Source organism: Bradyrhizobium guangdongense (assembly GCF_006483445.1).
In the GTDB taxonomy this organism is placed as follows: Bacteria; Pseudomonadota; Alphaproteobacteria; order Rhizobiales; family Xanthobacteraceae; genus Bradyrhizobium; species Bradyrhizobium guangdongense_A.
On record NZ_PPPT01000139.1, the window covers coordinates 1 to 45642 of the forward strand.

The 45642-nt window shown below is 63.5% G+C and carries 42 protein-coding genes; 18 read left to right on the forward strand and 24 right to left on the reverse strand.

Annotation, left to right across the window (positions count from 1 at the left end):
- Positions 1-41 precede the first annotated feature (41 nt).
- Both C2U70_RS20000 and C2U70_RS20005 read right to left on the reverse strand, forming a co-directional pair.
- On the reverse strand, positions 42-1730 hold the full coding sequence (locus C2U70_RS20000) for an SGNH/GDSL hydrolase family protein (protein WP_140980141.1): 1689 nt from the start codon (positions 1728-1730) through the stop codon (positions 42-44).
- A gap of 159 nt (positions 1731-1889) precedes the next feature.
- On the reverse strand, positions 1890-3215 hold the full coding sequence (locus C2U70_RS20005; RefSeq protein ID WP_433960690.1) for a lytic murein transglycosylase: 1326 nt from the start codon (positions 3213-3215) through the stop codon (positions 1890-1892).
- 247 nt (positions 3216-3462) lie between these two features.
- On the opposite strand from C2U70_RS20005, the gene C2U70_RS20010 reads away from it, so the two are divergent.
- Positions 3463-4341, forward strand: coding sequence for a UTP--glucose-1-phosphate uridylyltransferase (locus C2U70_RS20010; RefSeq protein WP_140980142.1), 879 nt, complete (start codon positions 3463-3465; stop codon positions 4339-4341).
- A gap of 139 nt (positions 4342-4480) precedes the next feature.
- On the opposite strand, the gene C2U70_RS20015 is transcribed toward C2U70_RS20010, so the two are convergent.
- The gene (locus C2U70_RS20015) at positions 4481-5977 is read right to left on the reverse strand and encodes a sensor domain-containing diguanylate cyclase (RefSeq protein WP_140980143.1); all 1497 of its coding nucleotides are present in this window, start codon (positions 5975-5977) and stop codon (positions 4481-4483) included.
- Between the two features lie 149 nt (positions 5978-6126).
- Here C2U70_RS20015 and C2U70_RS20020 point away from each other — a divergent pair, with 149 nt between their 5' ends.
- Positions 6127-6384 carry a DUF7662 domain-containing protein gene (locus C2U70_RS20020; RefSeq protein ID WP_140980144.1) on the forward strand — a complete coding sequence of 86 codons (258 nt, stop codon included), beginning with the start codon at positions 6127-6129 and terminating at the stop codon, positions 6382-6384.
- Between the two features lie 556 nt (positions 6385-6940).
- Here C2U70_RS20020 and C2U70_RS20025 read toward each other — a convergent pair.
- The 3 genes from C2U70_RS20025 to C2U70_RS20035 form a co-directional block, all read right to left on the reverse strand.
- Positions 6941-7678: an energy-coupling factor transporter transmembrane component T family protein gene (locus C2U70_RS20025; protein WP_186294374.1), complete on the reverse strand. Its 738-nt coding sequence runs from the start codon at positions 7676-7678 to the stop codon at positions 6941-6943.
- Positions 7671-9245 (reverse strand): ATP-binding cassette domain-containing protein, encoded by a 1575-nt coding sequence (locus C2U70_RS20030; RefSeq protein ID WP_186294375.1) that lies wholly within the window; start codon positions 9243-9245, stop codon positions 7671-7673. Before C2U70_RS20030 ends, C2U70_RS20025 begins: the two co-directional genes overlap by 8 nt.
- Positions 9246-9316: 71 nt before the next feature.
- The gene (locus C2U70_RS20035) at positions 9317-10909 is read right to left on the reverse strand and encodes a B12-binding domain-containing radical SAM protein (RefSeq protein ID WP_140980147.1); all 1593 of its coding nucleotides are present in this window, start codon (positions 10907-10909) and stop codon (positions 9317-9319) included.
- Between the two features lie 114 nt (positions 10910-11023).
- Between C2U70_RS20035 and C2U70_RS20040 the strand changes: the two genes are divergently transcribed.
- Genes C2U70_RS20040 through C2U70_RS20050 form a run of 3 tightly spaced genes read left to right on the forward strand, consistent with a single transcriptional unit; the run spans position 11024 to position 13311 of the window.
- The gene (locus tag C2U70_RS20040; RefSeq protein WP_140980148.1) at positions 11024-11566 is read left to right on the forward strand and encodes an ECF transporter S component; all 543 of its coding nucleotides are present in this window, start codon (positions 11024-11026) and stop codon (positions 11564-11566) included.
- Positions 11567-11586: 20 nt separating this feature from the next.
- Positions 11587-12576, forward strand: a complete 990-nt coding sequence (locus tag C2U70_RS20045) for a hypothetical protein (RefSeq protein ID WP_140980149.1) — start codon at positions 11587-11589, stop codon at positions 12574-12576.
- Entirely contained in the window at positions 12577-13311 is a 735-nt protein-coding gene (locus tag C2U70_RS20050) for a 7-cyano-7-deazaguanine synthase (RefSeq protein ID WP_140980150.1), read from the forward strand.
- Between the two features lie 336 nt (positions 13312-13647).
- Here C2U70_RS20050 and C2U70_RS33720 read toward each other — a convergent pair whose 3' ends face one another.
- From C2U70_RS33720 to C2U70_RS20065, 4 genes are all read right to left on the reverse strand, one after another.
- Positions 13648-13971 (reverse strand): aminotransferase class III-fold pyridoxal phosphate-dependent enzyme, encoded by a 324-nt coding sequence (locus C2U70_RS33720; RefSeq protein WP_283810393.1) that lies wholly within the window; start codon positions 13969-13971, stop codon positions 13648-13650.
- 50 nt (positions 13972-14021) lie between these two features.
- Entirely contained in the window at positions 14022-14270 is a 249-nt protein-coding gene (locus C2U70_RS33725; protein WP_283810394.1) for an aminotransferase class III-fold pyridoxal phosphate-dependent enzyme, read from the reverse strand.
- A 333-nt stretch (positions 14271-14603) separates the two neighbouring features.
- Positions 14604-14783, reverse strand: a complete 180-nt coding sequence (locus C2U70_RS20060) for a hypothetical protein (protein ID WP_140980152.1) — start codon at positions 14781-14783, stop codon at positions 14604-14606.
- The gene (locus C2U70_RS20065; RefSeq protein WP_140980153.1) at positions 14780-15004 is read right to left on the reverse strand and encodes a hypothetical protein; all 225 of its coding nucleotides are present in this window, start codon (positions 15002-15004) and stop codon (positions 14780-14782) included. Before C2U70_RS20065 ends, C2U70_RS20060 begins: the two co-directional genes overlap by 4 nt.
- Before the next feature lie 351 nt (positions 15005-15355).
- Between C2U70_RS20065 and C2U70_RS20070 the strand changes: the two genes are divergently transcribed.
- The 3 genes from C2U70_RS20070 (at position 15356) to C2U70_RS33510 (ending at position 16546) form a co-directional block, all read left to right on the forward strand.
- The gene (locus tag C2U70_RS20070) at positions 15356-15817 is read left to right on the forward strand and encodes an Hsp20 family protein (RefSeq protein WP_140980154.1); all 462 of its coding nucleotides are present in this window, start codon (positions 15356-15358) and stop codon (positions 15815-15817) included.
- 119 nt (positions 15818-15936) lie between these two features.
- Positions 15937-16266: a hypothetical protein gene (locus C2U70_RS20075; protein ID WP_140980155.1), complete on the forward strand. Its 330-nt coding sequence runs from the start codon at positions 15937-15939 to the stop codon at positions 16264-16266.
- A 25-nt stretch (positions 16267-16291) separates the two neighbouring features.
- Positions 16292-16546 carry a hypothetical protein gene (locus tag C2U70_RS33510; RefSeq protein ID WP_140980156.1) on the forward strand — a complete coding sequence of 85 codons (255 nt, stop codon included), beginning with the start codon at positions 16292-16294 and terminating at the stop codon, positions 16544-16546.
- 50 nt (positions 16547-16596) lie between these two features.
- Here the strand turns inward: C2U70_RS33510 and C2U70_RS20085 are convergent, their stop codons facing one another.
- Positions 16597-17061, reverse strand: coding sequence for a pyridoxamine 5'-phosphate oxidase family protein (locus C2U70_RS20085; RefSeq protein WP_140980157.1), 465 nt, complete (start codon positions 17059-17061; stop codon positions 16597-16599).
- A gap of 440 nt (positions 17062-17501) precedes the next feature.
- Here C2U70_RS20085 and C2U70_RS20090 point away from each other — a divergent pair, with 440 nt between their 5' ends.
- Together C2U70_RS20090 and C2U70_RS20095 are read left to right on the forward strand one after the other, a co-directional pair.
- On the forward strand, positions 17502-18023 hold the full coding sequence (locus C2U70_RS20090) for a hypothetical protein (RefSeq protein WP_246666802.1): 522 nt from the start codon (positions 17502-17504) through the stop codon (positions 18021-18023).
- A gap of 133 nt (positions 18024-18156) precedes the next feature.
- A complete protein-coding gene (locus C2U70_RS20095) occupies positions 18157-19194 on the forward strand; it encodes a helix-turn-helix domain-containing protein (RefSeq protein ID WP_140980158.1) in 1038 nt (345 codons plus the stop codon).
- A gap of 30 nt (positions 19195-19224) precedes the next feature.
- Here C2U70_RS20095 and C2U70_RS20100 read toward each other — a convergent pair whose 3' ends face one another.
- The 5 genes from C2U70_RS20100 to C2U70_RS20120 all read right to left on the reverse strand — a co-directional run bounded on the left by C2U70_RS20100 (position 19225) and on the right by C2U70_RS20120 (position 24066).
- Positions 19225-19494 carry a hypothetical protein gene (locus C2U70_RS20100; protein ID WP_140980159.1) on the reverse strand — a complete coding sequence of 90 codons (270 nt, stop codon included), beginning with the start codon at positions 19492-19494 and terminating at the stop codon, positions 19225-19227.
- A 159-nt stretch (positions 19495-19653) separates the two neighbouring features.
- The gene (locus tag C2U70_RS20105) at positions 19654-20631 is read right to left on the reverse strand and encodes a Bug family tripartite tricarboxylate transporter substrate binding protein (protein WP_140980160.1); all 978 of its coding nucleotides are present in this window, start codon (positions 20629-20631) and stop codon (positions 19654-19656) included.
- Positions 20632-20718: 87 nt separating this feature from the next.
- Entirely contained in the window at positions 20719-21564 is an 846-nt protein-coding gene (locus C2U70_RS20110; RefSeq protein WP_140980161.1) for a fumarylacetoacetate hydrolase family protein, read from the reverse strand.
- The gene (locus C2U70_RS20115; RefSeq protein ID WP_140980162.1) at positions 21561-23171 is read right to left on the reverse strand and encodes a bifunctional 3-(3-hydroxy-phenyl)propionate/3-hydroxycinnamic acid hydroxylase; all 1611 of its coding nucleotides are present in this window, start codon (positions 23169-23171) and stop codon (positions 21561-21563) included. Before C2U70_RS20115 ends, C2U70_RS20110 begins: the two co-directional genes overlap by 4 nt.
- Positions 23164-24066 carry a VOC family protein gene (locus C2U70_RS20120; protein WP_140980163.1) on the reverse strand — a complete coding sequence of 301 codons (903 nt, stop codon included), beginning with the start codon at positions 24064-24066 and terminating at the stop codon, positions 23164-23166. Before C2U70_RS20120 ends, C2U70_RS20115 begins: the two co-directional genes overlap by 8 nt.
- 135 nt (positions 24067-24201) lie before the next feature.
- On the opposite strand from C2U70_RS20120, the gene C2U70_RS20125 reads away from it, so the two are divergent.
- Positions 24202-24900, forward strand: coding sequence for a GntR family transcriptional regulator (locus C2U70_RS20125; protein ID WP_140980164.1), 699 nt, complete (start codon positions 24202-24204; stop codon positions 24898-24900).
- Between the two features lie 23 nt (positions 24901-24923).
- On the opposite strand, the gene C2U70_RS20130 is transcribed toward C2U70_RS20125, so the two are convergent.
- The 3 genes from C2U70_RS20130 to C2U70_RS20140 all read right to left on the reverse strand — a co-directional run bounded on the left by C2U70_RS20130 (position 24924) and on the right by C2U70_RS20140 (position 30346).
- Positions 24924-26036, reverse strand: coding sequence for a D-alanine--D-alanine ligase family protein (locus C2U70_RS20130; RefSeq protein ID WP_140980165.1), 1113 nt, complete (start codon positions 26034-26036; stop codon positions 24924-24926).
- 273 nt (positions 26037-26309) lie between these two features.
- A complete protein-coding gene (locus tag C2U70_RS20135; protein WP_186294376.1) occupies positions 26310-29186 on the reverse strand; it encodes an EAL domain-containing protein in 2877 nt (958 codons plus the stop codon).
- 161 nt (positions 29187-29347) lie between these two features.
- Positions 29348-30346 carry an NAD(P)H-quinone oxidoreductase gene (locus tag C2U70_RS20140; protein WP_140980166.1) on the reverse strand — a complete coding sequence of 333 codons (999 nt, stop codon included), beginning with the start codon at positions 30344-30346 and terminating at the stop codon, positions 29348-29350.
- Positions 30347-30480: 134 nt separating this feature from the next.
- On the opposite strand from C2U70_RS20140, the gene C2U70_RS20145 reads away from it, so the two are divergent.
- Together C2U70_RS20145 and C2U70_RS20155 are read left to right on the forward strand one after the other, a co-directional pair.
- Positions 30481-30672, forward strand: coding sequence for a DUF1192 domain-containing protein (locus C2U70_RS20145; protein WP_140980167.1), 192 nt, complete (start codon positions 30481-30483; stop codon positions 30670-30672).
- 594 nt (positions 30673-31266) lie between these two features.
- Positions 31267-31779 carry a DUF1465 family protein gene (locus tag C2U70_RS20155; RefSeq protein WP_140980168.1) on the forward strand — a complete coding sequence of 171 codons (513 nt, stop codon included), beginning with the start codon at positions 31267-31269 and terminating at the stop codon, positions 31777-31779.
- 271 nt (positions 31780-32050) lie between these two features.
- On the opposite strand, the gene rpmE is transcribed toward C2U70_RS20155, so the two are convergent.
- Complete coding sequence (gene rpmE, locus C2U70_RS20160) at positions 32051-32278, reverse strand: 50S ribosomal protein L31 (protein ID WP_140980169.1); 228 nt, start codon at positions 32276-32278, stop codon at positions 32051-32053.
- A gap of 199 nt (positions 32279-32477) precedes the next feature.
- Here rpmE and C2U70_RS20165 point away from each other — a divergent pair, with 199 nt between their 5' ends.
- Positions 32478-34328 carry an ABC transporter ATP-binding protein/permease gene (locus C2U70_RS20165; RefSeq protein ID WP_140980179.1) on the forward strand — a complete coding sequence of 617 codons (1851 nt, stop codon included), beginning with the start codon at positions 32478-32480 and terminating at the stop codon, positions 34326-34328.
- A gap of 3 nt (positions 34329-34331) precedes the next feature.
- Here C2U70_RS20165 and C2U70_RS20170 read toward each other — a convergent pair whose 3' ends face one another.
- Genes C2U70_RS20170 through C2U70_RS20180 form a run of 3 tightly spaced genes read right to left on the reverse strand, consistent with a single transcriptional unit; the run spans position 34332 to position 36832 of the window.
- Positions 34332-34775: a GNAT family N-acetyltransferase gene (locus C2U70_RS20170; RefSeq protein WP_140980170.1), complete on the reverse strand. Its 444-nt coding sequence runs from the start codon at positions 34773-34775 to the stop codon at positions 34332-34334.
- On the reverse strand, positions 34775-35803 hold the full coding sequence (locus tag C2U70_RS20175) for a peptidoglycan -binding protein (RefSeq protein WP_140980171.1): 1029 nt from the start codon (positions 35801-35803) through the stop codon (positions 34775-34777). Before C2U70_RS20175 ends, C2U70_RS20170 begins: the two co-directional genes overlap by 1 nt.
- Positions 35804-35818: 15 nt before the next feature.
- Positions 35819-36832 carry a flagellar motor protein MotA gene (locus C2U70_RS20180; protein WP_186294377.1) on the reverse strand — a complete coding sequence of 338 codons (1014 nt, stop codon included), beginning with the start codon at positions 36830-36832 and terminating at the stop codon, positions 35819-35821.
- A 186-nt stretch (positions 36833-37018) separates the two neighbouring features.
- Between C2U70_RS20180 and C2U70_RS20185 the strand changes: the two genes are divergently transcribed.
- The 4 genes from C2U70_RS20185 to C2U70_RS20200 all read left to right on the forward strand — a co-directional run bounded on the left by C2U70_RS20185 (position 37019) and on the right by C2U70_RS20200 (position 43458).
- On the forward strand, positions 37019-37843 hold the full coding sequence (locus C2U70_RS20185) for a DUF1295 domain-containing protein (RefSeq protein ID WP_140980173.1): 825 nt from the start codon (positions 37019-37021) through the stop codon (positions 37841-37843).
- On the forward strand, positions 37840-38868 hold the full coding sequence (locus C2U70_RS20190; RefSeq protein ID WP_140980174.1) for an SAM-dependent methyltransferase: 1029 nt from the start codon (positions 37840-37842) through the stop codon (positions 38866-38868). Before C2U70_RS20185 ends, C2U70_RS20190 begins: the two co-directional genes overlap by 4 nt.
- A gap of 240 nt (positions 38869-39108) precedes the next feature.
- Positions 39109-40296 carry an efflux RND transporter periplasmic adaptor subunit gene (locus tag C2U70_RS20195; protein WP_140980175.1) on the forward strand — a complete coding sequence of 396 codons (1188 nt, stop codon included), beginning with the start codon at positions 39109-39111 and terminating at the stop codon, positions 40294-40296.
- A 6-nt stretch (positions 40297-40302) separates the two neighbouring features.
- Positions 40303-43458, forward strand: a complete 3156-nt coding sequence (locus C2U70_RS20200; RefSeq protein WP_140980176.1) for a multidrug efflux RND transporter permease subunit — start codon at positions 40303-40305, stop codon at positions 43456-43458.
- Positions 43459-43591: 133 nt separating this feature from the next.
- On the opposite strand, the gene C2U70_RS20205 is transcribed toward C2U70_RS20200, so the two are convergent.
- Positions 43592-45642, reverse strand: a 2051-nt coding sequence (locus C2U70_RS20205; protein WP_349629575.1) for an autotransporter outer membrane beta-barrel domain-containing protein, incomplete at its 5' end; no start/stop codon positions are given.

Genomic DNA, 45642 nt, shown 5'->3' on the forward strand with positions numbered 1-45642 from the left:
TCCGCCGCCGCGCTGGCGCTACTACGGCTAGTTCACAAAACCTAGCGGACCGGAGCACCCGGCAATTCGGCCGATCGGCCGACGCTGCCGGGCGGACGCGGGATCGCCGGGTTGGCCGGATTGCGCGGCTGCGGTTGAGGCGCGAACTGCCGCGGCTGCGGTGCCGGAGAGGGCGAGCCAAAGCCGAAGAAATCGCGTAGCGACGGTGTCGCCTGCTGCGCCGGTTGCTGCACCGGCGGCTTCTTCGGCAACAGCTTGGGCGGCGCGATCGCGGCCGCCGCCCCGGGATTGGCACTGGTCTCGCCCGGCGTGGTCGCGGCAACAGGCGTGTCGCCCTTGGCTTGTTCGCGGCCGACTTCGCGGCGCGGCCAGGTATAATCGTCGGCGCGGCCCGCGGGCGCGCTCAACGGCTCACCCTTCACCAGCGTGCGTGCGGCGAGCGCATCGACGGAGGCGGGGCGCGATCCAGGTCCACCCAGCAATTGATCGGTCGAGATCGAGGCGGCGACCAGCGGCACGATCGGTCCCGCAAGCGGGCGCGGCGCCGGTTTGCCGGGCTCGACATTGGTGTCGGGCGTCGCGGGCTCGCTCGGCAACGCGATCGGGCCCAAGCGTCCGGTGAGCAGGCGCGTGACCTCGCGCTCGACATAATGCGCGAGCTTGCGCGCGCCGGGCTTCGTGAAATAAACGCCATCGCCAGTGCGCAACTGGCGGATCTGACCTTCGAAGTCCGGGCCCTTTTGCAGGAAGCGACCGGCTTCGTCGACAAAACCGTCCCAGACGTCGACATAGGTGATGCCGGCCTTCGCCGAGCCTTCGCGATAGAGCGAGTCCAGGAACAGCATGTCGGCCGTTCCCTTCGGGCCGCGGATCGCGGGCAGGCCGACCCAGAGCACCGGCACGCCCTTGCTCTTGAGCACACCGATCAGCTCTTCGATCTTCTTGCTGTAGAGCTCGACCCAGCGGTCGTCGCGGAATTCGTAGAGGCCGTTCGGCGAACGCGCGGTCTTCTCGGGTGCTGCGACCTGCGGCGTATCGGCGTTGTCGGCGTCGTCCTGCGGCAGGTCGGCGTCGGGCTTGTCGTCCGGCTTGGCTGCAGCGTCGGGCTTGGCCGCCGGCGGTTTTGCGCGCGCGCCCTTGTCGTTCTTCTTGTCGGTCGCCTTGGTGTCGGATTTGTCCGCGGCGGGCTCGCGTATCGCCATGCGGTCGTTGAGGCCGAGCATGACGACGATGGCGTCAGGCTTTTCGGTTTCGAGGATACCCTTCGCAGCCGCGGCCCAATCCGAGGGCTCGCCGCGCGGCTGATACTTGATCAGGCCCGAATTGGTCTTGTGCTTGCGGATCACGCCCATGTCGGGCTGCTCGGTGTAGGCGTCTTCGAGGCCGTAGGCGAGCCAGTCCGCCATGCCGTCGCCGATGACCAGAATGTTGCGCTCGGGAATCGTGTCGCGCTTGGCCGGTGCCGGTGCGCGCGAAAAATCCTGACGCGGGGCCTGCGGCTGTTGCTGCTGGAAGGGCGCGAAGAAGTCGCCGCCGAACCAGCCGCCGCCACCACCACCGCTGCGCGGCGGCGCCGGCCGTGACGGTCCGCCAAAGCCGGGGAAGTTGAAGAGCTGCGCCGAGGCAGGCGCGGCAATCGACACCAAAATCGCAAGCGCGGTCCCCAGCGCGATCAACGGGCCGGTCTGGGTCATCGCCTTGAAGAATGATTTCGGCTTCGGCTCGGACATGCGATTTCGGACGCGCGCAAGGAGATTTGGAGACGGCAAATATAATAGCGGAATCGGGCCGCAAACAGGCAGGCTTGATTACGCCATCCACCGGCGATCGGCCAGTCCCATCAAGGATTTGGGCCGAATTCCCCCTTCAGGGTTACTTTTGAGAGCCTTTTACCGCCCCCGCAGCCGGTCCAGCATGTCCGAGGAGGCGAATCCGTCGGCGGGGGCCCCGATCGAGGCTTGGAAGTTACGGAGCGCCTCCCGGGTCTGTCCGCCGAACTGACCGTCCGGGGTGCCCTTGTAGAAGCCGCGCCGGGCCAAAAGCTGCTGCAGCTCCAGCCGTTCGGTGCGGGACAATTCGCGCTCCTGCCGCGGCCAGGGCTGCACGAAAGGCTGGCCGCCGCGCAGCCGGTCCGCAAAGTGCCCGATCGCGAGCGCATAGGCCTCGGCCGGGTTGTATTTCATGATGACGCGGTAGTTCTGCAGCATCAGGAAGCCGGGCCCTTGCGCGCCGGCGGGTGCCAGCAGATAGGCCTTGTCGTTCGGGTGCGGGAAGGATTGGCGGTTCGGGCGCGTGAGGCCGAGCTTCTCCCACTGCGCGATCGTCATCGCCTTGGCGCGGTCGGCCAGCATGTAGTTGAAGCCCTGGGGAACGACGACCTCGTAGCCCCAGGTCTGGCCGGCCTGCCAGCCGTCCTTCTTCAGGTTGTTCGCGGTCGAGGCGATCAAATCGGTCGGATTATCGACGACGTCGCGCCGCCCGTCGCCGTCGCCATCGACGGCAAAGCGCTTGAACGCGGTCGGCATGAACTGCGTCGGGCCGAATGCGCCGGCCCAGGAGCCGCGGAGCTGCTCGGGCCTGAGATCGCCGCGGTTGAGGATCTCAAGCGCGGAGAGAAACTCATCCTTGAAATAGGCCTGGCGGCGGCCGATGCAGGCGAGCGTCGCGGTCGATTGCAGCACACTGCGATCGCCCATCTGGGTCGAGTAGTTGGACTCGATGCCCCAGATCGAGGCGATGATGTAGCGGTCGACGCCATAGGCCTTTTCCGTCGCGTCGAACTGCGCCTTGTATTTGGCGAGGACTTCCTTGCCCTTGGCGAGCCGGTTGTCGTTCACGAGGATGTCGAGATAGTCCCAGATCGACTTTGTGAACTCCGGCTGCGAATCCATCAGGTCCATGATGCGCAGATCGGGCGAGAGGCCCGTCGTGAAGCGTTGAAAGTTCTCCTGGGTCACGCCGCGCCGTGCGGCATCGGGCCACATCCCCGCGACGCAAGTGTTGAAGTTGGAGGCCGCCTCGCGGATCGCCGCTGCCGTCATCAGCGGATGACCGGAGGCGCCGTCCTCGCCGCTCCAGGGCTTTGGTCCGTCGGGTCCGGGGGCGGGCTGCGAGGGCGCGGACTTCGACCCGGAAAACAGGTTATCCAGAAAGCTCGGGAGGCCGTTTTGCTGGGCTTGCGCGGGCAGAGGGAACAACAGCGCAGGTGCGATCATTAACGCGCCGATCAGCGGCCGAACGTGCCGTCTCAGTCGTGCCGCTGATTGCATCATCTCCCACCTGTCCGGCCAGAAAATCGGCCCTCAAGAGGCCCTCGTTACGGTTGCCAATATCTTAACGAAGGTGAAGTTTTGTGGGCGGCCTTTTCCTAAAGAGCCCTACATCCGCCTTTGTTACTGGCTGCAAACAGGCTAGCTAAGACACCATTGCTCGGTTCACGTTCCAAGGTATTCGATCCGTCCCATGAAAATCCGCAAAGCCGTATTCCCCGTCGCCGGCCTCGGCACCCGTGTCCTGCCCGCCACCAAGGCGATGCCGAAGGAAATGCTCACCATCGTCGACAAGCCGCTGATCCAGTACGTCTATGACGAGGCGCGGGAGGCCGGCATCGAGCATTTCGTGTTCGTCACCGGGCGCAACAAGGCGGTCATCGAGGATCATTTCGATCGCATGTTCGAGCTCGACACCACGCTCGCCGCGCGCGGCAACAAGAAGGCCGAGCAGGACGTGCTCGCCGAGAACCAGCCGCCGGCCGGCGCCACCAGCTTCACGCGCCAGCAGGCGCCGCTCGGCCTCGGGCACGCCGTCTGGTGCGCGCGCGACATCGTCGGCAACGAGCCGTTCGCCGTCGTGCTGCCCGACGAGCTCGTGCTCAACACGCCGGGCTGCCTGAAGCAGATGATCGAGGCGGCCTCCAAGCTCGGCGAGAAGTCGAACCTGATCGCGGTCGAGCCGGTGCCGGAAGAGCTGACGCATCAATACGGCATCTGCGGCGTCGGCAAGCGCACCGGCAAGATCTTTGAGGTCGATGGCATGGTGGAGAAGCCTGCGAAGGGCACCGCGCCCTCGAACCTCTCCATCACCGGCCGCTACATCCTGCAGCCGGAGATCTTCAAGATCCTCGAGACGCAGGAGCGCGGCGCCGGCGGCGAGATCCAGCTCACCGATGCGATGATCGCGCTTGCGAAGTCGCAAAGCTTCTACGGCGTCGAATTCGAGGGCGAACGGCACGATTGCGGCTCAAAAGCCGGCTTCCTGCGCGCCAATATCGCCTTCGGCCTCAAGCGCCCCGAGCTGCGCGACGGGCTGATTGCGGAGATGAAAAAGTATCTCAAGGGCTGAGGGGCCGGACCGCGTCGAAAACAACCCCATGCACAGTAGGATGGGGTTGGCGGCGCGATGGCTGACCAGCGTTGCGGAAGCGGTTGACGTGTCGAGCGAATTGGCTGCGACCGCGCAAACCGACCGCGCGGAGGGCGCCTCACGCCACCAGCGACAATTTCGGCAGATTCGCCACCACCGACTGGTTTCTGCCGCCGGCTTTTGCAGCGTAGAGCGCCTTGTCGGCGGCGGTGACCAGCACCGACCAGTCCATGCCGGCGGTCGGGATCAGGCTCGCGACGCCGCAGGATACCGTCGACATCGCGCCGTCGTCCGACCAGCCCTGCACCTTGGTGCGGATCTTTTCGGCGACCTTGAACGCATCCTCGGCCGCAACGTTCGGCAGCAGCACGGCAAACTCCTCGCCGCCATAGCGCGCGGCGCAATCGCCGGCGCGGCTCACCGAATCGGAGATGCAGATGGCGATGCCGACCAGCACCTGGTCGCCGGCCTGGTGGCCATAGGTGTCGTTATAGGCCTTGAAGTGATCGGCATCGATCATCAGCAGCGCCAGCGGCGTCTGCTGCCGCATCGCGCGCCGCCATTCGACGTCGATCACCTGGTCGAACTTGCGCCGGTTGCGCAGGCCGGTGAGCGCGTCCGTCGTCGCCATCTCCTCGAGCTTGTTCTCGGCCTCCGCGCGCCGGCGCATCTCGCGCGCCAGCACCAGGGTCGAGCCCAGCACGAACAAGATCAGCGTCAGCACCACGGCGCCGATCCTGATAGCCTCGGTCTTCCACAGCGCGAACACGGCGGTCAGCGGCTTGCCGGCCACGACGAACAGCGGGCCGGAGCCGCTGCTGCGCGCATAGAGCCGCGGCGTTGCATCCACCGGACCCTGGCCGGAATAGGTCCCGCCGGCCTTGAGGTTGTCAGCCTTCCAGTCCGGGCGCTGGCCGAGGTTCCTGCCGATGACGTCGAGGTCGAACGGGCGCCGCATCATGATGGTGCGGTCGCGCTTGAGCACGGTGATGACGTCCTCGGGGTCGAGCGTCAGCCGCTCGAACAGCTCGTGGAAATAACCGTAGCGGATCGAGCCGGCGACGACGCCCAAAAAGCCGCCGTCCTGGTCGCTGACGCGCCGGGAGAGCACGATGGCGTAGGCGCCGCGGAACAGCATCGGGCGGCTGATGAACAGGCCCGCATTCGGGTTGTCGCGATGAACCCTGAAATAGTCCTCGTCGGACCGGTTCTCTGGCAGAGGATCGAGCGTGGAGGCATCGATCGTGAGCTTGCCCTCGCTGTCGAACACCTGGATGGCGCCGAAATGCCGCGCCGTGGTGGCGTGGTCGAACAGGATCAGCTGCCGGATCGGCTTCGAGACCGTCCAGATCTCCGGCAGCAGCATGTTGCCGGCGACGGCGCGCAAGGAGAGGTCGTAGATCTCGATGTTGCGGCCGATGTCGGCCTCGATTGTGGTGGCGAGGTTTTCCAGGGTCTGGCGGGCCAGCGCCTCCTCGCCCCGGCGCATGTCGAGCATCACGTTGACGCAAATGGCGGAGAAGCCGATCACCGTCACGACCGACGAGATGATCAGCAGCTTCGCCGAAATCCGCCAGGGCCGCCTGGCCGTGCCGTCGCGCCTTCCGAACAGCATCGTTCACTCCCGAACATTTACGGATGCGCCCGAAATCTTGCGTAGTGTTTAAGCAGCGACGTTCCCGCCGCGATCGGTTAAGAAATGGTTTCCACGGCGCACGCTTTCCGGCAGAAAGCGGCCCGAGCGCCCCCGGGACGAGGACTGACGTGAACGATTACGACGCATTGCGCGATTACCTGACGCGGCACAAGCAGGCCGAGTTCGTCCTGACCTTCGAGGAGATCGAGGAGATCATCGGCGCGGCCCTGCCGCGTGCAGCGCACCGTGCCTCATGGTGGGACAGCCTGCGCAGCCCCGACATCCAGATGCCGCAGCGCGAGGCGGTTCTTGCCGCGGGCTTCAAGGCGGTGCGGATGCCGGACGGCACGAGCGTCAGGTTTACGAAGATGAAGAAGCCGAGGTGAGGGTGTAGTTGCGTCGTCCCTTCTCCCCTCTTGTCCGCCAAAGCCTTGGCGAAGGCGGGAGAAGGTGGCGCGAAGCGCCGGATGCGGGGTCTATCGGCGACTTCGAGAGGTGCAATGGGATTGAGTGCGTTCCACACTTGAACTGCACCCTGGAATGAGACACCGCAATTGGGCAGAACGCCGTTGCCTCGTTCAACACGCTTGATCGCCTTCAATTTAAACGCCGTCGGAAACTAACGGTTCTTTCCTCGTGCTGCCACAGGTCATCCTCGGAATGCCTGTCACCGCAATAGCGTGTCTCACTTAAGGGGTGCAGTCCAGTGCACTCAATTGATGATCTTTGTCCTGCGAGCCGTCGCATCGCGCCTCTCGAACTCGCGGAGAGAACCCCTCATCCCGGCGCCATAGCCGAAGGTTTGCTTCGGCGTTCCTAGTCTCTGACGCTGTGTTCTGCGTCTCCAAGCGCATTCTTGCGAGAGGGATGTCCGCGACACACTTTGTACGCAGCCTGCGCGGCTGATCTTCCAGCCGGACGAGGGCGCAGGCGTGACAGCTCTCAGAGGGTAGTCGTGAGGGTTATGATGGCGATCAGGACGATGCCCGCAAATAGCAACAGCCAGCTCGCGCGTGACCATTTCTGATCAGCATAAAACGTGCGTCCCTTTGAACTTGAGAACCCGCGGAGGTCCATTGCCATCGCGGCCTGCTCGGAGCGATAGATACCCAGGAGAACCAGCGTGGCTAAATACCTACCCATTGTCACGGAAAGCCCGGACAGTGGCGGGCGCGGGCTGCGTCGCATTCGCAACGCATCGCGAACGTGCAGAGCGTCAACGCGCAAGATCTCGATGAATCGCAGCATGAGATAGATCGAAAACGCGACTCCTACCGGTACACGTGCCCACGTCAATCGATTCACAAGCTGACGGATGTCAGTCGAAACAAGAAAGAACACCAGAGCAAGAATTGAATTGAAGATCTTAAGCGAGTAGGCCAGCGCGCTCCACTTGATGACAGAGACCTGCCAAACCTCAGCACTGTAGATCGGTATCATGATGGCGTTGAAAAAGAGCAGGAGCGAAGGCACCAGGAAAATAATGACCCTGTATCGGTAGACGTTCGCAAGCTCGCGCGGTCGGCACATAAGAAAGCCCGCGCCGACTATCAATGTCATCGCCAGCAGCTTTGAGGACGTGGCCAGTACACTGCTTGCGACGCCCGCGGCCAGAAGCCATGCCAGCTTGGCTAACGGGTCGAGCCGCGCGGCCAGGGAAAGCTTGGCGTCGTCAATCATCACTGAGCGCGATATCAGAGACAGTTCGGGGAACATGACCAGACGCACTGCCGGCGCTCTTTGCCAGCTCCCAGAAGTTTATGAGGTGAGAGCGGCCAGAAAAGAGCGTCTGACGGTGTGTAGAAAACGCATCGCCGGGGCCGCCAATCGAAGACACGTTCCCGTCCTCCATAAGTAGAATTCGATCGCCGAAAGCTGTAACGAAATCCGGATCGTGAGTAATCACAAGGACTGCAACGCCTGAATCCGCGGCTTGCCTCAATCTGTGTCCCAAGACTTGCGTCTGGAAGATGTCCTGACCGAGAGTGGGTTCATCGACGATCAGAAATTTACGGCCCAGCGCCAGAGCGACACCAACGGCAAGCCTCCTTTTCTCGCCCAGTGTTAGATTGAATGGATGTTCGGCAGCCCGATCCAAGAGGTGCAGTTCTCCGAGCACCTGTTCCGCATGCGCTATCGGACTTCCCTGGCTGGCAAGCGCTGTTTCAATCTCCCTGCGCGCAGCATCCGTGACAAATTGGTACTCCGGATTCTGGAAAACGAGAGATCCGGCCTTCAACAAATCCGCTCGGGACGCGTCCCGTCCCGTCAAGGTGATGCGGCCGACGCTCGGACGAAGCAGGCCGCACAAGATTCGAGCGAGGGTCGTTTTTCCTACCCCATTCTTACCCGCCAAAACTTGCACAACACCCGCTTCGAGCCTCACGGCGCACTCACGCAGGATATGCCCGCGTCCCCGATAGGAGAAGTTCAGGCCATCGGCTGCGAGTATGACATCGCCGTTAGAGCGCGGCTTTGCCGTGCTAACCATTTTCTTCGCGGTCGACTGCAAATAGGCAAACGCCGAGCCCTCCGTATCAAAGTACCCAGGTGGTGTTTGCCTTGGCTCGACGGACGCCATCAGGTTTCCAAGTGACATTCCCAGCGGCGGCCCCACCGCACCTGCCATCGTACGCGCTGCGACGTGATCTTGATGAGAGGAAACCGAAAACGTGCTCAACGTCCCGTCGACGATAGCGGCAAAAGGGCGCTCAGGAATCGCAAATCCCATCCATCGTCTCGAAAAGTCGATCCAGGCTGCACCCTGAGCTTTGGAATGGGATTCGATCAAGTTTCGGAGATCATCAATGGCGTTCGGATCGAGGCTGGCATCGAGATCATCAGAGAGAATAACATCGGGTCGTCCGATCAGCGCGGTCCCGACGGCCAATTTGCGCAACTCGCCCCCCGAGAGGGAGGATATCTGCCGTGCACCAAACCCCTCAAGACCGACCTCAGTCAGGGTCTGATGAACCCTTTTCTGCATCTCGACCGGTTCGACCTCGCCGTTTTCGAGCACGAAAGCGAGTTCCTCATCGACTCGCAGGTTACAGAATGACCAATTGGCATCGTCAAAGACGACGCCCAATCGACCTGGCGAGGAGTTACGGAAACCAAAAAAAATTTCACCGTCAATTCTTCTGTCGACTCGACCCAGCGCGCGTTTGGTAATCGACATTAGCAATGTAGTCTTGCCTGAACCGCTTCTTCCAAAAACGGAGAGCACGTCTCCGGCATCGACGGTCATGGAAAATCTGGATATGTGCGAGGAAGCCCTCGTCCCAAAACTGAGCGCGACATCTTCGAGTTTCAGCCGGGTCAGCATGATGGTGCAATATGGGCTGCGCCTTGCCGCTCGACACGGAGTGATCTCCGGGGGGCGATCGAGGTGTTGAGCTCGAGATCAAGCTGGTGCCGGGCGATCGTGAAGTCGATCGGATTCATCTCGTCATTGCCGATCACCGAAATGTAGTTGCTGTGAAGCTCCGGCCAGTGATCGAGATCATAACGAATATTGCAGCGATAGTTCGATCGATTGGGTGTTCCTGGCAGCGGAATAGAGCACCAGGGCAAGTGCTGAACCTTAGTCCGTCCTGATGAAGACCGTGCAATCAGTTCGTCGAACCTCTTCGCTTGCTCTTCCGCATGAGAAAGGCTTTCTCGCGAATCCGACGGCGTGCCGATGATGAAGCCAAGATTGCAGCGATAGACACCCTGCTCCGCAATTGAACGTACGATGCTCATCTGGGTGGCCGGACTTTTCAGTTTCGGAAGCTCCAGAATGTCACCCGGCTCAAAGCGCTCAAGCGGCAAGTAAACCTCGAAACAACCGATACGTCGACCGTCTCGCAGCTCATTCTTGAAGAGTGCGGAAACGAGCCCTTCATCAATTCGTCCGTCCCGCTCAAGCAAACCGAATTGAATGCCGTTTTGAAAAGTCCAGGCGAAGCCCTCATCTCTCAGGGCGTTGAACAGCACGATCAGGTCTTCTCGACCCTTGTTTCCGTCGAAGGCGTCGAGCGTTCTGTAGAGCATGTTATCGTCAGCGATCAGGAGACTGCGAATTCCTGCCCGCTTCGTTTCGTCCAATTGTCGGAGAATCCCTTCGATACTCCATCTTCTAAACCGCCCGGAAACGAACGTGCTGCTACAAAAGTTGCAGGCTTCATCGCACCCCCTGCTGGTCTCCAAGACGGCAAACCTGGTACCCACGCCAGCGGGCCAGGCCCCGTCGGGATGTTCGTCATAGACGTAGTCTGCAAGCATTCGCGCAGACGGGTATCGAATGCGGTCCAGAGAGTGTATGGGCCGCTTTCCAGTGCGCTTCAAGCCCGCTGACGTACTGTATGAAATACCTCGAAGTTTTATGAGATCTTCCATGCTTTCGGTGGAGAGGATGTCGTCGATAACGGTCTCCCCTTCGCCCGAAATGCAAAGATCGGCGCCGGCATCGAGATATGGCTTTGGTGCCACCGTGGCGTCATGCCCTCCGACGACTATGAGCGTCGCGGGTGATTTCGACCGCAGTTCAGCAATGAGGTGAGCGACAATCGCGCGCTCCATCGAAAAGTTGCAAGAAAAGCCAACGATACCTGTGCCGCACGCCATCTGGAAGAGTTCGCTATCCGGCAGTCCGATGCGAAAGAAGTCCAGCCGGCGACCTTCGTATATCATGGATCGGTAGCATTGCTTTTCGAGTCTCGACTCGGAGCCGGCCGCTCCCTTCATATCAACGACGATGGATTCGGTCTCGGCGGCAATATTTGATGCAAGCAGCAGCTGTGCATACTTCGGATATCTGAGAACGACGGGATTAAGCGGAACGTCATCCAGGACGAGCTGCACAGCGGGCGCTTCAACAAGAACGATCTTCCGAGAAGAAGCGCCCTTCCATGACTGAAGGCCATTCATTGAGGTTCGCTGTCCAACGCGCAAAATATTCGATTTGGGTCAATTTACATGCTTGTCACCTAACGGCAGACTGGCATACTCGCCCACGGGTTGTATAGGGGGCGGGGCGTACTGATGAGGTACGGCACTTACGACTATGTTGTAATGGCGATGCTCGCAGCGGTTTCGGCTGTCGCCTACGTCCTACTTGCCCAATTGTGGACTGCATTGACAGCGGCTTTTGGGCCGCTGGGCGGTGCGTTTCTAGGGCTTTTCCAGTTTGGGCATCTCCTGGCGTTCGCCATTCTGCTTAAGCCCGGTACGGCCTTTATTACGTCTGTACTCACGACGGTTGGCCAACTCCTGTTGGGTGACCCATCAGGAGCGTATGTGCTCGGCTGGGGCGTCATCCACGGGGCCGCCGTTGAGATTGTCTTTATGGCGACGGGGTATCGGCGTCCCGGATTTGTCACGTTCGCTATTGCGGCGGGTCTCGCTGGAGCGTTGGGCCAAATCTATTCATACTTCGTCTTTGGCTGGGAAGCGGCACTATCACTGTTTTATCTGAGCCTTCCAATCCTCTTCGTTACCAGCGCCGTTGAGAGCGGCACGATCGCTTGGTCCGTCGCGCGAGTGGTTCAACGCGCGAGGGGGACGTCAACTTCATTTGAGCAATAGTCTAGTCTGGATCATTTGCGATGACAGAGAATCAATCTGTCCCACCAGAGAATCAGCCCGCACCTCCTTCTGGGCCACCGAGCAGTTGGCAACAGCGGCGGCTCGATCAGTTCAGGCGAGGGCGAAAGGGAATCTCGAGCAATCTTTGGGTCACTGTGTTGATGCTCGCCTTAGTGGCCTGGGGTGCTTACAAATATCAGCCGCCAATCAGCACATCAGTATCGGAGGTGCTCCTTATCGGTTGCGGCATTCTGTGTCTTGCTTTGCTCATGTATCACAATGACAAGACGCCAACCGGCCCCTTGTTTGTGGTGGTACTCACAACATTTGTGATCGTTGGCTCGGTAGGTGCCGAGGATGTATCCCGATTGATTCCCTTTCAAGAACCTGGCTTCATTCGCTCTCATCGCGAGCGCTGGGAGATTGTCGCACTCGCTTCGACCGCTTTCATGGCAGTGATCTATTTCGACTCTCTGGACGACATAAAAGCATTCTTGGACGGCAAGGGCTTCCAGGGCATCAATTTCGTCAATATTTGTCTGGTTCTATCCATTGCCCTGCTGCTTAGCGCGCTCTACGAAGTACATTCTCTTTTCTATCACTACATGCTCGTCCTCACCGTAACCTTCTTGTTTGCCGCTATCGATTGGCACCTTTCGCGCTCTCTATCGCGAAAGGCGAGCACAAACGGTCAAGCTCAGGCTCTCGCCGAAGAGCTGAGGGCGGTGCTCTTTCTGCTCGATCTTCCTGTTCTAGCTGCGCTGGCCGTGCTCGGACTCTTTGTTTTTACGCGACTAGGCTGCACAGGAGCCGGGATGCTAGAGGCAAAGATACCAGAGTCCGGAACATTCGGTCAGATTCTGGCTCAGAACGAATGTGTCGAAGCGTACCCCTTTCTGGCTGGTTCGCTCGCGTTTCAAATGCTCTCCTACAATATTATCTATATCGTTTTTACATTCAGACTCCATCTGAATGCGGGTGGTCGCACACGAGCGCAAGGGAGGGCTTGATTGAAAGTTGTTTCTGTTTGCCTGCTCAGTGGTGGAATTGATTCCACGGTCGCGGCAACCTTGGTGGCGCGCGAGGCCAATACCGATGTCGTGTTGCTATCCATTTTCTATGGACAAGGAGCGGAATCTGCCGAGCGGAAGCATGCAGCACTAGTTGCTGACAAATTGATGGCAACGTTTCCGAATGTTCGCGAACATTTTACGATGACCATCGGTGGGGCAATGCGACGAACGCAACATCGCCCGGTTCAAGAGGAGTGGTCGAGGGGATTTGTTGGATGGCGTTCCCCGCGGAATGGTTGGGAAAAGGCCGGCTATCCATCGACGCGAGATGAGGTATTTACCCTCATTGCTGTAGCTGGCGCTGAAGCTCGTCTTCGTGACTTGCCCGATGTCGTCCGTGCCGAAGTCGTGCTTGCGACGAATGGTGATGACCTTGCCAACTTCGCCGATCTAAAGCCATCTAATTTTATCGGCCACCTGCAAGAAATAGTCGATGGCAAACTTATGCCGTCGTTAGGCAAGCCGGTCGAAATCAGGTTGCCTCTCATCGATCTATCGAAACAAGCTGTTGTAACCCTCGGTCGGAAAATATCGGCTCCCCTTGAGTTGACCTGGTCTTGCTACTTTGGGGAGCCGGGAGCAGCCTGCGGTCACTGTGACCAATGCAGATGGCGACGCGAAGCGTTTCGAGCTGCGGAAATTGAGGATTTCGCGACGACCGTGAAGCCCTAGTCTGCGATCCAGAGCGGGGGGCAGCGTCGGAATTCGAGCGCTGGGTGTTCCTTCAAGCGGTGCACCGAACCAGATATGCCTCGGACCACAAGAGTCGCGTCCATTCTGTGATCCTCGTGAAGCAAGGACAAGTGGCGGCGCGTACGCGATGCGGACCGGGCTCCACAAGCTTTGCTTGCCGAGTCTGCGTCTCGGCCCCCCGTCCAGGTCATGATCCCCTCGCGAAAGAACTATAGGAACCGGCCGCCGGAGGCGGCCTATGTCACCTTCCCCCACATCTGCCTTCGCCAAGGCTTCGGCGAACAAGAGGGGAGAAGGGAAGGGCGGCCCTGCGGCTCACAACCCTGCCATCGACCCTTCCAGAATATCCAGTGCCTGATCCAGCTCGTCCCGCGTAATCGTGAGTGGCGGGCAGAGCGTCACCACGTTGCCGCCACCGAGCTTGAAGCTGAGGCCGGCCTCCAGGCAGCGGTACAGCAAGCGCTCCGCACGCGCGTTCGCATCACGCGCGTCGCGGCGACCGATCTCGACGCCGAGATAGAGGCCGGCGCCGCGCACCTCTGAGATCAGGGGATAACGCTGCGCCATCGATTGCAGCCGGTCGAGCGCGTGCGCGCCGAGCACGCGCGCGGCGGTGAGCAACTGCTCCTCCGCGATCACATCGAGCGTGGCCAGCGCCGCCGCGCAGCCGACCGGGCTCTTCTCGTGGGTTAGTGGCCGAGCGCGCCCTCGGGCACGACGTCGAGATCGGCCCGCGCGAGGATGGCCGCCATCGGCATGATGCCGCCGCCGAGGCCCTTGCCGAGGACGAGGATGTCGGGTGCGGTTTCGGTCTGCTCGCAGACGAACATGGTGCCGGTACGGCCGAGGCAGCTCGGCACCTCGTCAAGGATGATGGGATGGAGACGTCCGGCCAGCGCGTTGCTCCTGGCGACGAGATCGGTCGCCAAGTCGGACAAAGCCTTGTTCTCCTCCGAGAGAAGGGGCCTCATCGCGGTTGGAAAGGCCATTTTTGCCGCTTTCAGTATGAGAATTAATATTTATATATCAATTACTTAACGAGGCATAATGACTGAATATTGCCGGTTGTATTGCCGGTTCCGGAACGAATTGGCAAAGGAATTTTCCGAGGAGGTTCGCCAGCGGGGTCAAACCGCTGCGCCATCGCCGAGCTGCATTGCCGCAGCACGAGGCGGTTCGTGCCGCGAGCCTAAAGGCGGTGCGGACGCCTGATGGAGCGAGCGTCAGGTTCACGAAAATGAAGGCGCCGGGGTAACGGCGCCTTCCGTCGCTCAGGCGGCGAGCCGATCCGGAACGCCGCCCTGCAATTCGTCCAGCAGCCGCTGCTCGCGCGCGATCCGGCTCTGGTAGAGCCGGCGCTCGTCTTCGGTCCTGGCACTGGCCAATAGAAGCAGATAATGCCCGATGACCTTTTCGCTGCCGCGGATCAAGAGATTGCGGACATCGGTCATGGCGTCGCCCCCAGGCCTGCAGGAGCGGCCGGACCTTGCGGAATGGTCAACGCGATCGGGAAGGTGTCGTCGGCGAGGGACTTCAGCGAGGTCTGTTCCTCGGCGAGGCGCCGTTCGATGTACTGGCGCTCCAGCTCCGAGAGCTTGGTCCGAAGCAGCCGCCGATAGCGGTGGATGTTGTTGCGGTGCGCACGAATGCGGGCCAGATCTTCGTCGAGCATCGTCGTCACTCCTGACGGTCTTTTCACGGTCCTTTTCGGTGTTAAGAAAGTCGGGAAAAGCAAATTCCCGCCGCAAAAAATATTCGGCGGCGGGGGCCTGTCAAGGCCCAGGCTGTCGCCAGATCCCGGAAGGCGCGCCAGCCGGCGCGCGGCATTTCGGTCGCCGCAAAAATTTTTTCGATCGCCCCTTGAAACGAATTGCCGCTTTTCTAATTCATTTTTCGCCGCGAGAGCGGTGTGCCGGATGCTCTGATCGGGTCCGGCGCGGGCGCCGGGCCGGGGTCTTCGGACCTGCTCCGATTCCCTCCTTGCGCTCCTTCGTATCCATCTTGCTCTTTGGAGGACTTGGTTATGAGGACCACCTTTGACTTCGCGCCCCTGTGGCGCTCCACCATCGGCTTCGACCATCTGGCCGGCCTCGTCGACAGCGCGCTCCGCCAGGCGACCGAGGACAACTATCCCCCCTACAACATCGAACGCTTCGGCGAGGACCACTACCGGATCACGCTCGCCGTTGCCGGCTTCGGCGCCGACGATATCGTCGTGACGGCCGAGCAGAACGCGCTCACCATCGAGGGCAAGAAGCCCGACAAGGGAGCCGGCGAGTACCTGTATCAGGGCATCGCCGCGCGTCCGTTCCGGCGCGTGTTCAACCTGGCCGATTACGTCCAGGTGAAGGAGGCCTCGTTCCGCGACGGGCTGCTGATCGTCGATCTCGTCCGTGAGGTGCCGGAAGCCATGAAGCCGCGCCGCATCCAGATCGCGGGCGGCGGTTCTTCCGTCTCGCAGATCGAGCAGAAGAAGGCGGCCTGACGCTCGATCGAGGTTCACGGCGGAACGCGGCGCGCGCGAGCGCGGCCGCGCTCCCCGATGCATGCAATGATGCATGCAATGAAGACATCCCGAGAAAGGAGTTTTGTGGGAGACAGAAGATGACCAACGCCAACACGAATGCAGGCAATCTTCATCCACTCTTTCATCCGGCTGCGCACTATGCGTCTCCGGAAGACGTGCTCAATGACAGCGAGCTCACCGCGCCGGAAAAGCGGATCATCCTGTCGTCATGGGCCTCGGACATGTTCGCCGTCGAATCCTGCCCGGCGCTGCGCGAGATTCCGGGCATGGGTCACACGATCCGGCTCGCGGACATCCTTGCCGCGCTCCGGCAGCTCGACGGTGACGATGACGATCCTCCGCCGGGCGGAGGCGTGCCGATGCGGTTGCGGCGGCCCTGGGCCGCCGCACGGCGAAGGTCCGCATGATCGGGGCCGTTCACGGGAGCGCAACATGCAGCGCAGACGCTTCAAGCAAACGACCACCCTGGAAGAGCGCCTTGCCGGCGAGGCAAAGCGCCTTCGCGAAGACGCAAAATCGGTTCCGCCTGGGGCAGCGCGCGAGGCGATGCTGCGGAAGGCGAGACAGGCGGAGACCGGCGCACATTTTTCCGAATGGCTGCGGTCTCCCGATGCGACATCGAGCGCTGAGGCCGGCGCAGGCGAGGGGTCCGCAAGCCGGAGTATCAAACACGATCCTCCGCCATGATTGGTGGGTCCGCGCGCGCCTTCGTTGAACGAAGACCACTCCGCGGCACCTCACTCCTCGAAACGCTCCGATGGCTGAAGCAGCCGGAAGCGGGCGGTCCAGGCCCGGCGCAGCTCCGGCTCGCTCGCTCCGTCATCGTAGGCCGGCGACGTCAGCGGCAGCGCTCTTGTGACTGATATGGTCACGATGGCGCGGATGCGGTGTGCGAGCGAGCTGCGCAAGTGTGGGAGCAGCGTGTCAAAGGCGGGCTCGCCGCGTTCCACCACGGTCGCCGTGCCGGCAAAGCGATAGCCCTTGCGCACGAAAGCGTCGACGAAATTGACCTCGATGCGCGGATTGGCCTTGAGGTTCCGGATCGTACCGGGCGAACGGATCTCGCCGAAGGCGATGGTGCGGTCGTCGAGCACGGCAAAGGTGCCCTTCGGCGAGACGTTCGGCGTCCCGTCGGGCGATGCGGTCGCGACGAAGCCGAGGCGCTGCTCCTCGATCAGCCGCTTCATGTCTGATGTCAGCATGGAACGACGGCTGCGCCGCACTCCGTCGTGACGAGGTCGTGTTGCTTCATGCGCCGCTCGCCGCCAGTGAGCTACTTGCGCAAATCTAGCAGATCGGCCGGGTTCCGGTAGGGCGAACCGGATTGCGCACGAGGGGGTTTACGGAAATTGCTCGGTCGCCGGCTCGGACACGCGCGTTGTTTCGACGCTGGCGCCGTCGTCGCCCCGGTGATCCGCGTACTCCTCCGCAAGGCGGATGACATGATCCCTCGCGGATGCGTCGGAGATGCGGAGGAACGCCCGCACCAGCCTGAGGCCTTGGAGATGAAGCGCGGGTTCTGAGCGATCAGGTTCAGCCATGGCGTCCGGGCCGCTGCGACATGTCAGGTGTGCCTCTCGATCGGCATCGGGCAGGAATCGGCGGCCCGTGCGGGTCGCGCATGCGGGCTCGTCACGGGCGATTGCTGCACCTGCTCGGCCCATCCCAGAAGAAAGCGCAAACCCCTGATTTGCAACCATCAACATACCCATATTGGGTATGCGAAGTGCAGGGAAACCATCTGCTTTCAGTTACAACGGGCAAAGCCGGTCACCGATTCATGCGCAATTCATCCGATCTCACCCGAACCGTTTCACGACATACGCTGGCCTACATCCTGTATTCGGTCAGCGAGATGCTTCGGCACTATACCGAGTTCGATCCGCTCGATCTGCTGATCGTCCACGCCGTCCTGAATGCGAACGTCATCAACGTCATGAACGACCTCACCCTCGACGAGCGGTTTTCCGGCATCGATGCAGTCGAGCCGGATACCATCAAGCTAGGGGGTTTCGCGGGCCGCGCTGTCCCGTTTCCTGAGCTTGCCGCTGGAGACGGTGCGCCGCCGCGTCACGCGCCTGAAGCGCCTCGGGGTTCTCGTGGAGACCAAGTCCGGCCTGATCGTATCGGAGGAGAACGCATTCAAGTTCGGCAACAACCATGAGCTCCAGAGGACGAACATGCTGCTGCTGAGAAAGTTGCTGCGTGATCTCGCTCGTGCCGGGATCAACGGACCCGATGATCTCGGGACACGTGCCAGTTCCGAAGCGCGACGGTCGAAATAGGTCGAAAAGCGCGTGCCGCAGTCCCTTCATATCGACCCTGCATCAGGTACGGCGGCGAAAGATCCGTGGGGACCCCTCGATGCGCTGCTGCGGGCGCTCAAGCCGTCTCCGGCACTCGAGCTCGAGCGGATCGACATCGATCATTTCCAGCCGAGTGAAAGCAATGCCTGGGCGGTGAGCGTGCCTCTGGCGTTCGCCACGACGCCGATCATACGGGCGAAGCTGAATCTTCCGGGCGTGACGTTGTCATTGATGAGAACGTTCCCGCGCGTCGTGCGCGGCTACCGGCTGCCGGATGACCTGCTGGTGGTGGTGCCGATGGACGACGTCTCCTCCGCACGTATCAACGGCGAGGCGATCGGAAGCTCCATCGTCGTGCTGAAGGGCAGCCCGGATTGCGTCGGCTACGAACCGCAGGGGCGGGTCATCGCGATCGTCCGCCTGCGGCGTCAGGATGCACGGGAATCCTGGATGAGCCTCAAGGATGGTTGTCATCTGGTCGATCCGCCCCCCGCCAGCCTGTTCTGGCTGCGTCGCCTGATCCTGACCGCGGTGGATGCCGCGGCGAAACAGCCGGAAGTGTTCGTCAGCGCGGGCGTAGACCGGACCATCGCCGGTTCGCTCGTGAACATGCTGAAGCCGCTGATCGGCCTGCCGTCGCGGAATGCGAGGGCGCATCCGTCGCTCGGCAAATATCGAACGATCGTCCAGCGCATGGAGGATGCCGTCCGCCAGGATCCGGAAGGAACCTATCACCTCACGGACCTGGCGCGGCATGTCGGCGTGCCGGTCCGCACGCTTCAGAACGCGAGCAAGACGATCTGCGGGCAGAGCCCGCGCCGCTATGCGCATATTCTGCGGCTCTGGTCCGTTCGCCGGCAACTGCTCTCGGGTTCCGCCGGCGTCATCGTGAAGACGGTCGCGATGATGCAGGGCTTTCGGCATCTCGGCGAGTTCTCGGCCAGCTACAAGGCCGCATTCGGCGAGATGCCATCCGAGACGCTGGCGCGAGCCCGGTCCAAGAGCCGGCGGATGGCGGGCGTATCGTAGGATGCGCCACGGGTGTCACAAAGCCGGCCCTTAACGCCGCACGCCGACGCGATTGATGCCGCCATTGAGATTGGTCGCGCTCGCCGTGCCGGCTCGCACCGCCGCGCGCGCCACCGGGCGTGGCCGGAGCACGACGCCGGCCCGCGCAACGCAACTGGGCGGATAGTCGATGTACTGGCAATAGACGACGGCTGCGGCCGGTGCCGGCGTGAACGTGACGCCCGCAATGCCCAAGAGGGCGCTGGCGGCAATCCCCGCAACGGTCATGGACCCGATCGAAAGACGCTTCCTCGCATGCATGGGAATACTCCTTTTTCGCGCGCGCGAACCAAAGGTAAGCCGCCGCTTCAGCGACGCGAAGGAGTAAGGCTGCGTCCAGCACCGGGAACGTTGACGTAGATCAAGGTCGGCTGCGACCTCGCGCGAGGTTTCTTGTCGCAACGCCGGGATGACGCGCGGCTATTCCGGCTCGATGCCGAGCCCCTGAATGATCTTGCCGGACGAGGCGAGCTGCTCGTCGAGGAAACGCTTGGCGCCCTTCGGCGTGACGGCATCGCCGACGCGGACGTCGAAGCCGAGCGTGGGCGCGCGCTCGCGCACCTCTGGCGATTCCAGTGCTTTTGCAATCTCGGCGCTCAGCCGGTCGACGATGTCGGCGGGCGTGCCGACCGGTGCCAGGAACATGAACCAGCCCTGCAGATCGACGCTTTGCAGCGTCTCCGAGATCGCGGGGACATCGGGCAGGGACCCGATCCGCTTGGCGCCCGCAACGGCGATCGGCCGGAGCGTGCCTGCCGCGATGAAGGCTTCCGCGATGGAGGCGGCCTGGATCGTCACCTGGATGCGGCCGGAGATGGCGTCCTGCACCGCGTTGGTGGTCGTGTTGTAGGGGATGAGGACGAAGCCGGTGCCGGCGTGCTTGTTGATGGCCTGCGCGATCAGGCCGGAGAGGTTGCGCGCGCCGTCCACCGCGAGGCTCAACGAGCCCGGTGCTGACTTCTCGAGCTTGATCAGCTCGGGCAGCGTTTTGGCCTTCACCTCCGGATTGACGAGCAGGACATGGTTGCTCTTGGCCGCCATCGCGACCGGGATGAAGTCCTTGACGGGATCGTAGGGCAGCTTCTTGAAGGTGTAGGGATTGGTGACGAGCGCGGCCGATGTCGCAAACAGGAACGTGTAGCCGTCGGGCGTCGCGCGCGCGACCGCCTGCGTGCCGACGAGGTTGGCGGCGCCGGGCTTGTTCTCGACGACGAATTGCTGGCCGAGGGCGCGCGACAATTTTTCCGTGATGAGGCGGCACATCACGTCCGGACTGTTGCCGGCCGGCTGTGGCACCACGACCGTCACCGGCCGCTGGGGCCAGCCTTGCGCGAATGCGGGAAGGGAGACGCAAAGCGCGGCGCCGGCGAGCAGCAGACGTCGAGAGAGTTTTGACATTGGTGTTCCTCCTGGAAGTCGCCACTTCGCGGGCGTTTGTTTTGCTCTGAGGGCAGCAGCCCGCGGTCGCTGGCTGCCACCGTTCGATCAGGTTTCGTCGACGATGGTGTTCTTGAGCACGCCGAGGCGCTCGACCTCGATCTCGACGACATCGCCGGGCTTCATCCAGAGCGGCGGCTCGCGCCGCGCGCCGACGCCGCCGGGCGTTCCGCTGACGATGACGTCGCCGGGCTCGAGCCGCGTGAAGGTGGAGCAATATTCGATCTGGCGCGGGATATCGAAGATCATCTGCTTGATCCGCGCTTCCTGCATCACCTGGCCGTTGAGACGGGTCTGCAGCTTCAACTCGGCGAGCTCGCCGAGCTCGTCCGGCGTCATCATCCAGGGCCCGAACGCGCCGGTGTCAGGGAAATTCTTGCCCGGCGTGAACTGATGCGTGTGACGCTGGAAATCGCGGATGCTGCCGTCATTGTAGCAGGCATAGCCGGCGACATGGCTCATGGCATCTGCGCGCGAAATGTAACGGCCGGCCTTGCCGATGATGACCGCGAGCTCGCCCTCGAAATCGAGGTCGGTCGAGACGCGTGGCCGCACGATCGGCTGCAAATGTCCGGTCTGGCTGTTGGCATAGCGCGCGAAGATGGTGGGGTGCTCGACCTCGGCGCGGCCGGTTTCCTTGCGATGCGTCTCGTAGTTCAGGCCGACGCACAGGATCTTGTCGGGGTTCGGAATGACCGGCAGCCATCTGACCTTCGAGACCGGCGTGCTGGTTGAAGTGGATTTTGCATCCGCAACGCCGGCGAGCCGCGCGCCGATGGCCGCTCGGAGATCGGCATAGCGGCCATTAAGCGCCGCGCCGACATCGAAGAAGGTCTCGCCTTCGACGATGCCCCAGGTGGTGCGGTCGTCGATCGCTACAGTGGCTAGTTTCACGGAGTTCTCTCCATTCTCGGATCGGGAAAATTGTCGGCTTGATCGGCCGTGGTGCCGCGAAGACGCGCGTTGATCTCGTCCAGGAGATCGGCGAGCTCCTTGGCATTGCGCGCGGTGCCGAAGACGTAGTGGTCGGGTCGAACGATTGCGGCGACGACGCCGTGACGGTCGAACCAGTTTGCGAGCACGCCCTCGGTCTCTTCGAGCGCATCCGGCGTACCGGGAGGTGCGATTGCGGCTGCCGACAGGTTGGGTTGCGCGGCGCAGAGCGCGAGGAGGGCGGCGGCCTCACTGTGGCGACCGTCGATCAAGACGCGCAGGCCTGGTCCGACCACCTCGTCGAGCAAGCGCACGGCGCCTTCGCTTGCGACGCGCGGCTGCGGAAACAGGCTGCCGCATGCGGGGCTCTCGTGCTGCGCGAGGAAGCCCGCGCGGAGCGGCGGAATGATCTCCTGTCGCGTGATCTGCAATGGCTTGCCGCCGCCTTGCGCCAGCAGTTGCGCATCGCGCCGGCGTGCCGCGGCAACATCGCGCTCGCAGATTGCTTGGCCGATCGCCTTGATCTTGCCGGTCAGCTCGATCACGTGCTGCTTGCGCTCGACGGTGTAGCTGTCGAGCAGGCTGTCGGGCGATGTGCCCCTCAGCACGCGATCAAGCTTCCAGACCACATTGGTGGCGTCGCGCAGGCCCTGGCACATGCCCTGGCCGATGAAGGGCGGTTGCTGATGCGCGGCATCGCCGGCGATCAGGATCTTTCCGTTGCGCCAGTTGTCGGCAACGAGGGCGTGGAAGCGGTAGGACGCGGCGCGCCACAACTCGCCGTCCTGCTGATTGAGCCAGGGCGCGAGCAGCTTCCAGACATTCTCCGGCCGTTCCATCTGTCGCGCGTCTTCGCCCGGCAGCAGCATGATCTCCCAGCGGCGATGGTTTTTCGGGCCGATGAGGAAGCTGACGGGACGCGCGGGGTTGCAGAATTGCGCGGAGCATTGCGGAAGTTTGTGAAGCGCGTCCTCATTCACGCGCATGTCGACCACGAGCCAGGGTTCGTCGAAGACGAGGTCCTCGAGCGCGAGGCCTGCGATCTCGCGCACAATGCTCGATGCGCCGTCGCAGCCGAGCACGTAGCGCGCCGTCACCGAACGAAGCTGTCCGTTCGCGCCCTTCAGCTTCGCTTCGACGCGATCGGGCGTTTGCACGAGATCGAGCAGCTCGACGCCGAGCTCGGCCCGCACGTTGGAAAAGCTGGTGGCATGGCGGCGCAGCTCGACTTCGACCGCGGGCTGGCTGAACACCATGCTCGGCGTGTAACCGAGCGGATAGGGCTTTGCGACCATGTCGATGCGCCGGATCAACTGGCCGTCGACGCCAAAATGCTCCGATGCAGTGAAGGGCTCGATATAGGGTGCGATCGCGCCAGCGAGGCCCATATTGTCAAAATGGCGAAAGATCTCGTGATCGAGCGCGATTGCGCGCGGCTTGTCGTAGACGTCAGTGAGGCGGTCGATCACCAGCGTGCGATGGCTGAGGCGGCCGAGCAGGCCGGCGGCCACTGCGCCGGTCGGCCCGAAGCCGACGATCAGCACGTCATGGTCGGTGGCATCACGCATGCGCTTGCCCTGTGAAGGGAACGGCGAGCTGCGCGGTCTTGCACGCGTCGGATTTCGGCGGCGCGATGCCCCACTGATCGGTCCGTCCCGGCGGCCAGACCCAATCGCCCGGGCCTTTCGCGACGTAGCTGTCGTCGATCTGCAAAACTTCGGCGGTGTATTCGATGACGGCGCCGGTCGGATCGACGAAATAGGCGAACACATTATCGCCCGGGCCGTGTCGCCCGACGCCCCAGCCGATCGGAAAGCCGTGATCGATCATGCGACCGGAGCCGCGCATGACCGATTCGAGATCGGGCATCAGGAAGGCAATGTGGTTGAGGCCGTTGCGGGGCGCCTCCGCAAGCACGACCGCGTGATGGTCGCTGTTGCAGCACAGGAACGCCATCAGCTTCGAGCGGTCCGACTGCCGGAATCCCAAAACGTCCTGGTAGAAGGCCGAGAGCCCGTCGACGTCGGTGCTGTTGATGTTGACATGCGCCAGCCGCTCGGGACGGTCCGCGACGGTGCGCGCCGGCTTGGTGCGATCGCCATGGACGAATTCCATCGCGCAGCCCTGCGGCTCACGCACCACAAAGCTTTCGCCACCCGACGGCGCTGAGGATGGCGCGAGCGGACTGATCACCTCGCAGCCGGCCTGCCGGGCGCGGTCGAACAGGCGGTGCAGATCGGCGTGCGAGCGGGCACGGAAGCTGACCTTGCGGAGCGACGTCGCCTCACCGGGCGTGAGCTCGAGCACGTGAAAATCGCTGCCCGTCGCGGCGAGGTACACCGTGCCGCCGGCTTCCGCGGCGATGTCGAGACCCCAGGCCCCCGTGTAGAAATCGACCGACCCGGCGAGATGCGGCGTCGTAATCTCGACGCTGCGCAGGGCCGCCACCGGAAAATCGGACATTGGGCTTCCCTCACTCTGGAAACGCGAACCGCCGACCTTTAATATGTATAAAAGTGCTCGTAAAGAAGAAATTTATAAATTATCGGCTGAAGTCGGCTAATGTACAAAAAGGCGCGATGAATCAGATGGACGCCCATGAGCACTGACCTGCCAATCCCCAAGGCGGACCAGCCGGCCACGCTGGCGACCACGATCTACGCGCGGCTGAAGGCCGACATCCTGACCACGCGGCTCGAGCCCGGTCGCAAGCTGCAGTCGCGCTTCCTGATGGAGCAATACAATGTCGGGCAGACGCCGCTGCGCGAGGCGCTCAACCGCCTGACCACGGAAGAGTTCGTCGTCGGCATGGAGCAGCGCGGCTTCTATGTGAAGGAGGTCAGCAGGGAGGAGCTGCAGGAGCTGACCAAGACCAAATGCTGGGTCGAAGGCCTGGCCCTGCGCGAGTCCATGCAGAACGCGACGCAGGCGTGGGAAGAGTCCCTGCTGGTGGCGCATCACCGGCTTGATCGCACGCCGCGCTCGCTGAAGGCCGACACCTTTGAGGACAATCCGGACTGGGAGAAGGTGCATCGCGCGTTCCACGCGACGCTGATCGGCCTGTGCGGCTCACGCCCGTTGCTCGGCTTTTGTGAGCAACTCGCCGACCGGCTCTATCGCTACCGCATGATGTCGATCGCAAAGGCCTATCCGGCGCGCAAGGTCGGCGCCGAGCATCGCGATATCCTGCAGGCAGTTCTTGCTAAGGATATCGAAGAGGCCGTGCGTCGGCTGCAGCAGCACTATCAGCGCACGGCCGACGTCATCTACTCCGATCTCGACGGAGTGATCGGGTAGTACGGTTCGCGGCCGCTGCTCGGCTAGCGATGCACCGAAACCGTCTTCGTGCGCCGATGCCGCGCGATGGCGTGCGCGATCAGCGCATCCATCAGTTTCGATTGCGGCAGGCCGCTGGTTTCCCAGAGCTTTGGATACATGCTGATGTTGGTGAAACCAGGCAGCGTGTTGGCTTCGTTGACGAAGACATTTTGACCGCTGAGGAAGAAATCGATCCGTGCCATGCCCTCGCAGCACAGCACCTTGAAGGTCCTGATCGCGAGCCCCTTGATGGTCTCGCTCAGCTCGGGCGCGATGCGCGCAGGCACGACGAGGCTGGCACCGTCGGCGTCGATATATTTGGCGTCGTAGGAATAGAAGCCGTGCTTGTCGTCGGGCACGATCTCGCCGAGCTCGGACGCCTTCACCTCGCCGCTCTCATCCTCCAGCACCGAGCATTCGATCTCGCGCACCTGTGGCACGCATTGCTCGATCAGGATTTTCCTGTCGAAGCGGAAGGCGTGTTTGCAGGCTTCGGAAAACTCCTCGGCGTTGCGCGCCCGGGACACGCCGACCGACGAGCCCATGTTCGCGGGCTTCACGAACAGCTCCTTGGTGCCGATAGCCTGGACGGCGTCGTCATAGCTGACCGACGCAGGCGCCGTGATCGCGATGAAGCGGGAGATCGGCAGGTCCGCGTCCTGCAGCAGCCGTTTGGCGATGTCCTTGTCCATGGCGACCGCGGAGCCGGCGACACCGGATCCGACATAGGGAACGTCGGCCAGTTCGAGCGCGCCCTGCACCGTGCCGTCCTCGCCGTGCGGGCCGTGCAGCACCGGAAAGACCACGTCGAAGGCGGGAAGCGGGCGCGCCTGCGATCCCGCATCGTCGGTGAGCAGCGCCTTGCCGCCGCTGCCGGGAAGCAGCGCGATCTGCGGTCCGTCTTCCGGAACGACCAGAGCCGCGCTACCTGTCCCGGCACCGTTGCCGGCATCGGCCGCGATCCAGCGGCCGTCCCGCGTGATTCCGATCAGCACCGTCTCGTAGCGATCCTGATCGAGCGAGCGCAGCACGTTGGCCGCCGACGCCCGCGACACGTCATGCTCGGCCGATCGTCCGCCGAAGAGGATTGCGACCCGGAGCTTGCGACCGTCCATTTCATTACCATGGGTTGAAGCGCGTACGGAGCTGACTTTAGCAGCTTCGAAGAGTTGATGTCTTCAGCTCGATTTGGAGATACGCGCTGCGCTCTTCCCTCTCCCCCCTATGGGAGAGGGTGGCTCGGCGCTGCGCAGCAGCGGCGAGACGGGTGAGGGGTTTCTCTTTGCGGGTGAATTCGTTGAGTTGAGCTTGTTGAGACAACCCCTCATCCGGCGCTTCGCGCCACCTTCTCCCACAAGGGGAGAAGGGAAGGGAGTGCGCTATCGCGCCTAGCTCGCCGCTTCCAGCCGCACTTCCGTCAGCAGGCGCATCGCGGCGTCGGCATCCATGGGTTCGCCGAAGGCAAAACCCTGCGCGTATTCGCAGCCGAGCTGGTAGAGCTCGACGGCATCGGAATCGGTCTCGGCGCCTTCCGCGACCACGTCCATGCCGAGATCGTGCGCGAGCGCGATGATCGACTTCAGGATCACGGGCCGCGTGCCACGGCTGGTGGTGCGCACGAAGGACTGGTCGATCTTGATGGTGTCGAACGGGAAGCGCTGCAGATAGGCCAGCGAGGAATGGCCGGTGCCGAAATCATCGAGCGACAGTCCGGTGCCGAGCTCGCGGATCCGCGTCAGCATTTGCGCCGCGTGCTCCGGGTTTTCCATCACAAGCGATTCCGTCAATTCGAGCTTGAGCGTGCCGCGCGCCACCGACGAGCGTGACAGCACGGTGCGGATGTCATGGATGAGGTCGTGGCGCAGCAGCTGTCGTGAGGAGACGTTGACGGATGCGAAGATCGGCTCGCGCGAGCGCATCGCGCGCTGCCAGATCGAGAGCTGCTTTGCGGTCTGGTCGAGCACGAACATGCCGAGGTCGACGATCAGGCCGGTTTCTTCGGCGATGGTGATGAATTCCGACGGCGCCATGCGCCCGAGTTTTGGGTGATCCCAGCGCACCAGCGCCTCGAAGCCGGCGACCGAACGATCCTCCAGCCGGACGATCGGTTGATAGAGGGTCGTGAGCTCCTGGCGCTCGATGGCGCGGCGCAGCTCGCTCTCCAGCGTCAGGCGGTCGGTTTTGCGCGCGCGCATCGCGGGCTTGTAGACGTCGATGCGATCGCCGCCGATGCGCTTGGAATGATACATCGCAAGCTCGGCGTCCTTGATGATCTCGTCCGTGAGTTGGGTTTGAGGATCAGATAGAGCCAGCCCGATCGAAGCAGTGAGAAAAATCTCGCGCTCGTTGAAGGCGATCGGCGCGCGGATGGTCTTGCGGATGGTTTCTGCAAAATTGGTGATGCGCGCCGGATCCTGCTCGGACAACAGGATCAGGCCGAACTGGTCGCCGGCAAGGCGCGCCAGGGTGTCCTGGGGTTTAAGGATACGGGTGAGGCGGCGGGCCAGCGTCAGCAGGATGGAATCGCCGACCGCGATGCCGACGGAATCGTTGACCTGCTTGAAGCGGTCGAGGTCGATCACCATCAGCGTCGGCCGCAGCGTCGGCATCGTCTTGGCAAAATTCGCGACCGCGTTGAGGCGGTCCATGAACAGCTTTCGGTTGGGCAGGCCAGTGAGGTTGTCATGCACGGAATCGTGCAGCAGGCGCTCCTCGGCGTTGCGCAACTCAGTGACGTCGGTGAGCGTGCCGACCACGCGCGAGACCTCACCGTCGGAGCCGACCACGGGTCGCGCCTTCAGCGCGAACCACATGAAATGGCCATCCGGCGTGCGCAGGCGGAAATCCTGCACCAGCCTTCCGCGGCGCTGATCGAGCACGCTGTCGAGCGCGGCGCGGAAGCGGTCCTGGTCGAGCGGATGCAGCACTTCGAGCCAGGTCGCGGCCGGTCCTTCCAGCGTACCGCGCTTGAGACCCAGCAAGGCTTCCGTCTCCGGGCTGGTAAAGACCTTGTCGGCGGAAACGTCCCAGTCCCAGATCAGGTCGCCGGAGCCGGCGAGTGCGAGGGCCCGGCGCTCGATGTCGGAGACGACGCCTGTCGTGGCACCGCCGCCGGCAAAGGCGTGCTGCATGACGGTGAAGCCGATCAGCATCACGATCAGCACGAGGCCGCCGAGCAGGGCCGGGCCGACGATGTCGTTGGTGACAGAGCCTGCGACCGTCATGCCGGCCGCGACGACCCAGATCACCAGAAGGAACCAGGTCGGGATCAGCAGCACCGCGCGGTCAAAGCCGTGGGTGGAGAGATAGACGATCAGCGCAAAGCCCGCGAAGGCAATCAGCACCAGCGACATGCGCGCGATGCCGGAGGCGACTGCAGGATCGAATAGCGCGAGCGCGACCAGCGAGCCGAGGAAGGCCAGCCAGCCGACCGTGATGTGCGAATAGCGAACGTGCCAGCGGCTTAAGTTGAGATAGGCGAATAGGAACACGAGCAGCGTCGCCGCCAGGATCGCTTCACCCGCCGCGCGCCAGATGCGCTCGGCGTTGTTCGACATGTCCAGCACCTTGCCCCAGAAGCCGAAGTCGACGCCGATATAGACCAGCACCGCCCAGGCCAGCGCCGCGGCGGCCGGGAACATGATGCTGCCCTTCACGACGAAGAGGATGGTCAGCACGAGAGCCAAAAGCCCGGATATGCCGATCACGATGCCCTGGTAGAGCGTGAAGGAGTTGACCTTGTCCTTGTAGGCTTCCGGTTCCCACAGATAGAGCTGCGGCAGCTTGTCGGTGCGCAGTTCCGCGACGAAGGTGACGACGGCGCCGGGATCGAGCGTGATACGGAACACGTCGGCGGTCGGGCTCTCCTGCCGCTCGGGACGATCGCCGGTCGACGGCGTGATGGTGGCGATGCGCGAGAGGCCGAGGTCGGGCCACAACAGGCCGGACGATACGATGCGGTAATGCGGCGCGACGATCAGGCGGTCGAGCTGATCGTCGGTGTTGTTGGCGAGCGCGAACACGATCCAGTTCTGGCCGCCTTCGCGGGCGCGGACCTCGATGCGGCGGACGATGCCGTCGGTGCCAGGCGCGGTGGACACCTGGATGCGGTCGGCGTCGCTGCGCTGATGCTCGAGAACGGCGGTGAGGTCGATCGCGGGCGCATCGCCGCGAACGCTGACTGCGTCAAGCGCGCGTGCAGGCCACGCGGCGACAACAATCATGAGGCCCAGCGCTAGGGGCGCGAGGCGCCTGATCAGACGCAAGGTCAGTTCTCCGCGTTCGACGCAAACTCGAGGTTCAGGCGATTAGGTCAAAGCCATTTCCCGAACAAGCGGGTGGTTTGACTGCCCGCGATAGATGCCACGAAAGCGAGGAAAATCAAAGGGTTTCCGGTCGCCCTGGGGAGTTCTCAGGGCGTTGCGCGCTACACCGCCAACACAATTTTGCCAATATGTGCTGACGTTTCCATCCGCCGGTGAGCATCGGCTGCCTTTTCCAGCGGGAAAGTGCTGTCCATCAACGGTTTAACGCGGCCTTCGCGCAAGAGCGGCATCACCCTGGCCTCGATCGCCGCCACCATCGCCGCCTTATCCGCATTAGTACGGGGACGCAGCGTCGAGCCGGTATGGGTCAGGCGCTTCACCATCACCTTGGCGATGTTGACGTTAACCTTTGGGCCGTTGAGGGTTGCGATCTGCACGATGCGGCCGTCGACCGCGGCAGCGTCATAATTGCGGTCGACATACTCGCCGGCGACCATGTCGAGGATCAGGTTGACACCGGCATTGTTGGTCTCGGCCTTGACCACGGCGACGAAGTCTTCCGTCTTGTAGTTGATGGCGCGGTCGGCCCCGAGCTTGAGGCAGGCATCGATCTTGTCCTGCGAGCCGACGGTGACGAACACCTTTGCGCCAAACGCCTTTGCGAGCTGGATCGCCATGGTGCCGATGCCGGAAGAGCCGCCATGGATCAGCAGCGTCTCGCCGGCCTTCAGGCCGCCGCGCTCGAACACGTTGTGCCAGACCGTCATCAGCGTCTCCGGCAATGCGCCGGCTTCCTGTATCGACAGGGCAGGCGGCACCGACATCGCCTGCGCGTCCTGGGCGATGCAGTACTGCGCATAGCCGCCGCCGGCGACGAGCGACATCACCTTGTCGCCGACCTTGTGCCGCTTGGCATTGTGGCCTACCGCAACGACTTCGCCCGCAATCTCGAGGCCGGGCAGGTCGCTGGCGCCGGGCGGCGGCGGATAGGCGCCGGAGCGCTGCGCCACGTCAGGCCGGTTCACGCCGGCGGCGAGCACCTTCACGAGGATTTCGTCCGGACCGGGCTGCGGCACCGCACGCGTCTCAGGGATCAGCACCTCCGGACCGCCGGGTTTCGAGATGGCGACCACGGTCATTTGCGCGGGCAGCTTTTCCATGATTTGTCCTTCGAGGAGAGCAGGAACGAACGAGGCCCCTGATTAGCCAGCCTGCCCAGCGCTGGCAACCGCCAGGAAACCGTCGATCTCTCATTGACCGGATGACGGACAGGAGCACGCCCAGGAGTACGCCAATGGCAGCCGAAGATGACGATCGTCCGCGCAAGAAAATCAGCCACGAGATCGGACAGGACCTCTCACTCTTGTCGGTCGAGGAATTGACCGAGCGTGTTGCCTTGTTGAAGGCGGAGATCACGAGGCTCGAGGAAGCCGCCGCCAAGAAGCGCGCCTCGCGCGATGCGGCGGATCATTTTTTCAAGAAGTGAAGATTGGGGCGCGGGGCGACGATCTCTCCTCTCGTCATTCCGGGGCGGCGCGTCAGCGCCGAGCCCGGAATCCATAACCACAGGCAGCAGTTGCGGCGCGCGGCTCTCAACTCCGAGTCTTCGCCAAATCAAATCCTGTGGTTATGGATTCCGGGCTCGCGACTTCGTCGCGCCCCGGAATGACGGGCGGATGGTTTGGAGCGGGGGCGACGAGAGAACGTTCCGCCACCCACTCGGCCAATGGCCGACGTGGCTAATGAACCCTGAAAAATTTAGCTCGTTTACTCCAGATTAAGCTTTCGGGTTTATGACTGGAACTGTCCTCGTTTGGACACCGAGTGGCTCCTGTCCACTCTGTTTGACGCCTCCCTGTTATCAACTTTCAAAGCCGCCGGTCTCCGGCGGCTCTTTTTTTGCGTTCGCGCCTGACATCTGTGACGTCTTCGTCACGCATCGTCGCGCCCGGCGCGCGGTAACCGTAAACGCGGTCTCCGCTGGACTCACGGCTCCGCCCGCGCAATGATTTGTTCATCATAAGCCGGCGCGTTAACCGGCCGTTTCCCACAGTAAACTGTCGCGTAAGAGGCGTTAACCATGTCGGACCGTTCGCAAGCCGAAGGCGCTCTGGTTCAGCTCAGTGAGCGGTTCACCAATTCCGCTGCGTTCAGTGTGTTGTTCCGCGAGGGCATGGATCTGGTCGAAGAGACCGCCTCCTATCTCGACGGTGCGGGCCGCACCGAAGCCAAGGCGCTCGATCGCGCCGTCAGCCTGACTTACGCAACCGAGAGCATGCGCCTCACCACGCGCCTGATGCAGTTGGCCTCGTGGCTGCTGCTGCACCGCGCGGTGAAGGAAGGCGAGATGACGCTGGTCCAGGCCAATCGCGAAAAGACCAAGGTCAAGCTCACCGCCGCCGATCCCGGCCCCGACGACACGATCGAGAAATTGCCGGAGCAGTTGCAGGCGCTGATCGCGCGCTCGATGAGCCTGCAGACGCGCGTCCGCCGCCTCGACACCAGCATTCACGCACCGGCCCCCGAACGCGTGCCGATCGGCAATCCGCTGGTGCCGCAGCTCAACGCGCTCAAGGCCGCGTTCGAGCGGTAAGCCCCAAGACACCGTAGCTATTGAACCGTCACCCTGAGGTGGCCGCTTCTTCAGCGGCCCTCGAAGGGCGACGGCCCGGCTGTTGCCCGGCGGGGGGCCGTTCATCCTTCGAGGCTCTCCACGCGGCGCGTCGCGCCGCATGGCTCGCGCCTCCAGCGACAACGGCTTCGCCGTTGCGCGGGGATGACGGGTCTGAGAGCGCGCTGTGTCCAAACAAAAACGCCCCCGGCTGAGCCAGGGGCGTTTTTCGTCTCGACCGGTTGAGAGTCGATCAATCCTTCTTGAGGAAGCCCGAGAACTTCTTCTGGAAGCGGGAGACGCGGCCGCCGCGGTCCATGAGCTGCTGGGTGCCGCCGGTCCAGGCCGGGTGCGACTTCGGGTCGATGTCGAGGTGCAGCTTGTCGCCTTCCTTGCCCCAGGTGGAGCGGGTCAGGTACTCGGTGCCGTCGGTCATCACGACCGTAATCGTATGATAATTCGGGTGAATTTCGGCTTTCATGGCAATTCCTCGGCGCCCCGGCGCCTCACTTGAGTGGCTATCGAATGACGGATTTGGGCGGCTCTATACCCCACGAAAGCCCCCAAAACAAGCCGTTGGCGGCAGGTAAAACCGGGGGAGCCCCTAAGGGACATCCCGGATTTGCCACTACCCTTGCACCGGCCTATTGGGAACGGACTTGACCAATGGGCCGAAGCTGATGAGCGCTGTGGAACGGCTTGACGACGGGCATCGCAACGAGCCCGAAACCGGGCCTCTCGAAATCCCGTCCATCGAAGCCGAGCTGATCGAGCAGCCGGCCAAGGGACGCGCACGGCTGCGGCCCTTGCTTGCGCTCGCACCTTACGTCGCCCGCTATCGCGGCCGCGCCATGCTCGCCTTCGTCGCGCTGACGATCGCCGCGCTGACGACGCTGCTGGTGCCCGTCGCGGTTCGCCGCATGATCGATTTCGGCCTGACGGCTGAAGGCATCGCGCTGATCAACAGCTACTTCTCCGTCATGATCGCTGTCGTCGCCGTGCTCGCGCTGGCAAGTGCCTCCCGCTATTACCTGGTGATGACGATCGGCGAGCGCATCGTCGCCGATCTCAGGCGCGATGTGTTCACGCATCTGTTGTCGCTGTCGCCGAAGTTTTTTGACTCGGCGCGCAGCGGCGAGCTGGTGTCGCGGCTCACGGCCGATACGACGCAGATCAAGTCGGCGGTCGGCGCCTCCGTCTCGATTGCGCTGCGCAATCTGATGATGTTTTTTGGCGCAACCGCGATGATGGTGATCACGAGCCCGCGGCTGTCGGGTTTCGTGCTGCTCGCCATCCCCCTGATCGTGCTGCCGCTGGTGGCCTTCGGGCGCTGGGTGCGCCGTCTGTCGCGCAACGCGCAGGACACGCTTGCCGACGCCTCGGCCTATGCCTCGGAGCTCGTCGGCGCGATCCGCACCGTGCAGGCCTATACCAGCGAAGCCTTTGCCGAACGCCGCTTCGGCGGCGAGGTCGAGCAGGCCTATGAGGCGGCGCGCACCTCGACGCAGGCGCGCGCGGTGTTGACCGCGATCATCATCTTCATCGTGTTCTCCAGCGTGGTCGCGATCCTCTGGATCGGCTCGCATGACGTGCTGACCGGAAGCATCACGCCGGGCCGGCTCGGCCAGTTCGTGCTCTATGCGGCATTCGCGGCCGCCGGTCTCGGCCAGCTCAGCGAGGTCTGGGGCGAAGTCTCTGCCGCCTCGGGCGCGGCCGAGCGCCTGTTCGAGATCCTTCACGTGCAGCCTGAGATCACGGCACCGGCGCAGCCGCGCGCGCTGCCGGTGCCTGCGCGCGGTGAGGTCGGTTTCGACAAAGTCAGCTTCGCCTATCCGGCGCGGCCCGATGTCAACGTGCTCGATGCTGTCTCGCTGAACGTGCGACCCGGCGAGAAGGTCGCGATCGTCGGGCCCTCAGGTGCCGGCAAGAGCACGCTGTTTCATTTGCTGTTGCGCTTCTACGACCCGAAGAGGGGTGCGATCTCGCTCGATGGCGTGCCGCTTAAATCGGCCGATCCGCGCGACCTGCGGGCCCGCATCGCGCTGGTGCCGCAGGAATCCGTGGTGTTCGCCGCCACCGCGCGCGAAAACATCCGCTTTGGCCGGCCGAGCGCGACCGACGCCGAAGTCGAGCGTGCCGCCGAGCTTGCGCACGCCGCCGAATTCATCCGCCGCATGCCCGAAGGTTTTGAGACGCCGCTCGGCGAGCGCGGTGTGACGCTGTCCGGCGGCCAGCGTCAGCGCATCGCGATCGCGCGCGCGATTTTGCGCGACGCGCCGCTGTTGCTGCTCGACGAGGCGACGTCCTCGCTCGATGCCGAAAGCGAGACGCTGGTGCAGACCGCGCTGGAAGAGCTGATGCGCCACCGCACCACCATCGTGATCGCGCACCGTCTCGCAACAGTGCTGTCCTGCGACCGTATTCTGGTGATGGACCAGGGCCAAATCGTCGAGCAGGGCACGCATGCGGAGCTGGTTGCGGCGAACGGGCTTTATGCACGGCTGGCGAGGTTGCAGTTCGAGGGGGCGTGAGCCCTACGGCTTCCATGCCATCTTCAGCACCGGCCGCCCCGAGGTCGGGTTCACGTCATCACCCGCATGCACAAAACCGTTGCGCTCGTAGAAGCGGATGGCGCGGGCATTGTCCTTGTTGACGAGTAGGGTGACGCCGCTGGGTGAGAGCCGCTTGGCTTCATCCACCAAAAGCCGTGCCGCATCGGAGCCCCAATGGGCAGGGTCAACTACGAGCTGATCGAGATAGCCTTCACCGTCGATGGTGACGAACCCGATCAGCTTGCCGTCTTGCTCTGCAACAGCAATCTCCGCCTTCGGCACCAGCTCCTTGCGCCAGCGCTCGCGCCACCAGTCGAGCCGCGCCGCAAAGTCGATCTGCGGATAAGCCTGTTGCCAGGTGCGATGCCAGACGTCGATGCTGGCGGCTTCGTCCGAGGGCGCGTAGGGGCGGATGTGGAGAGCCACTACCGCTCCGTCAGCTTCAGCTCGATGCGACGGTTGCGCTTGTAGGCCTCTTCGGTGTTGGCGGTGTCGAGCGGCTGGAATTCGCCAAATCCAGCTGCGACGAGGCGCTGGGGGGACACGCCGAGCGAGACCAGATACTGCACGACCGAAATCGCGCGCGCGGCCGAGAGCTCCCAGTTCGATTTGAAGTTTATACCCGTGACCGGACGCACGTCGGTGTGCCCGTCGACCCGCAGCACCCAGGCGATCTCGGCCGGGATTTTTTTGTCGAGCTCGATAAGTGCCGAGGCCAGTGTATCGAGCTCGGCGCGGCCCTCGGGCAGCAGCGTCGCCTGTCCGGTGTCGAAGAACACCTCGGACTGGAACACAAAACGGTCGCCGACGATGCGGATGTCGGGCCGGTTGCCGAGAATGGCGCGCAGGCGGCCGAAGAACTCGGAGCGATAGCGTGACAATTCCTGCACGCGCTGCGCCAGCGCCACGTTGAGCCGCGAACCCAGATCGGCGATCCGGCTCTGCGATTCCTTATCGCGCTTCTCCGACGCGTTGAGGGCTTCTTCGAGCGCGGCGAGTTGCCGCCGCAGCGCGCTGATCTGCTGGTTCAGCACCTCGATCTGCGCGAGCGCGCGGGCCGAGACCGCCTTCTCGGAATCCAGCGCCTTGTTGAGCTCGGAGGCCTTGCCCTGCGCGTCGTTACCGGCGCTCGCGAGCCCCTCATAGAGGCCCTTGAGGCGGTCGCGCTCGGTCTCGGCCGAGACGAGGCCGGCCTTCAATTGCGAGACCTGGTCGTCGAGCGAGAGCTTGCCGAGCTTTTCCAGCGACAGCATTTCCGTGAGCTGCGCGATCTTGGCGTTGAGCGCCTCCAGCGCCTTGTCCTTGCCGGTGACCTCCTGCGACAGGAAGAACTGCACGACCAGGAAGACCGAGAGCAGGAACACGATCGACAGCACCAGCGTCGACAGCGCGTCGACGAATCCGGGCCAGTAGTTGAAGGGGCCTTCGCTGCTGCGGCGGCGGGCCAAAGCCATGGATGTCTCCGCTTGCTAACTCTTCTCGGGCTGGCGCGCGAGGCGCTCGAGCAGGCGGCGGATCTCGCGGTTCTGCTCGCCCTGGCCGTCGGCCCACTCCCGGATCATCTGCTGCTCGGTCCGCATGTGCTGGACCAGCGCCTGGATCGCTTCGGCAAGGCTCGCCATCGCGGTCGTGGTGCTGCGGCTGCCGCTGCCTTCTTCCAGCGTTGCACGCAGCCGATCGATCGCCGCCTGCAGCTCGCCGGACATCACGCCGGCGCCCCCGCCGGCCGGCGCGTCGCGGCCATATTCGCGCACGGTGGTGGCGAGCCAGTCCTCGAGGTCGGTGTAGAAGCGGTTTTGCGCCTGGCTCGATTGCAGATCGAGGAAGCCGAGGATCAGCGAGCCGGCGAGGCCGAACAGCGAGCTGGAGAACGAAATGCCCATGCCGCCGAGTGGGGCGGCGAGGCCTTCCTTGAGCGTGTCGAACAGCGCGCCGGCGTCGCCGCCGACCTTCAAGCCATCGATCACCTTGCCGACCGAGCCGACCGTCTCGATCAGGCCCCAGAAGGTGCCGAGCAGGCCGAGGAAGACCAGCAGCCCGGTCATGTAGCGCGAGATATCGCGGGCTTCATCGAGGCGGGTCGCGATGGAATCGAGCAAATGCCGCATCGTCGTCTGCGAGATCGACATCCGGCCGGAGCGCTCGCCGCCGAGGATCGCCGCCATCGGCGCCAGCAGCTTTGGGTGACGCGCCGGCGCCAGGCCGGGGTCGGCGATGCGGAAATTATTGACCCAGGAGACCTCCGGATAGAGCCGGATCACCTGGCGGAAGGCCAGGATGATGCCGATGAACAGCACGGCCCCGATCAGGGCATTGAGGCCCGGATTGGCGAAGAAGGCGACGATGATCTGCTTGTAGAGCACCACCCCCACGAGGCCGCAGAGCACCAGGAACACCAGCATCCGCACCAGGAACACGCTGGGCGAGGACAGTTTTGTGAGCTCGATCTCCATGGTGGAGCGGGGCGAAGTCCCAGGCGGCATGGCCGATATCATCCGTAACGAAGCTTCAGGCGGGCATTTTTGCACTATGGCACAGCGCCAGCCGGAAAAAAGCGGGGAGATGCCGATTTCGAGGCGGGCGGGGGAACCCTAAGCCGAAACCGGGCTTAGTTACGTTCGTATTTTGCAAAACTTCGGCGTTTCACGGACTTGGGACGGAATTTTTGCATGACGACACATGTTGCTGCTCTCTTCGTCATCGCGCTGTCACTGGCGGCGCTGATGGCGCTCGCCTGGGTCGTGCAGCAGCGGACCGGCAATTCCGGCTGGGTGGACACGATCTGGACGTTTGCGGTCGGCCTGGTCGGCGCCGGGGCCGCCCTGTGGCCGGTCGTGGGCGAGGGCCCCAATGCGCGGCAATGGCTGGTGGCGAGTCTCGTCGCGCTCTGGTCGCTGCGGCTCGGCACCCATATCGCGATCCGCACCTCAGGCATTTCGGACGATCCACGCTATGCCGACTTCGCGAAGGAGTGGGGTCTCAACGCGCCGCGGCGGATGTTCATCTTCCTGCAGAACCAGGCACTCGGTTCGGTGCCGCTGGTGTTTGCGATTTTTGTCGCCGCGCATGTCCCTGAGCCGGCCTTGCGCGCGCAGGATTATCTTGGCGCAGCGATCCTCCTGATCGGCATTTTTGGCGAAGCGCTCGCGGATGCGCAACTCAAGCGCTTCCGGCAAAATCCTTCGAACAACGGCCGCGTCTGCGATATCGGGCTGTGGCGCTGGTCGCGCCATCCGAACTACTTTTTCGAATGGCTGTCCTGGCTCGCCTATCCCGTCATCGCGCTGACGGCAGGCTATGCGTGGGGCTGGGCGAGCCTGCTCGCACCAATCTTCATGTACTGGATCCTGGTCTACGTCACCGGCATCCCGCCGCTGGAGGCGCAGATGCTGCGCTCGCGCGGCGAGCGCTACCGCGCCTATCAGGCCCGCACCAGCATGTTCTTTCCGCTACCGCCGAAGACCTTGTCACCCAGGGACGGAGTAGCCGCATGAGCGTCGTCTCCACCATCATCGGGACCGCCGAGCGCGTGCCCTTGCCTGACATCGTGATCCGCGCGGCGATCCAGCGCCTCTGCGCGCGCACCGCACTGCGCCTGTCCGGCGGCGGCGTGGCAAGGGACACCGCCTTCGCCGGCGAGATGATGCTGCGGCCGATCGCCGAGCACACCGATGATGCGAATGCGCAGCACTATGAGGTGCCGGCGGCGTTCTTCGCCGACGTGCTCGGTCCCAACCGCAAATATTCGTCCTGCTTCTACAGGACCGATGTGACGACGCTGCAGGAGGCCGAGGAGGAGGCGCTGCGCCAGACCGTCGAGCACGCTGATTTGGCCGACGGGCAGACCATTCTCGAGCTCGGTTGCGGCTGGGGCTCGCTGTCGCTGTGGATGGCGCGGCTGTTCCCTCATGCCAAGATCCTTGCGGTGTCGAACTCGCGGTCGCAGCGCGACTACGTCGAGGAGCAGGCGCGGCTGCGCGGGTTGACCAATCTGCGCGTCGTCACCGCAGACATGAACGTGTTCGCGCCCGACGGCCGGTTCGACCGCATCGTCTCGGTCGAGATGTTCGAGCACATGATGAACTGGCGCAAGCTGCTGACGCGCGTGCGCTCATGGCTCAATCCGGACGGCCGCTTCTTCATGCACGTCTTCACCCATCGGTCCGGCTCCTATCTGTTCGACCGGGCCGATCGCGAAGACTGGATCGCGCAGCACTTCTTCACCGGCGGCGTGATGCCGAGCCATCACCTGGTCAGGCAATATGGCGACCTCTTCGAGATCGAGAAGGAGTGGTGCTGGAGCGGCACGCATTATCAGCGCACCGCGGATGACTGGCTTGGTAATTTCGACGCAGGCCGTGACCGGATCGAGTCCACCATGCGCAAGGTCTATGGCAACGAGACCGCGCTGTGGATGCGCCGCTGGCGCTGGTTCTTCCTGGCGACGTCAGGCTTGTTCGGTCACGCCGACGGAACCGAATGGGGCGTCAGCCACTACCGGATGAAGGCTGCGGACTAAAAGCGCGTTGTTCTGTCGCAGCACCACCGAGATGGAACCCGACTCACAATCGGGTGAGACCGGAAAAAGGTCGTGCGTTCAGTGCGATAGCTTCTGTGACATTGGGCCGCCCGCGTCGCGCGTTGCAATGCAATAAGACCATTCTATTTTGGCCTCATCAGCCGCGCGGAATTCGCTGTCGAAAGCATGCCGCGCGGAGCGTGATTGTGTTTGCAACAAACCTCGGGGGCCACCCACTCCATGTCAGGACTTCGTGCGCGATCGGCATGCGTCGCAGTGATGCTCGCGGCCTTTGCGCCGCTTCTTGGAGCTTGCGACGAATCCAGCTCCGCAATCTCAGCCGCACAAGCCCCCGAGCCTGATGTCAGTATCGTCATCGTCAAGCCGCAGGCCCGCGCCGTGGTGCGCGAACTGCCCGGCCGCATCGCGCCGACGCGCGTCGCCGAGGTGCGGCCGCGTGTCTCCGGCATCGTGGTCGAGCGCCTGTTCCGCCAGGGCAGCGAGGTGAAGGCGGGCGATCCGCTCTATCGCATCGATCCGCGTCCGTTCGAAGTCGAGGTCATGGCCCATGAGGCCGCGGTCGCCAAGGCGGAGGCCGTGCTGCTGCAGGCGCAGCAACAGGCCCGCCGCGTCGCTCTGCTCACCAGTCAGCGCGCAGCACCTGAAGCGGAGAACGAGAAGGCTGTTGCCGGCGAACGCCAGGCCCATGCCGAAGTCGAGGGCCGCAAGGCGGACCTCGCGCGCGCAAAGCTCAACCTGGATTATGCGACCGTGCGCGCGCCGATCGACGGCGTTGTCGGCGCGGCGCTGGTGTCCGAAGGCGCGCTGGTCGTGCAGAACGAAACCAATCTCGCCACCGTCCAGCAGCTCGATCCGATCTATGCCGACTTCACCCAGTCGGTCACCGAAATGAACCAGCTTCGCCGCGCCTTCGAGAGCGGCGATCTCGAGCGCATCGATGCCGATGCCGCCAAGGTGCGCCTCGTGCTCGACGACAACAAACTCTATGCGCTCAACGGCAAGCTGCTGTTCTCCGAGGCCAAGGTCGACGCCCATACCGGCCAGGTGACGCTGCGCGGCGAGTTCCGCAATCCCAAGCGCGAGCTGCTGCCGGGCATGTATGTCCGCGTCCGCATCGACCAGGGTCTCGACTCCGACGCAATAGCGGTGCCGCAGCAGGCGATCCAGCGTAATGGCGGCGGCGGCAGCGAAGTGTTCGTCGTCAAGGACGACAACCGCATCGCCGTGCAGCCGGTGCGCACCGGCCAGGTGCAGGACGGCTACTGGTTCGTCACCGACGGCCTGAAGGCCGGCGACAAGGTCGTGGTCGAAGGGTTCCAGAAGTTTGCCGCCGGCGACAAGGTCAAGCCGCAATCCTGGGCCGAGGCCGACGCGGCGGACAGCCAGCAAGCGCAAGCATTGCGGTAACCGATCATGCCGAGCTTCTTCATCGACAGGCCGATCTTCGCCTGGGTCGTGGCGCTGTTCATCTGCTTGATCGGCGCGATCTCGATTCCGCTGTTGCCGATCGCGCAATATCCGATCATCGCGCCGCCCTCGATCTCGATCTCGACCAGCTATCCCGGCGCCTCGCCGGAAAATCTCTACAACAGCGTCACGCGGCTGATCGAGGAGGAGCTGAACGGCGCCTCCGGGATCCTCAACTTCGAATCCACCAGCGACTCGCTCGGCCAGGTCGAGATCATCGCCAACTTCGTGCCGGGGACCTCGACCAACGACGCCTCGGTCGAGGTGCAGAACCGCATCAAGCGCGTCGAAGCCCGCCTGCCGCGCGCGGTGATCCAGCAGGGCATTTTGATCGAGGAAGCCTCGAGCGCGGTGCTGCAGATCATCACGCTGAACTCGACCGACGGCAGCCTCGACGAGGTCGGCCTGGGCGATTTCATGATCCGCAACGTGCTCGGCGAAATCCGCCGCATTCCCGGCGTCGGCCGCGCCACGTTGTATTCGACCGAGCGAAGCTTGCGCGTCTGGATCGATCCGGCAAAGCTCGTCGGCTACGGCATGACGGTCGATGACGTCAACAAGGCCATTACCGCGCAGAACGCGCAGGTGGCTTCGGGCAGTATCGGCGCGGAACCTTCGACCAAGGACCAGCGCGTCTCGGCGCTGGTGCTGGTCAAGGGCCAGCTCGCCTCGCCGGACGAGTTCGGTGCGATCATCCTGCGCGCCAACCCCGACGGTTCGACTGTCCGTCTGCGCGACGTTGCGCGCATCGAGGTCGGCGGCCTCAGCTATCAGTTCAATACCCGCCTCAACGGCAAGCCGACCGCGGGCCTTTCGGTGCTGATGTCGCCGACCGGCAACGCGCTGGCGACCGCGAGCGCGGTCGAGGAGAAGATGAAGGAGCTGTCGCGCTTCTTCCCGGCCAACATCAAATACGAGATTCCCTACAACATCACGCCTGTGGTGAAAGCCTCGATCCAGAAGGTGCTGATGACGCTGGTCGAGGCCGTCGTGCTGGTGTTCGTGGTGATGTTCCTGTTCCTGCAGAACATCCGCTACACCATCATCCCGACCATCGTCGTGCCGGTGGCGCTGCTGGGTGCCTGCAGCACGCTGCTGCTCGCCGGGTACTCCATCAACATGCTCTCGATGTTCGGCATGGTGCTCGCGGTCGGCATCCTCGTCGACGACGCCATCGTCGTGGTCGAGAATGTCGAGCGCATCATGGCCGAGGAAGGCCTGCCGCCGAAGGAAGCGACCCGCAAGGCGATGTCGCAGATCACCAGCGCCATTATCGGCATCACGCTGGTGCTGATGGCGGTGTTCGTGCCGATGGCGTTCTTCCCGGGCTCGGTGGGCATCATCTACCGCCAGTTCTCCGTCACCATGGTGGCCGCGATCGGCTTCTCGGCCTTCCTCGCGCTGTCGCTGACCCCTGCGCTGTGCGCGACGCTGCTCAAGCCCGTCACGGCGGGTCACGGTCATGCCAGGAAGGGCGTCTTCGGCTGGTTCAACCGCATGCTCGAGGGCGGCAAGGAGGGCTATTCCAAGACCGTCGGCTTCTCGCTGAAGCGCACCGGACGCCTGATGCTGGTCTATGCCGCGCTGCTCGTCGGCCTCTCCTGGGGCTTTGTCAGCCTGCCCGGCGGCTTTTTGCCGGTCGACGACCAGGGCTTCATCACCACCGACGTGCAGACGCCGTCTGATTCCTCCTACAAGCGCACCGAGGCCGTGATCGAGAAGGTCGAAAAATATCTGTTGCAGAAGCCGGGCGTGGACGAGGTCACCTTCCTCACCGGCTTCAGCTTCTCCGGCCAGGGCATGAACACCGCGCAGGCCTTCATCACGCTGAAGGACTGGTCGGAGCGTGGGCCGAAGGAATCGGCCGCCGCGATCGTTGCCGACATCAACCGCGACCTCGCCTCGATCAGCGACGCCAAGATCACGGCGCTGCAGCCGCCGCCGATCGACAATCTCGGCAACTCCTCCGGCTTCTCGTTCCGCCTCCAGGATCGCGGCCAGAAGGGCTATCCGGCGCTGATGCGCGCCGCCGACCAGTTGATCGCGGAGGCCAATGCGAGCCCGGTGCTGCAGAAGGTCTATATCGAAGGCCTGCCCGAGGCACCGCAGGTCAATCTGATGATCGATCGCGAGAAGGCCGGCGCCTTCGGCGTCACCTTCGAGGACATCAACAACACGATCTCGACCAATCTCGGCTCGAACTACATCAACGATTTCCCGAACCGTGGCCGCATGCAGCGCGTCGTGGTGCAGGCCGATCGTGCCGACCGCATGAAGACCGAGGACATTCTGAACTACAACGTCAAGAACAGCCGCGGCCAGCTCGTGCCGCTGTCCTCCTTCGCGACGGTCGAATGGTCGCGCGGGCCCACTCAAATTGCCGGCTTCAACTATTATCCGGCGGTGCGCATCTCGGGCGAAGCAAAACCCGGCTTCACCTCGGGCGATGCGATCGCCGAGATGGAGCGGCTCGCCGGCCGCCTGCCGCGCGGCTTTGGCTATGAATGGACCGGACAGTCGCTGCAGGAAAAGCTGTCGGGCTCGCAGGCGCCGATCCTGCTGGCGCTGTCGATCTTCGTCGTGTTCCTGTGTCTCGCCGCGCTCTATGAGAGCTGGACCATTCCGCTCGCGGTGCTGCTCACCGTGCCGCTCGGCGTCACCGGTGCCGTGATCGCGGCGATGCTGCGCGGCCTGCCGAACGACGTCTATTTCACCGTCGGCCTCATCACCATCATCGGCCTCGCGGCCAAGGACGCGATCCTCATCATCGAGTTCGCCAAGGATCTTCGCAAGGAAGGCAAGCCGCTCCTCGAAGCCACCATCGAAGCCTGCCGCCTGCGCTTCCGCCCGATCCTGATGACCGGCCTTGCCTTCATCTGCGGCGTGCTGCCGATGGCGATCGCCCACGGCGCCGGCGGCGCCAGCCAGCAATCGCTCGGCACCACCGTGATGGGCGGCATGATCGCCGTGGTCATCCTGGCGCTGCTGATGGTGCCGGTGTTCTTCGTCTCCGTGCAGCGCGTGCTGGCGGGGGACCGGGAGCCGAAGATGAAGGTGGAAGCGGAGCCGGTGAGGCCGACCGCGCCGGTGAAGCCCGTATAGTCTCTCCGTCATTCCGGGGCGCGACGAAGTCGCGAGCCCGGAATCCATCGGGCTACAGATTCTGCGGATGAATGGATTCCGGGCCCGCGCCAAGAGGCGCGTCCCGGAATGACGGTGTGTGGGCTACTTCGACCTACCAAACAAACCGCACCACACCCTTGCCGGCATGGCTGGCGGTGACGTTCGAGAACTCGCCTTCGTAGGTGCCGGCCGCCGACCATCCGTTGGTCCATTTGATCTCGACTGATGCCGTAGTCAGCGCGGAGTCGCTGGCGGGGCGGGCGCCGTTCACGACGAAGGAGGCGCCGGGCAGGGCCTGGAAGGTGGCGCCCACGGCGCGGTCCGTATTGTAGTCGTGGGCCCAGGCGGCGCGGCCGCGCAGGGTGAGGATGGCGGTCTGCAGCGCAAAGGGTTTGTCGGCGCGGAAACCGAGCTCGCCGCGGGTCGCGGTCACGCTGCGGGAGCCGTAGGCGAGGGCAAACGTGTTGGCGCCGGAGACGACCTGCTCGGCATAGGCGGGCAGATCGAACGTCGTGAACTGTCCGGCGGCGTAAGGCGTGATGCCGATGCCGCCGATCCACGGGCTGACGAAACGATAGCCGCCCTCGGCGCGGCCGGAGAAGGCGTTGGCGTTGAACTGCGCGCGCAGGCGATCGACGCCGGCGATGGTGACGGTGCGATCGGTGGTGACGTCCTGCCAGCCATAGGCCAGCGCGCCCGTGACATAGGCCGCGCCCGCGGCATGACGCACGAAGGCGCCGGCCTGGAACAGGTCGGAGCGACCGCTGCCGCCATTCGCAACGCTGAAATTGGTGCCGCCGCCGGCCAGCGCAAAGCCGGCGACGGTGTTGGGCGAGAAGACATAGTCGGCGCCTGCCGCCACGCCGAACAGGCTGCTGGTGGTGGTGCCGGTGCCCTGCGTGGCATTGCCGTCGGTGGTCTGCGAGCCGCCAAAACCGGCCGCCCACACGCTCCAGCGTGGATCGTAATTCCTCACCAGCGGCGCCTTGCTATAGATCGCGGCGTAGGCGTCGCGCTCGTTCTTCGTGCGCGGGCTCTGGCGCGGCGCGTAGGCATTGCCGGCGACGTCCTCGTCCGCATAGGCCGGCGTATTCGCGCCGTTGCTGCGTCCGGCCGCATATGGGTCGGTCATCAACCCCATGAACTGGGTCATGGCGTTGAAAGTGGTCGTTTGCGAGCCGGCCGCGGTCTCGCCGGAAATCTGGGTCAGCCCGGTCGGCGTCAACCCGCCGAACACCAGCGGAATGGTGCCATTGCTGTTGAAGTAGTTGATGATCGCGTTGCCAGCGCCCTGCTGGTTGCCACTCAGGCCGCTGCCCGGCGGTGGCACGAAATTCAGCACCAGGTTGAGATAGGCGTGCGTGGCGTCATAGCTCAGCGTGGTGTGGAAGTTCGCCGGCAAGTTGGTGTCGGCCAGCGAGGCGAACGTGCCGCTGACGCCGCCGCTGGCGGTCAGGATGGTGTATTGCCGCGCCACGTAACTGCCATTGGCATAGATCGCCTGGACCATCGATCCACCCAGCGTCGCGGCACCCGTCACGTTGGTGAAACTCGATGTCGCCGGGTTGATCTGCACCATGTAGAGGGCGCTCGACTGCAGCGTGAGGCTGCCGGTGACGGTCATCGACGAGCCCGCCGTCCCGTTGCCGGGAGCGAAGGTGCCGCCACTGACGGTGAGATTTGCGGTATTGCCGGTGCCGCTCAGGGTGCCGCCCGCCATCGCATAGGCGCCGGTGATCGTGCCGTTGTTCGTCAGGCTGTTCAACGCGATCAGCGTGCCCAGATTGTCGATGGTCGCGCCGGCGTTGTTGCTGATGTCGTTCGCGCTCAACGTCCGGCCCGCGGAGATGCTGATGCCCGACCCGTTGGTGGAGCTATTGCTCAGCGTGGTGATGCCGGTGAAATTGCCGCCGGATAGCGCCAACCGTGCGGTGCCACCGTTATCGAAGCTGCTGTTGCCGGCGAGGTCGCCGGTAACGGTGAACAGGCCGGCGGAGTTGTTGGTGATGCTGCCGTTGACCTGACCCTGCGCGTTGACCGTCGCACCATTGTTGCCGAGGCTGCCGCCGACCGTGCCCGTCGTCGTGAAGGCGCCACCGTTGACGACAACCGCACCCGAAATTGTCCCGGCGTTGCCGAACGTACCGGCGCTGTTGGTCAGCG

Excerpts from the sequence above, each read along its gene's own strand:
- C2U70_RS20120 (WP_140980163.1), bottom strand. The coding sequence starts at position 24,066 with ATGTCCGATTTTCCGGTGGCGGCCCTGCGCAGCGTCGAGATTACGACG.
- C2U70_RS20075 (WP_140980155.1), top strand. The coding sequence starts at position 15,937 with ATGACCAACGCCAACACGAATGCAGGCAATCTTCATCCACTCTTTCAT.
- C2U70_RS20065 (WP_140980153.1), bottom strand. The coding sequence starts at position 15,004 with ATGCTCGACGAAGATCTGGCCCGCATTCGTGCGCACCGCAACAACATC.
- C2U70_RS20070 (WP_140980154.1), top strand. The coding sequence starts at position 15,356 with ATGAGGACCACCTTTGACTTCGCGCCCCTGTGGCGCTCCACCATCGGC.
- C2U70_RS20145 (WP_140980167.1), top strand. The coding sequence starts at position 30,481 with ATGGCAGCCGAAGATGACGATCGTCCGCGCAAGAAAATCAGCCACGAG.
- C2U70_RS20115 (WP_140980162.1), bottom strand. The coding sequence starts at position 23,171 with ATGCGTGATGCCACCGACCATGACGTGCTGATCGTCGGCTTCGGGCCG.
- C2U70_RS20060 (WP_140980152.1), bottom strand. The coding sequence starts at position 14,783 with ATGACCGATGTCCGCAATCTCTTGATCCGCGGCAGCGAAAAGGTCATC.
- C2U70_RS20180 (WP_186294377.1), bottom strand. The coding sequence starts at position 36,832 with ATGCCGCCTGGGACTTCGCCCCGCTCCACCATGGAGATCGAGCTCACA.
- C2U70_RS20000 (WP_140980141.1), bottom strand. The coding sequence starts at position 1,730 with ATGTCCGAGCCGAAGCCGAAATCATTCTTCAAGGCGATGACCCAGACC.
- C2U70_RS20185 (WP_140980173.1), top strand. The coding sequence starts at position 37,019 with ATGACGACACATGTTGCTGCTCTCTTCGTCATCGCGCTGTCACTGGCG.
- C2U70_RS20085 (WP_140980157.1), bottom strand. The coding sequence starts at position 17,061 with ATGCTGACATCAGACATGAAGCGGCTGATCGAGGAGCAGCGCCTCGGC.
- C2U70_RS20190 (WP_140980174.1), top strand. The coding sequence starts at position 37,840 with ATGAGCGTCGTCTCCACCATCATCGGGACCGCCGAGCGCGTGCCCTTG.
- C2U70_RS20200 (WP_140980176.1), top strand. The coding sequence starts at position 40,303 with ATGCCGAGCTTCTTCATCGACAGGCCGATCTTCGCCTGGGTCGTGGCG.
- C2U70_RS20010 (WP_140980142.1), top strand. The coding sequence starts at position 3,463 with ATGAAAATCCGCAAAGCCGTATTCCCCGTCGCCGGCCTCGGCACCCGT.
- C2U70_RS20140 (WP_140980166.1), bottom strand. The coding sequence starts at position 30,346 with ATGGAAAAGCTGCCCGCGCAAATGACCGTGGTCGCCATCTCGAAACCC.
- C2U70_RS20030 (WP_186294375.1), bottom strand. The coding sequence starts at position 9,245 with ATGACCGTCGATGCCGGAGACGTGCTCTCCGTTTTTGGAAGAAGCGGT.
- C2U70_RS20040 (WP_140980148.1), top strand. The coding sequence starts at position 11,024 with ATGAGGTACGGCACTTACGACTATGTTGTAATGGCGATGCTCGCAGCG.
- C2U70_RS20175 (WP_140980171.1), bottom strand. The coding sequence starts at position 35,803 with ATGGCTTTGGCCCGCCGCCGCAGCAGCGAAGGCCCCTTCAACTACTGG.
- C2U70_RS20045 (WP_140980149.1), top strand. The coding sequence starts at position 11,587 with ATGACAGAGAATCAATCTGTCCCACCAGAGAATCAGCCCGCACCTCCT.
- C2U70_RS20155 (WP_140980168.1), top strand. The coding sequence starts at position 31,267 with ATGTCGGACCGTTCGCAAGCCGAAGGCGCTCTGGTTCAGCTCAGTGAG.
- C2U70_RS20015 (WP_140980143.1), bottom strand. The coding sequence starts at position 5,977 with ATGCTGTTCGGAAGGCGCGACGGCACGGCCAGGCGGCCCTGGCGGATT.
- C2U70_RS20165 (WP_140980179.1), top strand. The coding sequence starts at position 32,478 with ATGAGCGCTGTGGAACGGCTTGACGACGGGCATCGCAACGAGCCCGAA.
- C2U70_RS20130 (WP_140980165.1), bottom strand. The coding sequence starts at position 26,036 with ATGGACGGTCGCAAGCTCCGGGTCGCAATCCTCTTCGGCGGACGATCG.
- C2U70_RS20025 (WP_186294374.1), bottom strand. The coding sequence starts at position 7,678 with ATGATTGACGACGCCAAGCTTTCCCTGGCCGCGCGGCTCGACCCGTTA.
- C2U70_RS20105 (WP_140980160.1), bottom strand. The coding sequence starts at position 20,631 with ATGTCAAAACTCTCTCGACGTCTGCTGCTCGCCGGCGCCGCGCTTTGC.
- C2U70_RS20005 (WP_433960690.1), bottom strand. The coding sequence starts at position 3,215 with ATGATCGCACCTGCGCTGTTGTTCCCTCTGCCCGCGCAAGCCCAGCAA.
- C2U70_RS20195 (WP_140980175.1), top strand. The coding sequence starts at position 39,109 with ATGTCAGGACTTCGTGCGCGATCGGCATGCGTCGCAGTGATGCTCGCG.
- C2U70_RS20125 (WP_140980164.1), top strand. The coding sequence starts at position 24,202 with ATGAGCACTGACCTGCCAATCCCCAAGGCGGACCAGCCGGCCACGCTG.
- C2U70_RS20035 (WP_140980147.1), bottom strand. The coding sequence starts at position 10,909 with ATGAATGGCCTTCAGTCATGGAAGGGCGCTTCTTCTCGGAAGATCGTT.
- rpmE (WP_140980169.1), bottom strand. The coding sequence starts at position 32,278 with ATGAAAGCCGAAATTCACCCGAATTATCATACGATTACGGTCGTGATG.
- C2U70_RS20100 (WP_140980159.1), bottom strand. The coding sequence starts at position 19,494 with ATGCATGCGAGGAAGCGTCTTTCGATCGGGTCCATGACCGTTGCGGGG.
- C2U70_RS33510 (WP_140980156.1), top strand. The coding sequence starts at position 16,292 with ATGCAGCGCAGACGCTTCAAGCAAACGACCACCCTGGAAGAGCGCCTT.